The 56,951-nt window shown below is 71.2% G+C and carries 49 protein-coding genes (2 of these 49 running past the window's edge); 27 read left to right on the top strand and 22 right to left on the bottom strand.

The genetic code is table 11. The annotated features are described in order from the left end of the window. The 3 genes from ABZ906_RS03360 to ABZ906_RS03350 all read right to left on the bottom strand — a co-directional run. Positions 1-194: the beginning of an ABC transporter permease gene (locus ABZ906_RS03360; RefSeq protein ID WP_361198271.1), read on the bottom strand. It extends 826 nt beyond the left edge of the window; the window shows 194 of its 1,020 coding nt (coding positions 1-194); the start codon lies at positions 192-194; its stop codon lies beyond the left edge, outside the window. Continuing rightward, positions 191-1,708, bottom strand: coding sequence for a sugar ABC transporter ATP-binding protein (locus ABZ906_RS03355; RefSeq protein ID WP_361376746.1), 1,518 nt, complete (start codon positions 1,706-1,708; stop codon positions 191-193). The genes ABZ906_RS03360 and ABZ906_RS03355 overlap by 4 nt, the downstream gene beginning before the upstream one ends. A gap of 179 nt (positions 1,709-1,887) precedes the next feature. Next, positions 1,888-3,069 (bottom strand): ROK family transcriptional regulator, encoded by a 1,182-nt coding sequence (locus ABZ906_RS03350; RefSeq protein WP_361376743.1) that lies wholly within the window; start codon positions 3,067-3,069, stop codon positions 1,888-1,890. A 248-nt stretch (positions 3,070-3,317) separates the two neighbouring features. Here ABZ906_RS03350 and ABZ906_RS03345 point away from each other — a divergent pair, with 248 nt between their 5' ends. Then, entirely contained in the window at positions 3,318-3,731 is a 414-nt protein-coding gene (locus ABZ906_RS03345; protein WP_361376740.1) for a PaaI family thioesterase, read from the top strand. A 21-nt stretch (positions 3,732-3,752) separates the two neighbouring features. Here ABZ906_RS03345 and ABZ906_RS03340 read toward each other — a convergent pair whose 3' ends face one another. The 3 genes from ABZ906_RS03340 to ABZ906_RS03330 all read right to left on the bottom strand — a co-directional run bounded on the left by ABZ906_RS03340 (position 3,753) and on the right by ABZ906_RS03330 (position 7,079). Further along, positions 3,753-4,433, bottom strand: coding sequence for a GntR family transcriptional regulator (locus ABZ906_RS03340; protein WP_361376737.1), 681 nt, complete (start codon positions 4,431-4,433; stop codon positions 3,753-3,755). A gap of 120 nt (positions 4,434-4,553) precedes the next feature. Continuing rightward, positions 4,554-5,501: a beta-ketoacyl-ACP synthase III gene (locus tag ABZ906_RS03335; protein WP_361198257.1), complete on the bottom strand. Its 948-nt coding sequence runs from the start codon at positions 5,499-5,501 to the stop codon at positions 4,554-4,556. Positions 5,502-5,735: 234 nt separating this feature from the next. Then, the gene (locus ABZ906_RS03330) at positions 5,736-7,079 is read right to left on the bottom strand and encodes an OFA family MFS transporter (RefSeq protein WP_361198254.1); all 1,344 of its coding nucleotides are present in this window, start codon (positions 7,077-7,079) and stop codon (positions 5,736-5,738) included. A gap of 195 nt (positions 7,080-7,274) precedes the next feature. On the opposite strand from ABZ906_RS03330, the gene ABZ906_RS03325 reads away from it, so the two are divergent. Genes ABZ906_RS03325 through fdhD form a run of 5 tightly spaced genes read left to right on the top strand, consistent with a single transcriptional unit; the run spans position 7,275 to position 14,022 of the window. Beyond that, the gene (locus ABZ906_RS03325) at positions 7,275-8,252 is read left to right on the top strand and encodes a 2-dehydropantoate 2-reductase (RefSeq protein ID WP_361376734.1); all 978 of its coding nucleotides are present in this window, start codon (positions 7,275-7,277) and stop codon (positions 8,250-8,252) included. Positions 8,253-8,274: 22 nt separating this feature from the next. Further along, the gene (locus ABZ906_RS03320; protein WP_361376731.1) at positions 8,275-10,200 is read left to right on the top strand and encodes a molybdopterin-dependent oxidoreductase; all 1,926 of its coding nucleotides are present in this window, start codon (positions 8,275-8,277) and stop codon (positions 10,198-10,200) included. A 29-nt stretch (positions 10,201-10,229) separates the two neighbouring features. Beyond that, a complete protein-coding gene (locus ABZ906_RS03315) occupies positions 10,230-12,296 on the top strand; it encodes an NADH-ubiquinone oxidoreductase-F iron-sulfur binding region domain-containing protein (RefSeq protein ID WP_361376728.1) in 2,067 nt (688 codons plus the stop codon). Continuing rightward, entirely contained in the window at positions 12,293-13,153 is an 861-nt protein-coding gene (locus ABZ906_RS03310; protein ID WP_361198241.1) for a 2Fe-2S iron-sulfur cluster-binding protein, read from the top strand. The genes ABZ906_RS03315 and ABZ906_RS03310 overlap by 4 nt, the downstream gene beginning before the upstream one ends. A 5-nt stretch (positions 13,154-13,158) precedes the next feature. Further along, a complete protein-coding gene (gene fdhD / locus ABZ906_RS03305; protein WP_361376725.1) occupies positions 13,159-14,022 on the top strand; it encodes a formate dehydrogenase accessory sulfurtransferase FdhD in 864 nt (287 codons plus the stop codon). Positions 14,023-14,100: 78 nt separating this feature from the next. Here the strand turns inward: fdhD and ABZ906_RS03300 are convergent, their stop codons facing one another. Then, complete coding sequence (locus ABZ906_RS03300) at positions 14,101-14,568, bottom strand: MarR family winged helix-turn-helix transcriptional regulator (protein WP_361376723.1); 468 nt, start codon at positions 14,566-14,568, stop codon at positions 14,101-14,103. 91 nt (positions 14,569-14,659) lie between these two features. Here ABZ906_RS03300 and ABZ906_RS03295 point away from each other — a divergent pair, with 91 nt between their 5' ends. From ABZ906_RS03295 to ABZ906_RS03285, 3 genes are all read left to right on the top strand, one after another. Then, positions 14,660-15,592, top strand: a complete 933-nt coding sequence (locus ABZ906_RS03295) for a zinc-binding dehydrogenase (protein ID WP_361376720.1) — start codon at positions 14,660-14,662, stop codon at positions 15,590-15,592. A gap of 134 nt (positions 15,593-15,726) precedes the next feature. Continuing rightward, positions 15,727-17,628, top strand: coding sequence for a sialidase family protein (locus ABZ906_RS03290; protein ID WP_361376717.1), 1,902 nt, complete (start codon positions 15,727-15,729; stop codon positions 17,626-17,628). Positions 17,629-17,638: 10 nt separating this feature from the next. Next, the gene (locus ABZ906_RS03285; protein WP_361376714.1) at positions 17,639-18,895 is read left to right on the top strand and encodes a hypothetical protein; all 1,257 of its coding nucleotides are present in this window, start codon (positions 17,639-17,641) and stop codon (positions 18,893-18,895) included. Here ABZ906_RS03285 and ABZ906_RS03280 read toward each other — a convergent pair. Next, a complete protein-coding gene (locus ABZ906_RS03280; protein WP_361376711.1) occupies positions 18,831-19,877 on the bottom strand; it encodes a bile acid:sodium symporter family protein in 1,047 nt (348 codons plus the stop codon). The two genes, ABZ906_RS03285 and ABZ906_RS03280, sit on opposite strands and share 65 nt — an antisense overlap. Positions 19,878-20,002: 125 nt before the next feature. Here ABZ906_RS03280 and ABZ906_RS03275 point away from each other — a divergent pair, with 125 nt between their 5' ends. Beyond that, a complete protein-coding gene (locus ABZ906_RS03275) occupies positions 20,003-20,875 on the top strand; it encodes a LysR substrate-binding domain-containing protein (RefSeq protein ID WP_361376708.1) in 873 nt (290 codons plus the stop codon). A 9-nt stretch (positions 20,876-20,884) separates the two neighbouring features. Here ABZ906_RS03275 and ABZ906_RS03270 read toward each other — a convergent pair whose 3' ends face one another. Continuing rightward, complete coding sequence (locus ABZ906_RS03270) at positions 20,885-21,901, bottom strand: AsnC family transcriptional regulator (protein ID WP_361376705.1); 1,017 nt, start codon at positions 21,899-21,901, stop codon at positions 20,885-20,887. 100 nt (positions 21,902-22,001) lie between these two features. Here ABZ906_RS03270 and ABZ906_RS03265 point away from each other — a divergent pair, with 100 nt between their 5' ends. The 5 genes from ABZ906_RS03265 (at position 22,002) to ABZ906_RS03245 (ending at position 30,481) form a co-directional block, all read left to right on the top strand. Then, positions 22,002-23,516, top strand: a complete 1,515-nt coding sequence (locus ABZ906_RS03265) for an MFS transporter (protein WP_361376702.1) — start codon at positions 22,002-22,004, stop codon at positions 23,514-23,516. 205 nt (positions 23,517-23,721) lie between these two features. Further along, entirely contained in the window at positions 23,722-25,545 is a 1,824-nt protein-coding gene (locus ABZ906_RS03260) for an AMP-binding protein (protein ID WP_361376699.1), read from the top strand. A gap of 110 nt (positions 25,546-25,655) precedes the next feature. Continuing rightward, the gene (locus tag ABZ906_RS03255; RefSeq protein WP_361376696.1) at positions 25,656-26,918 is read left to right on the top strand and encodes an ABC transporter substrate-binding protein; all 1,263 of its coding nucleotides are present in this window, start codon (positions 25,656-25,658) and stop codon (positions 26,916-26,918) included. A gap of 27 nt (positions 26,919-26,945) precedes the next feature. Next, the gene (locus tag ABZ906_RS03250) at positions 26,946-29,708 is read left to right on the top strand and encodes an ATP-binding cassette domain-containing protein (RefSeq protein ID WP_361376693.1); all 2,763 of its coding nucleotides are present in this window, start codon (positions 26,946-26,948) and stop codon (positions 29,706-29,708) included. After that, positions 29,705-30,481, top strand: a complete 777-nt coding sequence (locus ABZ906_RS03245) for an ABC transporter ATP-binding protein (RefSeq protein ID WP_361376690.1) — start codon at positions 29,705-29,707, stop codon at positions 30,479-30,481. Before ABZ906_RS03250 ends, ABZ906_RS03245 begins: the two co-directional genes overlap by 4 nt. 12 nt (positions 30,482-30,493) lie before the next feature. Here ABZ906_RS03245 and ABZ906_RS03240 read toward each other — a convergent pair whose 3' ends face one another. After that, positions 30,494-31,531, bottom strand: coding sequence for a chitinase (locus ABZ906_RS03240; protein ID WP_361198200.1), 1,038 nt, complete (start codon positions 31,529-31,531; stop codon positions 30,494-30,496). Positions 31,532-31,862: 331 nt separating this feature from the next. On the opposite strand from ABZ906_RS03240, the gene ABZ906_RS03235 reads away from it, so the two are divergent. After that, on the top strand, positions 31,863-32,654 hold the full coding sequence (locus ABZ906_RS03235) for an aldo/keto reductase (RefSeq protein WP_361378037.1): 792 nt from the start codon (positions 31,863-31,865) through the stop codon (positions 32,652-32,654). A gap of 77 nt (positions 32,655-32,731) precedes the next feature. Here ABZ906_RS03235 and ABZ906_RS03230 read toward each other — a convergent pair whose 3' ends face one another. Together ABZ906_RS03230 and ABZ906_RS03225 are read right to left on the bottom strand one after the other, a co-directional pair. After that, the gene (locus ABZ906_RS03230) at positions 32,732-33,643 is read right to left on the bottom strand and encodes a class I SAM-dependent methyltransferase (protein WP_361376687.1); all 912 of its coding nucleotides are present in this window, start codon (positions 33,641-33,643) and stop codon (positions 32,732-32,734) included. A 131-nt stretch (positions 33,644-33,774) separates the two neighbouring features. Next, positions 33,775-34,746: a YafY family protein gene (locus tag ABZ906_RS03225; RefSeq protein ID WP_361376685.1), complete on the bottom strand. Its 972-nt coding sequence runs from the start codon at positions 34,744-34,746 to the stop codon at positions 33,775-33,777. Positions 34,747-34,830: 84 nt separating this feature from the next. Here ABZ906_RS03225 and ABZ906_RS03220 point away from each other — a divergent pair, with 84 nt between their 5' ends. Together ABZ906_RS03220 and ABZ906_RS03215 are read left to right on the top strand one after the other, a co-directional pair. After that, positions 34,831-35,313: a hypothetical protein gene (locus tag ABZ906_RS03220; RefSeq protein ID WP_361376682.1), complete on the top strand. Its 483-nt coding sequence runs from the start codon at positions 34,831-34,833 to the stop codon at positions 35,311-35,313. Then, complete coding sequence (locus ABZ906_RS03215; RefSeq protein ID WP_361376679.1) at positions 35,310-35,789, top strand: hypothetical protein; 480 nt, start codon at positions 35,310-35,312, stop codon at positions 35,787-35,789. Before ABZ906_RS03220 ends, ABZ906_RS03215 begins: the two co-directional genes overlap by 4 nt. Here the strand turns inward: ABZ906_RS03215 and ABZ906_RS03210 are convergent. Next, the gene (locus tag ABZ906_RS03210; RefSeq protein ID WP_361376676.1) at positions 35,758-36,501 is read right to left on the bottom strand and encodes a class I SAM-dependent methyltransferase; all 744 of its coding nucleotides are present in this window, start codon (positions 36,499-36,501) and stop codon (positions 35,758-35,760) included. The genes ABZ906_RS03215 and ABZ906_RS03210 overlap by 32 nt on opposite strands. 6 nt (positions 36,502-36,507) lie before the next feature. Then, on the bottom strand, positions 36,508-36,813 hold the full coding sequence (locus ABZ906_RS03205) for a 4a-hydroxytetrahydrobiopterin dehydratase (protein WP_361376673.1): 306 nt from the start codon (positions 36,811-36,813) through the stop codon (positions 36,508-36,510). A 164-nt stretch (positions 36,814-36,977) separates the two neighbouring features. Between ABZ906_RS03205 and ABZ906_RS03200 the strand changes: the two genes are divergently transcribed. After that, positions 36,978-37,799, top strand: coding sequence for a helix-turn-helix transcriptional regulator (locus ABZ906_RS03200; protein WP_361376670.1), 822 nt, complete (start codon positions 36,978-36,980; stop codon positions 37,797-37,799). 3 nt (positions 37,800-37,802) lie between these two features. Continuing rightward, the gene (locus tag ABZ906_RS03195; protein ID WP_361376667.1) at positions 37,803-38,207 is read left to right on the top strand and encodes a helix-turn-helix domain-containing protein; all 405 of its coding nucleotides are present in this window, start codon (positions 37,803-37,805) and stop codon (positions 38,205-38,207) included. On the opposite strand, the gene ABZ906_RS03190 is transcribed toward ABZ906_RS03195, so the two are convergent. Beyond that, complete coding sequence (locus tag ABZ906_RS03190) at positions 38,204-38,629, bottom strand: hypothetical protein (protein WP_361198174.1); 426 nt, start codon at positions 38,627-38,629, stop codon at positions 38,204-38,206. The genes ABZ906_RS03195 and ABZ906_RS03190 overlap by 4 nt on opposite strands. Before the next feature lie 265 nt (positions 38,630-38,894). On the opposite strand from ABZ906_RS03190, the gene ABZ906_RS03185 reads away from it, so the two are divergent. The 4 genes from ABZ906_RS03185 to narI are packed head-to-tail and all read left to right on the top strand — an operon-like array spanning position 38,895 to position 45,491. After that, the gene (locus tag ABZ906_RS03185) at positions 38,895-42,578 is read left to right on the top strand and encodes a nitrate reductase subunit alpha (protein ID WP_361376664.1); all 3,684 of its coding nucleotides are present in this window, start codon (positions 38,895-38,897) and stop codon (positions 42,576-42,578) included. Beyond that, a complete protein-coding gene (gene narH, locus ABZ906_RS03180) occupies positions 42,578-44,203 on the top strand; it encodes a nitrate reductase subunit beta (RefSeq protein WP_361376661.1) in 1,626 nt (541 codons plus the stop codon). Before ABZ906_RS03185 ends, narH begins: the two co-directional genes overlap by 1 nt. Continuing rightward, positions 44,200-44,769: a nitrate reductase molybdenum cofactor assembly chaperone gene (gene narJ / locus ABZ906_RS03175; protein ID WP_361198165.1), complete on the top strand. Its 570-nt coding sequence runs from the start codon at positions 44,200-44,202 to the stop codon at positions 44,767-44,769. The genes narH and narJ overlap by 4 nt, the downstream gene beginning before the upstream one ends. Further along, a complete protein-coding gene (gene narI / locus ABZ906_RS03170) occupies positions 44,769-45,491 on the top strand; it encodes a respiratory nitrate reductase subunit gamma (RefSeq protein WP_361198162.1) in 723 nt (240 codons plus the stop codon). The genes narJ and narI overlap by 1 nt, the downstream gene beginning before the upstream one ends. Before the next feature lie 28 nt (positions 45,492-45,519). Here narI and dnaK read toward each other — a convergent pair whose 3' ends face one another. Further along, the gene (gene dnaK / locus ABZ906_RS03165) at positions 45,520-47,385 is read right to left on the bottom strand and encodes a molecular chaperone DnaK (protein ID WP_361376658.1); all 1,866 of its coding nucleotides are present in this window, start codon (positions 47,383-47,385) and stop codon (positions 45,520-45,522) included. A gap of 136 nt (positions 47,386-47,521) precedes the next feature. Further along, the gene (locus ABZ906_RS03160) at positions 47,522-47,947 is read right to left on the bottom strand and encodes an OsmC family peroxiredoxin (RefSeq protein WP_361198156.1); all 426 of its coding nucleotides are present in this window, start codon (positions 47,945-47,947) and stop codon (positions 47,522-47,524) included. 245 nt (positions 47,948-48,192) lie between these two features. Here ABZ906_RS03160 and ABZ906_RS03155 point away from each other — a divergent pair, with 245 nt between their 5' ends. Next, positions 48,193-49,839 carry a DUF6345 domain-containing protein gene (locus ABZ906_RS03155; protein ID WP_361376655.1) on the top strand — a complete coding sequence of 549 codons (1,647 nt, stop codon included), beginning with the start codon at positions 48,193-48,195 and terminating at the stop codon, positions 49,837-49,839. Positions 49,840-49,910: 71 nt separating this feature from the next. On the opposite strand, the gene ABZ906_RS03150 is transcribed toward ABZ906_RS03155, so the two are convergent. The 3 genes from ABZ906_RS03150 to ABZ906_RS03140 all read right to left on the bottom strand — a co-directional run bounded on the left by ABZ906_RS03150 (position 49,911) and on the right by ABZ906_RS03140 (position 54,049). Beyond that, positions 49,911-51,323, bottom strand: coding sequence for an amino acid permease (locus ABZ906_RS03150; protein ID WP_361376652.1), 1,413 nt, complete (start codon positions 51,321-51,323; stop codon positions 49,911-49,913). An 84-nt stretch (positions 51,324-51,407) separates the two neighbouring features. Further along, entirely contained in the window at positions 51,408-53,552 is a 2,145-nt protein-coding gene (locus tag ABZ906_RS03145) for a phage holin family protein (protein WP_361198147.1), read from the bottom strand. A gap of 74 nt (positions 53,553-53,626) precedes the next feature. After that, positions 53,627-54,049, bottom strand: coding sequence for a hypothetical protein (locus tag ABZ906_RS03140; RefSeq protein WP_361376649.1), 423 nt, complete (start codon positions 54,047-54,049; stop codon positions 53,627-53,629). Positions 54,050-54,148: 99 nt separating this feature from the next. Between ABZ906_RS03140 and ABZ906_RS03135 the strand changes: the two genes are divergently transcribed. Both ABZ906_RS03135 and ABZ906_RS03130 read left to right on the top strand, forming a co-directional pair. Further along, positions 54,149-54,937 carry an MBL fold metallo-hydrolase gene (locus ABZ906_RS03135; protein WP_361198142.1) on the top strand — a complete coding sequence of 263 codons (789 nt, stop codon included), beginning with the start codon at positions 54,149-54,151 and terminating at the stop codon, positions 54,935-54,937. Then, positions 54,934-55,560: a VTT domain-containing protein gene (locus ABZ906_RS03130; RefSeq protein WP_361198139.1), complete on the top strand. Its 627-nt coding sequence runs from the start codon at positions 54,934-54,936 to the stop codon at positions 55,558-55,560. Before ABZ906_RS03135 ends, ABZ906_RS03130 begins: the two co-directional genes overlap by 4 nt. Here ABZ906_RS03130 and ABZ906_RS03125 read toward each other — a convergent pair. Both ABZ906_RS03125 and ABZ906_RS03120 read right to left on the bottom strand, forming a co-directional pair. Beyond that, positions 55,557-56,780, bottom strand: a complete 1,224-nt coding sequence (locus ABZ906_RS03125) for an aminotransferase class I/II-fold pyridoxal phosphate-dependent enzyme (RefSeq protein WP_361376646.1) — start codon at positions 56,778-56,780, stop codon at positions 55,557-55,559. The genes ABZ906_RS03130 and ABZ906_RS03125 overlap by 4 nt on opposite strands. Before the next feature lie 78 nt (positions 56,781-56,858). Further along, positions 56,859-56,951, bottom strand: partial view of an ANTAR domain-containing protein gene (locus tag ABZ906_RS03120; RefSeq protein WP_361198134.1) — the 3' portion only. 621 nt of this gene lie beyond the right edge of the window; 93 of the gene's 714 nt are visible here — the last part of the coding sequence; the start codon falls outside the window, past its right edge — the gene reads right to left on this strand; it ends in the stop codon at positions 56,859-56,861.

Genomic DNA, 56,951 nt, shown 5'->3' with positions numbered 1-56,951 from the left:
AGCTGGACGTTGTCGGCGTCCAGGAACGAGTCGGGCTGGGTGATGCCGCCGATCAGGACCAGGACGGCGAGCACGCCGAGCAGGGACAGCGTCCGCACGTCGGCACGTGCGGCGAGCGTCCGCAACGGGCTTGCGCCGTCCGCCGGTTGTGCCTTCGATGCGGCGGGCCGTGGCGGCGATGCGGGCTGCGTCATGACGCCGGGCTCCCTTCGAGTACGAGGTCGAGTACGCGGTGTTCGTCGAGGTCGCGGGCGGGCGCCGTATGGACGACGCGGCCCTCGCGGAGGACCAGGACACGGTCGGCGAGGCCCAGGACCTCGGGCACTTCGCTGGAGACGAGCAGGACGGCGAGGCCGTCGTCGGCGAGGCGGCGGATCACGGCGTACAGCTCGGCGCGGGCGCCGATGTCCACGCCGCGGGTCGGCTCGTCGAGCAGCAGGACGCGGCAGCCGCGGAGCAGCCAGCGGGCCAGGACGGCCTTTTGCTGGTTGCCGCCGGAGAGCGTGCGCACGGGCGCGGTGGGGTTGTCGGGGCGCAGGGAGAGCTCACGGGTGGCGGTCTGCGCCGCCTTGCGCTCGCCGCTCCGGTCGATCCAACCGCCGCGCGAGAAGCGGGACATGGAGGAGACGGAGACGTTGTTGGTGACGGACTCCAGCATGAGCAGGGCCTGCGCCTTGCGCTCCTCGGGGGCCAGGCCGAGCCCGGCGCGCACGGCGGCGCGGACGCTGCCCGACTTCAACGCCTTGCCGTCGACGACGACATGTCCGGCGGTGGACTTGCGGGCGCCGTAGATGGTCTCCAGGATCTCGGAGCGCCCGGAGCCGACGAGTCCGGCCAGGCCGACGATCTCGCCGGGGCGCAGTTCGAGGTCGAGGGGTTCGAACTCCCCTTCGCGGGAGAGGCCCTTGACCGTCAACACCGGCTGCGACGTGGGCGGTTCGACCGGTCGGTCCGGGAAGACGTACTCGACGTTGCGGCCCGTCATCAGGGCGACGACCTCGCGGGTCGGGGTCTCCTTCGCGGGCAGTCCGCCCGCCACGGCCCGGCCGTCCTTCAGGACGGTGACGCGGTCGCCGATGCGGCGGATCTCTTCGAGGCGGTGGGAGATGTAGACGACGGCGACGCCGTCCGCCGTGAGGTCGCCGACGATGCGGAAGAGGTTGTCGACCTCGTCCGGGTCGAGGGCGGCCGACGGCTCGTCCATGACGATGAGGCGCACTTCGTGGGAGAGGGCGCGGGCCATGGACACGATCTGCTGGTGGGCGGCCGAGAGGTCGCCGACGAGCGTGCCCGGGTCGATCTCCGCGTGCCCGAGTCGCTTGAGCAGAGCGGCTGTCGACGCTTTCGCCTCGCGGCCCTTGACGACGAACCCGGCCGCGGTCGGCTCATGTCCGAGGTGGACGTTCTCGGCGACGGACAGGCCCTCCACCAGGTCGAGTTCCTGGTAGATGGTGGCGATGCCCAGGCGCATGGCGGCGATGGGCGATTTGAGGACGGTGCGTTCGCCGCGCCAGGTGATCTCGCCGTCGTCGGGCTGGTGGGCCCCGGCGAGGACCTTGATGAGCGTGGACTTGCCGGCGCCGTTCTGGCCGAGGAGGCAGTGCACTTCGCCGGCCTGGACCTGGAGGTCGACGCCGTCGAGGGCGCGGACGCCGGGGAACGACTTGGTGATGCCGGACATGGTGAGCAGCGGTGGTTCTGGTGCCATGACTGTTCCCTTGGGCGGGTCGGCGGGTGCGGCCGGTTGCAGGGCAGGGCGGGGTAGGGCGATGGCCCCCGGGAGGGGCGGGGCATGTTTCTGAGCAGGGCGGGGCAGCGCGCTGTACCGGGAGAGGTGCGGTGCGGGACGTGCGACGTACGGACGGTGCTACGGGTCGTGCGTACCGGTCAGGCCGGCGAGAACAGGTGGTCGCTGATGAGCCGGGCGCCGCCGATGACTCCGGCGGTCGGCCCCAACTCGCCCAGGACGATGGGGAGGTTGCCGGTCGCCAGGGGCAGCGACTGGCGGTAGACCTGCGTGCGGATGGCGGCGAGCAGCGTGTGGCCGAGGCCGGTCACACCGCCGCCGATCACCACGAGGCCGGGGTTGAAGAAGCTGACGAGACCCGCGATGACCTGCCCGGTGCGGTTGCCGCCCGCGCGGATGAGGTCGATCGCGGTGGCGTCACCGGCGGCGGCCGCCGCGGCGACGTCGACCGCGCTGAGCTTTCCGGCGGCTTCCAGACGGCCGGCGAGCTCCTGGAGGAGCCCCTGGCCGACGGCGTCCTCCGCGTCGCGGGCGAGCGCCGCGCCGCTGAAGTACGCCTCCAGGCAGCCCTTGTTCCCGCAGGCGCAGGGCCGCCCGTCCGGTTCGACCTGGATATGGCCGATGTCGCCCGCGCTGCCGGTCACCCCTCGGTAGACCTCACCGCCGACGACGATTCCGCAGCCGATGCCGGTGCCGATCTTGACGCAGAGGAAGTCGCCCACGGAGCGTGCGACGCCCGCGTGCTGTTCCCCCATCGCCATCAGGTTCACGTCGTTGTCGACCATGACGGGGCAGCCCAGGTCCTGGCTGATGGCCTCCCGTACGGGAAAGCCGTCCCACCCCGGCATGATCGGCGGGGCGACCGGGACGCCCTCGGGGAAGCGGACGGGGCCGGGGACGCCGATTCCGGCGCCGTCGAACCCTTCCGCGAGCCCGGAGGCCTTCAACTTGGCCGCCATGGCGAGGACTTGCTCGAAGACCGCGACGGGGCCCTCGCGCACGTCCATGGGCTGGTTGATGTGACCGAGGACCTCCAGCTCGGCGTTGGTCACCGCTACGTCGACCGAGGTCGCGCCGATGTCCACGCCGAGGAAGCGAAGGCCCGGGGCCAGGCGGATGTTGTGGGAGCGGCGGCCGCCGCGCGAGGCGGCGAGTCCGTCGGCGACCACGAGTCCGGTCTCCAGGAGCCGGTCCACCTCGACGGCCAGCTTCGACCGCGAGAGGTCGACCTGATCGCCCAGCTGGGCACGGGAGTTGGGCCCTCCGTCACGCAGCAGCCGCAGCAGTCGCGCCTGGTGCGCATTGGCGGGTCGAGCCGTCATACGTCTCACGCGCCCCTCCCCGCCTCGTGGGCAACTCATGTCGTCCGACTCGCCCCGCCGCGGCGGATTTCCGTCGTCGCGTCGGGCTTTCGAGGGGAACGTAGCAGCGCCTGCCGGGAGTGGGAAGAAGTTGCGCAGGAATTACCCATGACTTTCTCCAGTCACAGGACAAAGACGCGGACAGAGCGGTCCTCCGCATGACCTCAGGGGTAATGGACCCGCCGTGACATCACGGGCACGGTGGTCGCATGACGTCCGACACGCACACAGCCGATCTCCTGGCCGCCCTGCCCTTCGCCGTGCACCTGGGCATCACCCTCGACGAAGCAACGCGCGACCGCGCCGAGGGAACCCTGCCCTGGTCGGCGGAGCTGTGCACGGCGGGCGGGGTCCTGCACGGCGGGGCCCTGATGACGCTCGCCGACACCGTGGGCGCGGTCTGCGCCTACCTCAACCTGCCCGCGGGAGCGAGCACGTCCACGGTGGAGTCCAAGACGAACTTCTTCCGCGCCGTGCGCTCGGGCAGCGCCCGCGCCGTGGCCCGCCCGCTGCACGTGGGCGGCTCGTTCGTCGTCGTACAGACGGAGGTCCGCGACGCGGACGGGCGCGCGGTCGGGCAGACGACGCAGACGCAGGCGGTCCTCGCACCCCGGAAGGGCTGACGCGCCGGGGGGGGCGAGGCGTCAGGCGTCGCGCTCGCGCCGGTGGTAGGTCTCGCGGGTGTGCTCGGTGTGCGCGCGCATGATCTCGGTGGCCTTGCTCTCGTCGCGCTCGGCGATCGCCGCGATCAGCGCACGGTGCTCGATCCAGGACTGCTTTCCGCGCTGCCGTGCCACCGGCGTGTAGTACCAGCGCACGCGGCGGTCCACCTGCCCGGCGAGTTCCGCGAGCACGACATTGCCGGCGAGCTCCATCACCTTGGCGTGGAACGCGGCGTTGGTGGTCACCACCAGGTCGACCTCGCCGTCCGCGACGGCCTGCTCCCCCTTGGCGCACAGCTCTTCCAGGGCGGTGATCCCGGCGGTGCCCGTATTGGCCGCGGCGAGCCGGGCGGCCTCCGCCTCCAGGAGCGTGCGGACCGTGAGCAGCTGGTCCGCCTCCTCCTCGGTCGGCTCGTGCACGAACGCGCCCTGCGCGGGGCGCAGATCGACCCAGCCCTCGGTGTTGAGCCGCTGCAAGGCCTCGCGCACGGGCTGCCGCGACACCCCGAGATGCCCGGCCAGTTCGCTCTCCACGAGGTGCTGGCCCGGCTGGAGCGCGCGGGTCGTGATGAGCTCGAGCAGCGCTTCGTAGACCCGCTCGCGGAGCGGACCCGGCCGTTCGAGCTTGGGCACCGCCCCCTGCGGCAGTCCTGTGGACAACATCGCGGTCCCCTCCTCGACGATTGCCTTTTGTCTACAGTCTACTGAGCACAATGGCCAGCACCAGGGGGAGTTGACCCGGTCACACGGCCGGGAAGCGCTGATCCGTGCGCTGCGGGACCGCTACGGGCAGCGGATGACCTGGCCCGCGTACGAGAGGTTCCCGCCGAAGCCGAAGAGCAGCACCGGGTCCCCGTGGTTGATCTCGCCGCGCTCCACCAGCTTGGACAGGGCCAGCGGGATGCTGCCCGCAGAGGTGTTGCCGGAGTTCACGACGTCCCGCGCGACGACCGCGTTGACCGCGCCGATCCGCTCGGCGAGGGGCTCGATGATGCGCAGGTTGGCCTGGTGCAGGACGACCGCGGCCAGGTCCGCCGGAGTGAGACCGGCCCGCTCGCAGGCCTTGCGGGCGAGCGGCGGCAGCTGCGTCGTCGCCCAGCGGTAGACGCTCTGCCCCTCCTGCGCGAACCGCGGGGGCGTGCCCTCGATACGGACGGCGTTGCCCATCTCGGGCACCGAACCCCAGAGCACGGGGCCGATGGCGGGCACGCCGCCCGGCTCGCACGCCTCGACGACGGCCGCGCCCGCGCCGTCCCCGACCAGGACGCAGGTGGTGCGGTCCGTCCAGTCGGCGACCTCGGACATCTTGTCCGCGCCGATCACCAGGACGCGGGTGGCGCCCCCTGCCCGGACGGCGTGGTCGGCCGTGGCGAGCGCGTGCGTGAAGCCCGCGCACACGACGTTGATGTCCATGGTGGCCGGGGACGGGATGCCGAGCCGGGCCGCCACCCGCGCCGCCATGTTCGGCGAGCGGTCGATCGCGGTGGAGGTGGCGACCAGGACCAGGTCGATGGCGTCGGGCGTCAGGCCCGCGGAGGCGAGGGCCTTCGCCCCGGCGTGCGCGGCGAGCTCGTCGACCGGCTCCTGCGGGCCCGCGATGTGCCGGGTGCGGATGCCCACGCGGGAGCGGATCCACTCGTCGCTGGTGTCGACCATGCCCGCCAGGTCCTCGTTGGTGAGGATCTTGGCGGGCTGGTAGTGACCGACGGCGGCGATGCGTGAGCCGTGCATGAACGGGTCCCCCTTGGTGCCGGAGATGCGGGACCGTCCAGTCTGGTCAGCGACTCACCAGTAACAGGACACGTAAAGCGACAGGAAACGGGCGCGGGGTTTGGACACTTCTCATCATCGCGTCACCCGGTAAAAAGCTGGGTGGCCTTGTGTACGAGTTCATACAGCCCATATGCGAGCGGAACGCCCACCCAGAGCCAGGCGCCGACGATCAGCGCCCGGCGGCGGGGCGGACTACTTGGCGGCGTGCTGGTCGGTGCCGTCATGGGCTTCCTCCTTCGGGTCCTTCGGGGCGGGGATGTGGTGGCGGGCGTGGACGGGACGGACGAACTCGTTCGCCACGAAGCCGACGACGAGGAGGCCGATCATGATCGTGAGGGAGAGGCCGTAGAGCCCGGCCCCGCTCTTGCCCGCTTCCTCCTGGCGGTCGGCGACCCAGTTGACGATCAGCGGACCGAGGACGCCCGCCGTGGACCAGGCGGTGAGGAGACGGCCGTGGATCGCGCCGACCTGGTAGGTCCCGAAGAGGTCCTTCAGATACGCGGGGATCGTCGCGAAGCCGCCTCCGTAGAAGGAGAGGATCACCAGCGCGCAGACCACGAAGAGCGGTTTCGAGCTGTCCCCGAAGCCGGCGATCAGCAGATACATCAGGGCGCCGACGCCCAGGTAGACGCGGTAGACGTTCTTGCGGCCGATCAGGTCGGACGCCGACGACCAGCCGATGCGCCCGGCCATGTTGGCGGCGGAGAGCAGGGCGACGAAGCCCGCCGCCGCGGCGGCCGAGACCGGCGTCGAGGTGTCGGAGAAGAAGTCGGTGATCATCGGCGCCGCCTTCTCCAGGATGCCGATGCCCGCGGTGACGTTCATGCAGAGCACGATCCACAGGCACCAGAACTGCGGGGTGCGCACCGCGGCCTTCGCGGAGACCTGCGGCCCGTCGAGCACGCCGGGGGCGCCGGGCTTGCGCGCCCCTTCCGTACGCGGCACCCGGACCAGGAACACGCCGAGCGCCATGAAGACGGCGTACGTCAGGCCGTGCACGAGGAAGGCGAGCGCGATGCCGTCCTTGTCCGTGCCGAAGGAGTCCAGCATCTGCGCCGACCACGGGGACGCGATGAGCGCGCCGCCGCCGAAGCCCATGATCGCGATGCCGGTCGCCATGCCGGGGCGGTCGGGGAACCACTTGATCAGGGTCGAGACGGGCGAGATGTAGCCGATGCCGAGGCCGATGCCGCCGACGAAGCCGTACCCGAAGACGATCAGCCAGAACTGGCCGGTCGCCGCGCCGAGCGCCGAGATCAGGAAGCCGGACGAGAAGCAGACGAGGGCGACCGTCATCGCCCAGCGCGGTCCGTTGCGCTCCACGAGCGTGCCGCCGAAGGCCGCCGAGAGACCGAGCATGACGATGCCGAGCTGGAAGGGGAGCGCGCTCTGCGTGCCGCTGAGGTCGAGCGCGGATTCCAGCGGGGGTTTGAAGACGCTCCAGGCATAGGCCTGGCCGATGGAGAGATGTACGGACAGGGCGGCGGGCGGTACGAGCCAGCGACTCCATCCCGGGGGTGCGACGGGAGGCTTCATGATCCCAAACAGTAGGAACCGACCGGAGAGTTGGGAAGGGGGTCAAGCCGAATCCGTCGACGGTATGCAATGTGCCGCGCGACCCCTTGCTGCCCCAACTTCCATACTGTAGACAATATTCCATCGACAGTCATGACATGCGATGTCGACCTCTGAGCCTTCTTCGGAACCCTCGACCGAACGGAGCGCGCCACCGTGAAAGTCGCAGTCCTCGGCGCCGGTGCGATCGGCGCCTACGTCGGAGCCGCGCTGCACCGCGCCGGTGCCGACGTCCATCTCGTCGCCCGTGGACCGCATTTGGCGGCCATGAGGCAGCACGGAGTACGTGTCCGCAGCCCGCGCGGCGACTTCACCGCACGGGCCCACGCCACCGACGACCCGGCCGACATCGGCCCCGTCGACTTTGTCTTCCTGGGCCTGAAGGCCAACTCGTACGCGGCGTGCGGGCCGCTGATCGAGCCTCTTCTGCACGACACGACGGCGGTCGTCGCCGCCCAGAACGGCATCCCCTGGTGGTACTTCCACCGGCACGGCGGCCCGCACGACGGCCACCGCGTCACGAGCGTGGACCCCGACGGCGCGGTCAGTGCGGTGATCGCGCCCGAGCGGGCCATCGGATGCGTGGTGTACGCGGCGACCGAACTGGAGGGGCCGGGAATCGTCCGGCACCTGGAAGGAACCCGCTTCTCCGTCGGGGAACCCGACCGCTCGCGCTCCGGGCGCTGTCTCGCCTTCAGCGAGGCCATGCAGGCGGGCGGCCTGAAGTGCCCCGTCGAACCCGAACTGCGCGGCGACATCTGGATCAAGCTGCTCGGCAACATCTCCTTCAACCCGATCAGCGCGCTCGCCCGCGCCACGATGCGCGAGATGTGCCTGCACGGCGGCACCCGGCGCGTCATCGAGATCATGATGAACGAGACGCTCGCCGTCGCGGCGGCCCTCGGCTGCCGCCCCGACATCTCCGTCGAACGGCGCCTGGCGGGCGCCGAGCGCGTGGGCGACCACCGCACCTCCACACTCCAGGACCTGGAGCGCGGCAAACCGCTGGAACTCGACGTGCTGCTCGCGGCCGTCGTGGAACTCGCGGAGATCACCGGGGTCCCGGTGCCGACGCTCCGCACCGTCCACGCCATCTCGGATCTGCTGGCCGACCGCATGAGGAGCGCGGCATGAACGAGACCACGAGGAGCCCGGCATGAGCAGGAAACGGGACCGGTCGACCAAGACGTACACCCGCCTCACCCACCCCCTCGTACGCGACTCGCGCGACGAGCCGTTCCGCAGGGCGACCTGGGACGAGGCGCTGTCCCGGACGGCGGCCGGGCTGCGCGAGGCGCACGGCGCGTTCGGGATGTTCTCCTGCGCCCGGGCGACCAACGAGATGAACTACGTGGCGCAGAAGTTCGCCCGCGTGGTGATGGGCACGAACAACGTCGACTCCTGCAACCGCACCTGCCACGCACCGAGCGTCGCGGGCCTGTCGGCGGCCTTCGGGTCGGGCGGCGGCACGTCTTCCTACGAAGAGGTCGAGCACACCGATCTGATCGTGATGTGGGGCTCCAACGCACGCTTCGCGCACCCGATCTTCTTCCAGCACGTCCTGAAGGGGATCAGGAACGGCGCCCGGATGTACGCCGTCGACCCGCGCCGCACCAAGACCGCCGAGTGGGCGGAGAGCTGGCTCGGCCTGAACGTCGGCACGGACATCCCGATGGCGCACGCGATCGGCCGCGAGATCATCCACGCGGGCCTGGCCAACCGGGCGTTCGTCGAGCGGGCCACGTCCGGCTTCGAGGAGTACGCGGCCCTGGTCGAACCGTGGACGCTCTCGCTCGCCGAGAAGGTGACGGGCGTACCGGCCGCCGCCATAAGGGAGTTGGCGCACGCCTACGCACGGGCCGAACGGGCCCAGCTGTGCTGGACGCTCGGCATCACCGAGCACCACAACGGCACGGACAACGTCCGCGCGCTGATCAATCTCTCGCTCCTGACCGGCCACGTGGGTCGGTACGGCTCGGGCCTGCAACCCCTGCGCGGGCAGAACAACGTGCAGGGCGGCGGCGACATGGGGGCGATCCCCAACCGCCTTCCCGGCTTCCAGGACATCCTCGACCCGGACACCCGGCTGAAGTTCGAGACGGCCTGGGACACGGTCATCCAGCCGCGCTACGGACTGAACCTCACCGAGATGTTCGAGGCGATGGAGGAGGGCTCGCTCAAGGCCGTCTACTGCATCGGCGAGAACCCGGCGCAGTCGGAGGCGGACAGCGAGCAGGCGGTGCGGCGGATGCGCGCCCTGGACTTCTTCGTCGTCCAGGACATCTTCCTCACCAAGACCGCCGAGCTCGCCGATGTCGTGCTGCCCGCGACCGCTGCCTGGGCGGAGACCGACGGCACGACGACCAACAGCGAGCGGCGCGTACAGCGGGTGCGCAAGGCCGTGCGGCCGCCCGGTGAGGCGCGCGAGGACATCGACATCCTCTGCGACCTCGCCGAACGGCTCGGTCACGACTGGAAGTACGCGGACGCGCAGGCGGTCTGGGACGAGCTGCGGTCGGTTTCGCCGGACCACTGGGGCATGACGTACGACCGTCTCGAATCGTTGCAGGGCATCCAGTGGCCGTGCCCGTCGGAGGAACGGGTCGAACCGACCTATCTGCACGGGAGGTTGTGGGACGCGGATCCCGCGCGGCGGGGCGAGCTCGCCCCCTTCGGACTCGTGGCGCACGATCCGCCGGTCGACCTCACGGACGAGGCGTTTCCGATCCGCCTGACGACGGGACGGCGCCTCGACTCCTACAACACCGGGGTACAGAGCGGGAGTTTCGCCTCGCCGCTGCGGCGGGGCGAGTACGTCGAGCTGTGCCCGGAGGACGCGGAGCGGTACGGGGTCGTGGTCGGCGAGGAGGTCCGGGTGTCGTCGCGGCGCGGCGCGGTGACGGCGCCGGTGTGGGTCGACACCGGCCTTCGGCCCGGTCTGGCCTTCATGACCATGCATTTTCCCGACGAGGTCGACACCAACCAGCTCACGATCGAAGCCAATTGCCCCATCGCGGGCACGGCGGAGTTCAAGGCGTCGGCGATACGTATCGACAAGCTGACCGAGCCAGTTCGGCAGTGATCAGTTCGCCAGTGAGGTGAGGGTGACGTATGGATCTGCACTTCGGTGACAGCAAGCCGACGGACGAGGAGCGGGCGGCCGTCGACGCGGTGCTCGGGCCGCCGGAGTCCGCGTGGGAGGTCCCTTCGGGGATGATCGCCGACCGCAGCGACGCGGATCTGCGGTGGGCGCGGGGCGGGCGGGCGGCGCGGGAGCGGCGGGATGAGCTGTTGCCGGGGTTGCACGCGCTCAACGATCGCGTGGGGTGGGTGAGCGAGGGGGGCCTCGACTACCTCTGCCGGCGGCTGATGGTGCCGCCGGCGGAGGGGTACGGGGTGGCCACGTTCTACTCCATGTTCTCGGTGCGGCCGCGTCCCGCGACGGTGGTGCGGGTGTGTACGGATCTTGCGTGTGGGGGCGGGGCGGAGTTGTGCGGGGAGGTGGAGGCTCGTCTTGGCCCCGCTGCCGGGGTGGCCGTCGAGCAGAGCCCCTGCCTGGGGTTGTGCGAGCGGGCGCCGGCCGCGTTGGTGGTGCGGGCCGGTGCCGGTGCGCCTGCGGCGCCTTGTTCCCCAACCCCGCCCCTTCCCGAAAACTCGCTGGCGCGAGGGCCTGAGGTCACGGCCAATCGCCTTGACGGCTCGTCCTCAAACGCCGGACGGGCTAAACCCCCTTCAGCCCGTCCGGCGTTTGAGGACGAACTCGGCGGAGCCGGTGATCGACAGCAACCAGGGCCCCCGCGCCAGAGCGGGTTTTCGGGAAGGGGCGGGGTTGGGGACAAGGAATACGTCACCGCAACCATCGCCCCCGCCACACCCGAAACTCTCGTCCAAGCCGCCCTCGCCCCGGAAGACGCCCCGCAAGAGCCCCCCGCAGCCCTCGCCGTCCCCCAAGCAGGCCAACAAGGCCTCCTGCTGCTCAGCAGGATCGGCAGAGTCGACCCCACCTCCCTGGACGACTACCGAGCCCACGGCGGCTACACCGCCCTCCGCACCGCCTTCGCCATCGGCCCCGCCGCCGTCATCCGCGAAGTGACCGACTCCGGCCTCCTCGGCCGAGGAGGCGCCGCCTTCCCCACGGGAAGGAAGTGGCAGGCCACCGCGGCCCAACCGGACCACCCTCACTACCTCGTCTGCAACGCGGACGAATCCGAACCCGGCACCTTCAAGGACCGGGTGATCATGGAGGGCGATCCGTACGCGCTCATCGAGGCGATGACCGTCGCGGGGTACGCGACCGGCGCCCACCTCGGCTACCTCTATCTCCGCGGCGAGTACCCCCGCGCGCTCCGGATGCTGGAGCACGCCATCGCGCAGGCCAGGGCCCGCGGCTTCCTCGGGGACGACGTACTCGGGCAGGGGTACGCCTTCGACATCGAGATCCGGCGCGGTGCGGGAGCGTACATCTGCGGGGAGGAGACCGCCCTTTTCAACTCCATCGAGGGGTATCGGGGGGAGCCGAGGTCCAAGCCGCCCTTCCCGGTGGAGAAGGGGCTCTTCGGGAAGCCCACCGCCGAGAACAACGTCGAGACCCTCGTCAACGTGCTCCCGATCCTCACCATGGGCGCACCGGCCTACGCCGCCATCGGCACGGAGAAGTCCACCGGGCCCAAGCTCTTCTGCGTCTCCGGAAGCGTCGAACGCCCCGGCATCTACGAACTCCCCTTCGGCGCCACCCTCGGCGACCTCCTCGCCCTCGCCGGAAAGCCGGACAACCTCCACGCGGTCCTCCTGGGCGGCGCGGCCGGAGGCTTCGTACGGCCCGACGAGCTGGACATCCCGCTCACCTTCGAGGGGACGAGGGACGCGGGCACCACCCTTGGCTCCGGTGTCGTCCTCGTCCTGGACGACACCGTGCCGCTCCCCCGGGTTCTCCTGCGCATCGCCGAGTTCTTCCGGGACGAGTCCTGCGGACAGTGCGTGCCCTGCCGGGTCGGCACCGTCCGCCAGGAGGAGGCCCTGCACCGCATCGTCGAGCAGACCGGGGCCGCTGCCGCCGGTGACATCGCGCTCCTGCGGGAGGTGGGGCGGACCATGCGGGACGCCTCGATCTGCGGGCTCGGCCAGACCGCGTGGAACGCCGTGGAATCCGCCATCGACCGTCTGGGGGCGTACAAGTGACCGCCGTACCGCTGGGAATCCCGCGCCGCCTCGTCGAGTTCACGCTCGACGGACAGGACACCCGAGTGCCCGAGGGGTCGACCATCCTGGACGCCTGCCGGGCCGCGGGCAAGGACGTGCCGACCCTGTGCGAGGGCGACACCCTCACCCCGAAGAACGCCTGCCGGGTGTGTGTCGTCGAGGTCGAGGGCGCCCGGACACTGGCCCCGGCCTGCTCGCGCCGCGCCGAGCCGGGCATGACCGTCCTGACCGACACCGAGCGCACCCGGCACAGCCGCAAGGTCGTCCTTGAACTGCTCGCTTCGTCCGTCGACATGTCGACCACGCCGAAGGTCGCGGGGTGGCTGAAGGAGTACGACGCCAAACCCGACCGCTTCGGGCCCGACGCCGCCCGGGTCAACGAGGAGCCCAGGGTCGACAACGACCTCTACGTGCGCGACTACGACAAGTGCATCCTCTGCTACAAGTGCGTCGACGCCTGCGGCGACCAGTGGCAGAACACGTTCGCCATCTCCGTGACGGGCCGCGGCTTCGACGCCCGGATCGCCGTCGAGCACGACGGTCCGCTGACCGACTCCGCGTGCGTGTACTGCGGCAACTGCATCGAGGTCTGCCCCACCGGCGCGCTCAGTTTCAAGTCCGAGTTCGACATGCGGGCCGCCGGGACCTGGGACGAGGAGCGGCAGACCGAGACGACGACGGTGTGCGCGTACTGCGGAGTCGGCTGCAATCTGACCCTGCACGTGCAGGACAATGACATCGTGAAGGTCACCTCACCGCATGACAATCCGGTGACCCACGGCAACCTCTGCATCAAGGGCCGTTTCGGCTACCAGCACGTACAGAACCGGGACTGATCGACATGGGACGAGTCACGGAGCGCCGCCGCGTCATCCGCATCCGCGAGGGAGGCGTCAGCGAGCGCCCCGACACGCTCGTCGCGGAGGAACCGCTGGAGATCCGGCTCAACGGAAAGCCCCTGGCCATCACGATGCGCACGCCGGGTGACGACTTCGCGCTGGCGGCGGGCTTCCTGGTGAGCGAGGGGGTCCTTGCCTCGGCGGACGAGCTTCAGTCCATCGTCTACTGCGCGGGGGCGACGGCGGACGGCTCGAACACGTACAACGTGGTCGACGTGAAGACCGCTCCGGGGCTCGTCCTGCCCGACATCAATCTCGAACGCAACGTCTACACCACCTCGTCCTGCGGCCTGTGCGGCAAGGCGAGCCTGGACGCGGTCCGTACGACGGCCCGCTGGGTCATCGACGACACGGACGGCGGCTCCGCTCCCCCGGTCCGGCTCGGGACCGAGCTGCTCGCCTGCCTCCCCGACCGGCTGCGCGCGGCGCAGCGGGTCTTCGACCGGACCGGGGGCCTGCACGCGGCGGCGCTCTTCTCCGAGGACGGTGAACTCCTCGACATACGGGAGGACGTGGGCCGGCACAACGCGGTCGACAAGCTCGTCGGGCGGGCCCTCCAGGACGGCCGCCTTCCGCTGTCGCGTGCCGTGCTGCTCGTCTCCGGGCGCGCCTCCTTCGAGCTGGCGCAGAAGGCCGTGATGGCAGGCATTCCGATGCTCGCCGCCGTCTCCGCACCCTCCTCCCTCGCCGTCGATCTGGCCGCCGAGACGGGCCTGACCCTGGTCGGTTTCCTGCGCGGCTCCTCCATGAACGTGTACGCGGGCGAGCACCGGATCGCCATGGGGGCCGCGGCCTCCAGGGGCTGACCGGCCGCTCCCGCTGCACGGCGGCGGGACCCCGGCCGGCGGGGAGCGCCCCCTGCGCCGGCGGGGTCCCGCCTCGCTCTATGCCCCGGTGTCGGGAGAGGTGCCCTCGGAGGTGCCCGAGATCCGGGTGAGCAGGGCCAGGAACTGCTCCCGCTCGGCGGCGGTGAGGGGTGCCAGGAGTGCGTCGTTGGCGCGCCGCGCCACCTCGGCACAGCGCTCCAGGGTCCGCTCGCCCTTCTCCGTGATCGTGATCGCGTTCTTGCGGCGGTCGGCGGGATCGGGCGCGCGCAGGACGAGTCCGGCGTCCTGCAGATCGTTGATGACGCCGACCAGGTCCTTGGGGTCGAGCGAGATGCTGCGGCCCAGTGCGGCCTGTGCGACGGAGCCCTGGTCGGCGACGGCGGAGAGCGCCACGTGGTGCCACATCTTCATGTCCTCGCCGGCCAGCGCATCGGCGACGAGTCCGCGGCCGCGGGCCGCCGCGCGCCCGAGGAGCCAGCTGGGGAGCGTGCGGATGGCGCTGGGGGCGGGCGGTGTCTTGGGCATGGGGTGACCCTACCCAAGAATCGTTGGACTTCCCAATGAAAGTGTGCGTACCGTTGGGCGTCCCAACGATTCTCCCGTGTCTGGAGTGTGCATGCGTCGCGTTCGGTACGAACACAGCGGTGGCCCCGAGGTCCTCTTCACCGAGGACGTGCCCGTACCCGCGCCGGGGCCCGGCGAGCTCCTCGTGCGCGTCGGCGCGGCGGGCGTCACGCTTCCCGTCGTGCGCAAGGTCCGCGAGCCCCGCGATCCGATCCCGCTCGGCGGGGAGATCGCCGGAGAGGTGGTCTCCACCGGCGACGGCGTGAGCGGCTACGCGGCGGGCGACCGCGTCACGGGGCTCTGCTTCGGGCACGGATACGCCGAGTTCGCGCTTCTGCACGTCACGATGGCGTCGCCCGTCCCGCACGGGGCGAGCGCCGTCGACGCCGTCGCCCTCGTCCGCAGCGGACTCGTCGCGTACGGCGCGCTCGACGCCGCCCGCCCCGAACCCGGCGAAGCCGCGCTGATCACCGCGGCGGCCGGCGGGGTCGGCCATCTCGCCCTGCAACTGGCCCGGTTGAGGGGTGCCGCACGGGTCGTGGGAGCCGTGTCGGGAGCCGGGGCGGCCGGCAAGACCGACCTCGTGCGCTCGCTCGGCGCCGACGAGGTCGTCACGTACGGCGAAGAGACGTGGGGAGAGCCCGTCGACTACGTCCTCGACGCCGTCGGCGGCGAACTGCTCACGCCCGCCGTGCGGGCCCTGGCACCGCACGGGCGGCTCGTCGCGTACAGCTCGGGCGGCGGCACCCTCCAGGCCTACGACCTGCTGGTGGGCGCCAAGTCGGTCACCGGCTTCCAGATGGGGCTCGTCGCACGCGGGCGGCCCGAGGCGTACGAAGCCTGGCGGCGCGAGGTGTGGACGCTCTTCGGCACCGGAGCGCTGCGTCCCTTCGTGCACGCGGAGTTCGCCCTCGAGGACGCGGCGAAGGCGCATGCGGCGATCGAGACACGGAGCAACCTCGGAAAAGTCGTACTGATTCCCTGACGCTGACCAGGCCGCACCCATTCGTGCCACGCACGCTTCTTGTGGGGTGTCGAGCCACCCCAGTAGCGTCTGTGAGGCGAACGTTGGACGTGGGATGTCAGGATGTCCAGTCACCTTGAAGGGTGGACCGCGCCATGCCATCAGCTCTCCGTGTACGCCTCAGATCCTTGCGCACCGCCGTGGCCGCGCTGGCCGTCGCCGCCTGTGCCGGGGCGCTGCTCCCCGGGCCTTCGGCGCAGGCCGCGCCGGACGCCCGCGCGACGGGATTCGAGCAGCAGGTGCTCTTCAAGGCCTCGCAGGATCCCGGTTACGCCTGCTACCGCATCCCCGCCGTGGTGAAGACGGTGAAGGGCACGCTTCTCGCCTTCGCCGAGGGGCGGGTGAACGACTGCAGCGACGCGGGCGACATAGACATCGTGGTCAAACGGTCGCACGACGGCGGCCGCACCTGGAGTCCGCTCCAGGTCGTGAACGAAGGCGCGGGCGACACGCACGGCAACCCCGCCCCGGTCGTGGACCGCAGGACCGGCCGCGTCGTCCTGGCCGAGACATGGAACACCGGGCGCACGGACGGGCAGAACTGCGCCGTGCCCTGCGACCGCACCCCGCACCTCCAGTACAGCGACGACGACGGCCGCAGCTGGTCGGCGCCGCGCGACCTGAGCGACCAGATCCTGCCCGAGGACTGGAACTCGTGGTACGCCACCGGGCCCGTGCACGGCCTCCAGCTGACCCGCGGCCGGCACGCGGGGCGGCTCGTCTTCACCGCCAACACCGAGACGTGGAACGGCAGTCGGGTCACCGCCAACCACGCGGCGCTGATCGTCAGCGACGACGGCGGCGACAACTGGAAGATCGGCGCCACGGACTCGTACCCGATACCGGCCGACGGCACCTTCCGGCAGAAGCCGTCGGAGATGACCGTCACGGAGCGCCCGGACGGGGCCCTCTACGTCAGCGGGCGCGAGCAGGACGGCACCGATCTCGGGCACCGCACCCACACGGTCAGCCGCGACGGGGGCAACAGCTTCACCGCGCCCTTCAAGGCCATTCCCGATCTCTACGCACCCCAAGTCCAGTGCTCCACGCTCCAGTTCGGCAAGCGCATGCTGCTCGCCTGCCCCGGTGACCCCGACCGGCGCCGCACGATGCAGATCCGCTCCTCGTACGACGGCGGCCGCACCTGGGAGAGCGTGGACCGCGGTACGACGGTGACCGCGGACTGGTCCGGCTACTCCGACCTGGTGCGGGCCGACGACGGGCACGTGGGTCTGATGTACGAGGGCGGCGCGGTCGACGCCCGGGACGAGATCCGCTTCGCGCGCTTCACCGAGGACTGGCTGCAGCCGCGCCGCGGGCCCGACCCGACGACCACCGACCGCGCGCCGCGCGCGAAGGGCGCGGCCGTGCTCGGCGGGGCGTCCACGACCGAGGGGCGGTTCGGCGGGGCCGTCTCCTTCGACGGCACGAACGACGCCGTACGCCTGCCCTTCCGCAGAGAACTGCCGCTCGGCAACAAGGACTTCACGGCATCGCTGTGGTTCCGCTACTCCGCCACCAGCGGTGAACAGCCCCTGCTGTGGATGGGCGGCATCGGCACCAACCAGCCGCAGGTGTGGCTGCGGGGCGAGCCCGCGAGCAACCGCGTCACCGGACTGATCACCACGCGCGAGGGCGCCACTGCCCCGAAGTCCGCGTCGGTGCGCACCACGAGCGCCTACAACGACGGCCGGTGGCACCACATCGCGCTGCGCCGCGGCGGAGGGCAGCTGACGCTGTCCGTCGACGGCACACGGATCACCACCGCCGACGTGCCGGGCACGGTGACCCGCAACTCCGGATACGGATTCCACGTCGGCCAACGGATCGACAGCCGCGCCCACTTCACCGGAGCCATCGATGAAGTACGCGTCTACGACCGGGCATTGAGCGACGACGAGCTGACCCGGCTCGGAAGTGACGGCGGCGCCAAGGCTCCTGTGACGCGGGACACCGTGGCATGGCTCCCCATGGACCACATCCGCCCGAGCAACTAACGTCCCGCACGTGTCCGTCGACCAAGGTCAACGCGGAGGCCGGAACGCGCGCAGGACCTGGATCGTCCTGCTGCTCGCCCTGGCCTGTGCGGCCGTGCTCCTCATCGCCCTCCCGGAAGACCGGGAGGGCGATGACGCATGCCAGGCGCGGACCGTCTCGTCCTGGGCCGCCGACGACAAGGTGACCGGGGCGTTCGCCCGCTACGGCGACGACACGACGCGGGCGGACGACTGGACCGGCGGCGACGGCACCCACTCGGTGCGGCTGCCGGACGGGCGGCTCCTGTGGCTGTTCTCCGACACGTTCCTCGGCCAGGTCCACGCACCGCCCAACCCGGCGGGCCAGCCGCACACCTGGCGTGACACGACCGCGCCGATGGTCCGCAACTCCGCCGTGGTGATGTCGCGTTCGGGCACCTTGCAGCGCACCCTGCCCGCCCCGCTCTTCCCCGACCCGGCACCGCAGCAGTGGCGCTGGCCGGTCGCGGCGAAGGTGGAGCCCCGCTCCCCCGGCTCGTCCGACGAGGTCGTACGCGTCCTTCTGTGGACCCGCGCCACCGGGACGGGCCCGTGGATCTACGGCGTCCCGACCGGCACCGAGGTCGCCACGCTCTCGCTGCCCGATCTGCGCGTCGAGGGCATCGTGAAGGTCTCCGACCAGAGTTCCGTTCCGGAGCCCGACAAGCGCGTCCTGTACGGCACGACGACGGTCGACGACGGCGACTGGACGTACGTCTTCGGCGGCAACGACGGCAAGGCCGCCGCCCGCCCCGCCTCGCACGCCTATGTGGCACGCGTCCCCAAGGGCAGACTCGCGGAGCCCGGCGCGTGGCGGTACTGGGACGGCGACGACTGGACGGAGTCCGGCAAGCCGCGCCACGTCCTGGGCGACGGCGAACGCAAGGGCGTGGGCAGCGCGTTCACGGTGGTGCGCGTGAAGGGCACCTACGTCCTGTTCACCATGGCCGCGGGCACCGAGGGCCTGACCAACGTGACCTCGTACTGGGCGTGTGCGCCCACCGGCCCCTGGCACGGCCCCGCGAAGGGCTTCTCGACGCCCCTGCCGAAGGACGGCGCGGCCGAGCAGGACATGGCCGCGTACAACCCCCAGGCCCATCCGGCGCTCAGCGGGAACGGACGGCTGCTGCTCAGCTACGACGTCAACTGGCTGGACGCGGCGCCCCAGAGCGCGCAGGCCAACGTCAGCCGGAACGTGTCCCTGTACCGACCGCGGTTCGTGTCTCTGCGGCTCGCGACGGCTCGGTGACGCCGGGGAAGTCCTCGGGATCGCGCGAGCGCCGCTTGGCGATCACCGCGCAGACCATCAGCTGCATCTGGTGGAAGAGCATCAGGGGCAGCACGGCGAGCGAGGCCTGGGCCCCGAACAGGACGCTGGCCATGGGCAGTCCGGCCGCCAGGGACTTCTTCGACCCGGCGAACTGGATGGCCACGCGGTCGGCGCGGTCGAAGCCCATCTTCTTGGCCCCGTACCAGGTGAGGGCGAGCATCACGGCGAGCAGCACCGCCTCGACGCCGAGCAGCGCGCCGAGCCGCAGCGGCGTCACCTGGTGCCAGATGCCCTGCACCATGCCCTCGCTGAACGCGGTGTAGACGACGAGCAGGATCGAGCCGCGGTCGACGTAGCCGAGCACCTTCTTGTGGCGTGCGACGAAGCCGCCGATCCAGCGGCGCAGGAACTGGCCCGCGAGGAACGGCACGAGGAGTTGCAGCACGATCTTCAGGACCGAGTCGGCGGAGAACCCGCCCCCGCTGTTGCCGAGCAGGGCCGCCGCGAGCAGCGGCGTGATGACGATTCCGGCGAGCGAGGAGAAGGAGCCCGCGCAGATCGCCGCGGGGACGTTGCCGCGGGCCATGGAGGTGAAGGCGATCGACGACTGGATCGTGGAGGGCACGAGCGTCAGGAAGAGGAACCCGCTGTAGAGGGCGGGCGTCAGGACGTACGGGACGAGTCCCTTGGCCGCGAGCCCGAGCAGCGGGAAGACGAGGAACGTACAGGCCAGGACGGTGACGTGGAGCCGCCAGTGCTTGAGCCCGTCGAGGGCCTCGCGGGTGGAGAGCCGCACCCCGTAGAGGAAGAAGAGGAACGCGACGGCGGCGGTGGACGCCCCGCCCGCGATGTCGGCGCCGACGCCGCGCGCGGGCAGCAGCGCGGCGACACCTACCGTGCCGAGCAACGCCAGGATGTAGGGGTCGATCGGCATCCAGGAGGGCCAGCTCGGGCGTTTCACTTCGCTCCATCGGTTCGGTTCGCATCGTGCCCTCTCGATGATCCTCCTGATCACCGCAATCGGGAATCCCGGATACCGCTCTGACTGTCATCACGTTCCGCGATAGCCGCGCTAGCCTGGTGACCATGTACGACCCCGCCCAGCTCCGTACGTTCCTCGCCGTGGCCCAGACGCTGAGCTTCACGCAGGCCGCCCGGCGTCTGGGGCTTCGCCAGTCCACGGTGAGCCAGCACGTGCGCCGCCTGGAGGACGCCACCGGACGCCAGCTCTTCGCGCGCGACACGCACTCGGTGGAGCTGACCGAGGACGGCGAGGCGATGCTCGGGTTCGCGCGGCGGATCCTGGAGGTGCACGAGCAGGCGTCGGCTTTCTTCACCGGGACGCGGCTCGGCGGGCGGCTGCGGTTCGGGGCCTCGGAGGACTTCGTCCTGACCCGGCTCACCGACATCCTGGAGTCGTTCCGGCACGACCACCCGGAGGTCGATCTGGAGCTGACGGTCGAGCTGTCCGGCACGCTGCACGAGAAGCTGGACGCGGGCAAGCTCGATCTCGTCCTGGCCAAGCGGCGCCCGGAGGACCCGCGCGGCGAGCTGGTCTGGCACGACGAACTGGTGTGGATCGGCGCCGAGCGGCTGCGGCTCGACCCCGAGCGGCCGGTGCCGCTCGTCGTGTTCCCGCCGCCGGGCATCTCCCGCGCGCTGGCCCTGGAGGCCCTGGAGCGGCGCGGGCGTGCCTGGCGGATCGCCTGCACGAGCGGCAGCCTGAACGGCCTGGTCGCGGCGGCCCGTGCGGGGCTCGGTGTGATGGCGCACTCGCACGGCCTGATCCCGCCGGGCCTGGTCCGCGTCCCGGAGCGGGCGGGCCTCCCCGAGCTGGGCGCGGTCGACTTCGTGCTTCTGCACGGCGAGCGGCGGGCCTCGGCGCAGGGAGCGGCGGACGCGCTCGCGGCGTCGATCCTGGCGGGCGGGGACCGGCTGCACCGGCGGCGGCAGCGGTGACGGACGGCCTCAGCGCAGGTGGGGCCGGTAGGTGAGCTGCTTGACGCGGCGCATGAACGGCGCGCTCTCGACGTGCTGGACACCGTCGAGCCGGCCGAGCTTCCCGCTGAGGTAGGCGTAGAGCGCGGGGATGTCGCGGGTCACGGCCGTCGCCATGATGTTCGAGGGCCCCGCGACGGCGCTCGCGTGGGCGATCTCGGCGTGGGAGGCCAGCGCCCTGCCCACCGAGTCCAGGGCCCGGGGGGCGGTGGTGATCCAGAGCATCGCCCCGACGTGCAGGTCGATGAGGGTGTTGGCGTACTCGATGTCGATGTAGATCGCGCCGGATGCCAGCAGAGCGCCGAGGCGGCGCTTGACCGCGGACTCCGAGCGTCCGGTGGCCCGCTGGAGCTCCGGGTAGGTCGCGCGGCCGTCCTCTTCGAGCGCGGCGACGAGCGGCTCGTCCTCCGGCTCGATCCGCGGGCGTCCGTCGGCGCCGACGGCGGAGGGGCCGCTCGTCGTGGCGGGGCTCAGGGCGGCGCTCTCCGCGCCGGTGAGCGGCCCGTGTTTCATCAGCCAGCCGTCGGGGCCGCCGAAGAAGCGGTGCAGGACCTGCTGGGCGTGGATGTCGATGATGTGCGGGGTGCGCGGGAGCTTGCCGAGCAGCAGGTCGTCCTGGTCGGTGCGGGTGCGGGGCCGGGTGCAGCAGACGACCTCGGTGCCGCCGGAGGTGAGGCCGATCCACGCGGTGTCGGGGCGGCGGGCCAGGGCGGCGGCGATGGCCTCGGCGCCGTCGGGGGCGCAGCGAAGGCGCAGCATCCACTGGTCGTGGCCGAGCTTCTCGTGGTCCCGGACGGCGACGACCCGCAGGCTGCCGTCGGAGACGAGCCTGCGATAGCGCCGTGCCACGGTCTGGTCGGAGACACCGAGGACGGCGGCGATCTTGGAGAAGGGCGCGCGTCCGTCGATCTCCAGCGCCTGGAGGAGTCGGACGTCCAGCGAGTCCTGTGCGGCCAGGATGTGGGATTCCGCGACTGCGATGCCCATCGGTGTCGGATTCCTTCGTTCTCACATGGCTGGTGACGTCGATCGTCCGGCCGGCCTCCATCGTACGAGGGTCACACCGAATCGCACGAGGAGACTGGACATGCGTACATGGGGGCCGCTCACAGCGGTATGCCTGGGGACGTTCATGCTGCTGCTGGACGTGACCATCGTGGTGGTGGCACTGCCCGACATGGCGAGGGCGCTCGACGCCTCGCTGAGTGATCTGCAGTGGGTGATCGACGGCTACGCGCTCGCCCTCGCCGCACTGCTGCTCGGCGTCGGGGCCGCGGCGGACGTGCTCGGCCGGCGACGGCTCAACGTGGCGGGGACGGCGCTCTTCGCGCTCGCCTCGCTCGGCTGCGGGCTCGCCACGAACGCGGACGTCCTGGTGGCCGCCCGCGCCTTGCAGGGGCTCGGCGCCGCGGCGATGTTCGCGACGACCCTGCCACTGCTCGGCGCCGCCTACCAGGGGCGGGACCGGTCGGTCGCGCTCGGCGTCTGGGGCGCGGTCAGCGGGGCCGCGGCGGCAATGGGGCCGATCGTGGGCGGGCTGCTCACCGAGGGTCCCGGCTGGCGGTGGATCTTCTTCGTGAACCTGCCGGTGAGCGTCGCGGCGATGTGGCTGACGCTGCGCGTGGTGCCGGAGTCGAAGGGGCAGGCGGGCCGGCGGGTCGACTGGGCGGGCACGGTGACGTTCGCGCTCTTCGCGGGCGCGCTGACGTACGGGGTGGTGCGGGCCGGTTCCGAGGGCTGGACGTCGGCGCCCACCGCGGTGACCCTCGCGGTCGCGGTGCTCGCGCTCGCCGCCTTCGTGGCCGTGGAGCGCCGCGTCGCGCATCCGCTGCTGGACCTGAGGCTCCTGCGCGTGCCGTCCTTCACGGGCGTCCTGGTCGGCGCGATCGGGTACAACGCGGCCGCGTTCGGCCTGATGCCCTATCTGTCGATCTGGCTCCAGACCGTGCTCGGGATGAGCCCGGTGACCGGCAGCCTCGTCATGCTGCCGCTGGCCGCGACCTCGTTCGTGGTGGCCGCGATCGGCGGACGGCTCCTGCACGGGGTGCCCGCGCGGCTGACGATCGGCGTGGGTCTGCTCCTGATCGGCGCGGGCGGGGTCGCGCTCGCGGTGCTCGACGCCGGGTCGTCCTGGGGCGCGCTCGTGCCCGGGCTCACGCTCGCGGGCGTCGGCACCGGCCTGGTCTCGCCGGCGCTCGGGGGCGCGGCCCTCGCGGCGGTGCCGCCCGCGAACTCCGGGATGGCGGGCGGTGCGGTCAACACCTTCCGCCAGCTCGGGTACGCGCTCGGCGTCGCCGTCTTCGGCACGGTCCTCACCTCGCGCATGCAGGACACGCTCGGCCATGACGCGGCTCACACCGTCGCGGGCGGCGGCGCGGCGGCGATGCGTGGCACGCTTTCCGATCATGCGGTGCGGACGGCGTTCGCCTCCGGCCTGAACGCGGCGGCGGTCGTCGCGGGCGTGGTGGGTCTGGCGGCGGGAGCGGCGGTCCTGGTCATGGTGCGGTCGGCGCGCACGGCTCCGGGAGCTTCCGGCAGCGCACCGGAAGCGAAGGTTCCGGCACCTGCCGAGCCGGTCGCCGCGAGCCAGTCACAGCCGTAATCGCTGCGTACAGATTCGGTGGAGATTACGCCACCGAAACTTACTGAACCGTAAGTATTCTGTCCCGCCCTCTCCCCTTGTGGCCGGATTTACCCGTGTGACCAGCGTGAATGGTACGTACCGAGGGGTCGGTCACCCCTCTCCCGCCGGGCTCCGCGGTGGGGTACCGTCACCGGCGCTGTGCGGAGCGCCACAAGGAGCATCATTGCGCGAGTTCACGAACCCTCCGATGGCGTCGGCGCCGCTGGTGGGCGGCCTTGCCGACGTCGTGTTCGACCATGCCCTCGCGGATCCGCTCCACATCGCCTTCGGCCGCAAGACCGACGGCGAGTGGCGTGACGTCACATCGGCGGAATTCCGCGACCAGGTGATGTCGCTCGCCAAGGGACTGCTCGCCCAGGGCGTGCGCTTCGGCGACCGGGTCGCCATCATGTGCCGCACCCGCTACGAGTGGACGCTCTTCGACTACGCGCTCTGGACGGTCGGCGCCCAGGTGGTGCCGGTCTACCCCACGTCCTCGGCCGAGCAGGTCTTCTGGATGCTGCACGACGCGCAGGTGTCGGCCGCCATGGTCGAGCACGAGGACCACGCGATGACGATCGGCTCGGTGATCGACCGGCTGCCGCAGCTGCGCAGGCTGTGGCAGCTGGACGCCGACGCCGTGGACGAGCTGAACCGCGCGGGCGCGGACGTCGACGACGAGGTGGTCAACCGCCACCGGCGCGCCGTCACGCCCGACTCGATCGCCACGATCATCTACACCTCGGGCACCACGGGCCGCCCCAAGGGCTGTCTGATCTCCCACGCGAACTTCATGTTCGAGGCCCAGACGGTCATCCAGCGCTGGGAGCCGGTCTTCCACTCCCGGCGCGGCGACGAGGCGACAACGTTGCTCTTCCTGCCCCTGGCACACGTCTTCGGACGGATGGTGCAGGTGGCCGGGGTCAGCGGCGGGGTCAAGCTGGGCCACCAGCCGAGCCTGAACGCGGCGGCGCTCATCCCGGACCTCGCGGCGTTCCGGCCCTCCTTCATCCTGGCCGTGCCCTACATCTTCGAGAAGGTGTTCAACGCCGCGCGGCGCAAGGCCGAGAAGGACGGCAAGTCGGGCCCCTTCGACAAGGCCGTGGAGTGCGCCGTGCGGTACGCGGACGCGATGGAGGCCAGGGCCTTCGGTACCGGACCGGGGCCTTCGGCCGCCCTGCGCATGCAGCACTCGCTCTTCGACAAGCTCGTCTACTCCAAGGTCCGCGACGCCATGGGCGGCCGGGTGCGGCACGCGATGTCGGGCGGCTCGGGGATGGACCGGCGCCTGGGCCTGTTCTTCTCGGGCGCGGGGGTCGAGATCTACGAGGGCTACGGCCTGACCGAGTCCACCGCGGCCGCGACCGCCAATCCGCCCGAGCGCACCCGCTACGGCACGGTGGGCCAGGCCATCCCCGGCACCACCGTGCACATCGCGGACGACGGCGAGATCTGGCTGAACGGCGGCAACGTCTTCCAGGGCTACCTCAACAACCCCAAGGCCACCGACTCGACCCTGCACGACGGCTGGCTCGCCACCGGTGACCTGGGCGCGCTCGACGAGGACGGTTACCTCACGATCACCGGGCGCAAGAAGGAGATCCTGGTGACCTCCGGCGGCAAGAGCGTCTCGCCGGGGCAGCTGGAGGAGCGGGTACGCGATCATCCGCTGGTCGCGCAGTGCATCGTCGTGGGCAACGACCGGCCCTACATCGCGGCGCTCGTCACCCTGGACGGCGAGGCCGTCGAGCACTGGCTGACCATGCGGCGCAAGCCGTCGATGCCCCCGAACGACCTGGTGCGCGACCCGGATCTGGAGACCGAGGTGCGGCGGGCCGTGGTGGCCGCCAACACCCTGGTCTCGCAGGCCGAGTCGATCCGTACGTTCCGGATACTGGCGCACCAGTTCTCGGAGGAGCACGGGTTGCTGACCCCTTCGCTGAAGCTCAAGCGCAAGGCCATCGAGACGGCCTACTCGGCGGAGGTCGAGGCTCTGTACCGGGCGTGAGGTGAGCGCGGCGAGTTTCTGACGGTTCATCAATTACCGCCGCGTCAGTTATTGACGGTTCATCAGGTCGCGCACAGAATCACCCTCACTTCGTCGGAGGGGGCTGACCCGTGTCGCGTTCGATCCGCACCATCACCGCCACCGTGGCCGCACTGCTGCTGGCCACCGCCTGCAACTCCGCGTCCAACAGCAGCGGTTCGAGCGGCGGCGACAAGGCGGGCGGCTCCGTACGCGGGGTGAGCGCCGACTCCGTCAAGGTCGGCGGCATCGTCTCCATGACGACCGCGAGCGGTTACAGCAAGAAGGACACCGATCTCGGGGCCAAGGCCCGTTTCGAGCGCGCGAACGCCGAAGGCGGCGTGCACGGGCGGAAGATCGACTACCTGGGCGCGGAGGACGACGGCCAGGACCCCGGCAAGAATCTCGCGGCGGCGCGCAAACTCGTCCAGCAGGACAAGGTGTTCGCCATCGCGCCGATGAGCTCGGTCACCTTCTCGGGATCGGACTTCCTGCAGAAGCAGAAGGTCCCCACGTTCGGCTGGGGCACCATCCCGCCGTTCTGCGGCCCCAGTTACATGTACGGCTTCGGCGGCTGCATGGTGCCGATGCCGGGCGGCACCATCACACAGAGCTGGCCCGAGGGCCTGAAGAAGGTGACGGAAGGGTCGAAGGGCAAGTCCGTGGCGATCCTCGCCAACGACAACGACGCGGGCACCTTCGCCATCCGCACCTACAAGCAGAGCTTCGCCGCCGCCGGTTACAAGGTGACGTACGCCAAGTCGACCGTCCCCGCGACCTCCGTGCCCAGCGACTGGTCGGCGTACACCAAGGAGATCCTGCGCTCGGATGGCGGCAAGGCGCCGGACGTCGTCATCTCCGTGATGCAGACCCCGTACAACATCGGCCTGTTCACGGCCGTCAAGCGCTCCGGGTTCAAGGGTGTGATCACCGACCCGACCGACTACGACCCCGGTCTGCTCGCCAAGAGCGCGACGAAGAAGGCGCTCGACGGCGTGCACATCCTCCTCGCCTTCCAGCCGTTCGAGCAGAACACCGCGGCGATGAAGCAGTTCAAGGCCGACATCAGGAAGACGGCGGGCGAGGATGTGCCGCTCAACATGCACATGATGACCGGCTATATGTCGGCGGACCTCTTCCTCGCCGTCGCCGAGAAGGCGGGCAAGAACCTGACCGTCGACTCCTTCCAGGAGGCGGCGAACGGCTTCGCCGACAAGGACACGATGGTCGGCGACCGCAGCCTGCCCAAAGGCCAGAAGGAGTCGTTCGGCTGCGGCGCGCTCGTCCAGCTCAAGGACGGGAAGTACGAGGTGTCCGCGCCCTTCACGTGCTACGAACCCATCCCCTTCAAGTAGACGTCTGAGTAGAAGGGCGGGGCAGCCATGTCCGACCTGCTGGGATTCGTGCTGAGCGGTCTCGTCTCCGGCGCCCTGTACGCGCTGCTCGCGACGGGCCTCGTCCTGTCCTACTCCGCGTCCGGCCTCTTCAACTTCGCGCACGGAGCGACCGCCTACCTCTGCGCGCTCGCCTTCTACGAACTGCACTCCGGCTTCGGCTGGCCCGCCGTGCCGACGGCACTCCTTCTCGTGTGTGTGGTGGCGCCCGCGCTCGGCTGGGGTCTTGACCGGCTGATGTTCCGCAAGCTGGCGAGGGTGGGCGAGACCGCGCAGATCGTGGCGACGATCGGGCTGCTCGTCGCGCTGCCCGCGCTCGGTCTGTGGGCGGTCGAGCTCCTTGAGGACGCGGGAGCGCCCGTCAAACCGGCCGAGAACCAGTTCGGGCTGCCGGGCGTCGGGCCGAGCCCCGCCGAGAACTGGCAGCTCATGGACGGGGTCGGTATCGACTCCGACCAGCTGATCACCTGGGTCGCGACGGCCGTGGTCGCGATCGGCCTGTGGGTCCTGATGCGGCACACACCGCTGGGCCTTCGGCTGCGGGCCGCGGTGGACAACCGCTCGCTCGTGGAGCTGCGGGGCATGAGCGCGGACCGGCTCTCCTCGGTGGCGTGGATGCTGTCGTCAGGTCTTGCGGGGTTGGCGGGTGTCCTTGCGACTCCCTTGCTGGGGTTGTCGTCCCACGACTTCACCCTCTTCCTCTTCGTGTCGGCCACCGCCGCCGTACTCGGGCGCTTCATGTCGATTCCGCTGGCGTTCGCGGGCGGGCTCGGACTGGGTGTGCTGCAGAATCTGGTCGCCGGGTACGCGGATTTCGCGGAGAAGATCACCGGCTTCCGTACGGCCGTCCCGTTCCTGATCCTTTTCGCCGGGCTGCTCGTGATGACGCGGCGGCAGCGGACGGCGGGCACGGCGGCGGTGGACGCGCCGCCGATCGACTATCTCGCCGGGAAGTCGTGGCTGCGCAGGTGGGGGCCGTGGGCGGTGGGCGGCGTGCTGCTCGCGCTCTCCTTCTATACGGTGACCACGCCCTTCTGGAGCGGCATCCTCGCGCAGGGTCTCGCGATCTCGCTGGTCTTCATCTCCTTCACCGTGGTGACGGGGCTCGGCGCGATGGTGTCCCTGGCGCAGGCGACGTTCGTGACGGGCGCGGCGCTCGTGGCGGGGCTCCTGATGAGCCACGGGTGGCCGTTCATCGCCGCGGCCCTCGTGGGAACGTGCGGGGCGGCGGTGCTCGGCGCCCTGGTCGCGCTGCCGGCGCTGCGGTTGGGTGGGCGGTCCTTGGCTCTCGCCACGCTCGCCCTGGCGTTCCTCGCCGACCAAGTCCTCTTCCAAATGGGGTGGTTGAGGAACGGTGACACCGGGTGGGAGATTCCGCGTGCCGTCTTCGGTCCCGTCGACCTGGGCGACGACCGGGCGATGGGCGTGGCGATGGTCGTCCTGGTGGCGGTGGCCGTCGCCGCGCTGAGTGCGCTGCGGGGGTCGGCCACGGGACGGGCGATGCTGGCGGTGCGGTCCGCTCCGGCCGCCGCCATGGCCTCCGGCGTCTCGGTGGTGCGCACCAAGCTGCTCCTCTTCACCCTGTCGGCGGGGATGGCGGGGTTCGGCGGCGTGATGTACGCGTCGTTCAACACCCGTATCACCGCGACGGACTTCACCGCGATGACGGGGCTCGTGTGGCTCGCGGTGGTGGTGGCCGCGGGGGTGCGCAGGCCGCAGTTCGCGGTGGTGGCCGGGCTCGTCTTCGCGATCGTGCCGCATCTGATCGCGGACTACGTGACGGAGTCCGTGCAATTGCCAGTGATCTTGTTCGGGTTGGCGGGGCTTGCGCTGGCCAATGATCCTGACGGGTACTGCGCGGCGGTTTCGGTACGGATGCATCGGCGGCGCGTGGCGGGGGTTGCGGCCCGTGGGGGTCCCCCCGCACGAAGCCCGGGGGAAATCGAGGACGGACTCGCCGGAGCCGGTGACCGACGGCCACCGGTGGCGGCGGAGCCGATTCCGGGCAGGGGCGGGATCGAGGAAAGGACACCCGCTCTGGCCCTGCGCGACGTCCACGCGGGCTACGACGGCACCCCCGTCCTGCACGGAGTGACCCTCACCGTCCGCCCCGGCGAGATCCTCGCCCTCCTCGGCCCCAACGGAGCGGGCAAGTCCACGACGTGCCGAGCCGCCGCGGGGCTGATCACGCCCGCCGACGGGGAGATCCGCGTCGCCGGGCAGGACGCCACGCGCACCGGCCCCGTCCACCGCTCACGGGCGGGAGTCGTCCTTGCCCCCGAAGGCCGCGGCATCTTCCCCTCCCTCACCATCGAGGAGAACCTCGCCCTGCACCTCCCGGAGGGGGACGCCCGCGATGCCGTGTACGCCCGCTTCCCCGGCCTCGCCGCACGGCGAAAGGTCACTGCGGGCTCCCTCTCCGGGGGAGAACAGCAGATGCTCTCCCTCGCACCCCTCCTCCAGCGTCCGCCGAAGGTGCTCATCGCCGACGAACCGTCCCTCGGCCTCGCACCCCGCGTGGTCGACGAGGTCTTCCGCCTCCTCGCCGAACTCCGCGACGCGGGAACGGGGTTGCTCCTGGTGGAGGAGAAGGCCGCCGAGATCCTCGGCATCGCCGACACCGTCGCCTACCTCGCACAGGGCCGGGTCTCCTGGTGCGGCCCGCGCTCCGAGGTCAGGGCGGATCAACTGACCGAGGCCTATCTGGGCATAGCCGCGCGGGGCCGCACGGAAGGAGTGGGCCGGCCATGAGCGACCGCATCCTCGAAGCCCGCGGCATCGGAGTCAGCTTCGGCGGCATCCATGCCCTCACCGACGTGGACCTGAGCCTGCGCCCCGGCGAGGTCTGCGGACTCATCGGGCCCAACGGCGCGGGAAAGACCACGCTGTTCGACGTCGTCTCCGGCATCCGCCGCCCCGACCGTGGCCGCGTCCTGCTGGAAGGCACCGACATCACCCGCCGCTCCCCCGTCTGGCGCGCCCGGCACGGCATGCGCCGCACCTTCCAGCGCCAGCAGCTCTTCGGGCAGCTGACGGTGGCCGACAACCTGCTCGTCGCGCAGGAGTGGCGGGGCGGCGGTGGCGGATTCGCCGCCGATCTCCTCGCGGCGCCCACCCGGCGCACGCAGGAGAGGGGCAGGCGGGCCCGCGCCTCGACCGTGCTGAAGGAGTGCGGACTCGAGAGCCTGGCCGGCGACTACGCGGGCGCGCTCCCCGTCGGCCGGGCCCGCATGGTGGAACTGGCGCGCGCGGTGGCGGACCCGCCGGGAGTGCTGCTCCTCGACGAGCCCGCTTCCGGCATGACGGCCGGCGAGCGAGCCCAGCTGTCGGCCGTCGTCCGGCACCTCGCGGAGGAGGAGAACTGCGCCGTGCTCCTCGTCGAGCACAACGTCGCCTTCGTGATGGAGCTCTGCGCCCGCGTGGTGGTGCTCGACCTGGGCAAGGTCCTCGCCGAGGGCACGGCGGCCGAGGTACGCGCGGACCCCGCGGTGCGGGACGCGTATCTCGGAACCGCCGCGACCTAGCACGCCGCGATCTCAACCCCCGTACTGGGCAACGATCTTGGTGAATTCGTACGGTGCCTGCGACACGCCGCTGCACGAGTCCCCTGCGCTGCCGCCGGACGAGCAGTCGCGGTCGCGGTTGACGGCCCAGAAGGAGTACCGCGCGATGTGGTGCTGCTGCGCGTAGGCGAGGATCTTCTTGAAGTCGTTCGTGGTGACGGTCTCGCCCGCCACATCGGTCTTGCCGTTCATCGAGGAGACACCGATGCGCTTGTACGCGTCGGCGTCGCTGTAGCCGTAGGCGCTCTTGACCGTGTTCTTCAGGCCTTCGAGGGCGCTGACCGACGCGTCGCCCATGGAACCGCTGTGGCTGCCGAAGTCGAAGGGCATGATCACCCAGGCGTTGTTGTCGAGTCCGGCCGCCGCGCCGCGCTTGATGAGGTCCTTGCCGGTGGCGTCGGGACCGCTCGGGGTCGTGCCCATGGTCACGTAGGTGACGATCCCGGGGTTCTTCTGCTTCACGATCTTGAGGGCGTCGACCACGCGCTGGCGCACGGTCGCGTTGCTGAACTCGGTGTCCTCGATGTCGATGTCGAACGCCTTGAGTTTGTAGGCGTCGATGACCTTCTGGTAGGCCCCGGCGAGCGCGGTGGCGCTGGAGCACTTCTCGCCGAGCTTGGCGCCGCTCCAGCCGCCGACGGAGACCACGATGTCGCCGCCCGCGCCGCGTATGGACTTGATGGCGGACTCGTCGGAGCCGCCCTTCAGCGGGCGGCTGCCGTCCCAGGCCGGGTTGCAGCCGCCGTCGGACAGGATGAAGGCGAGCGTGAACCACTTGACGCCGGTCGCGGCCATCACGTCGGTGGGCTTCTGCGGGCTGCCCCAGCCGAGGTACTCGTACGGGGCGGCGTGGATGGTGCCGGACGCCTTGGCCGACACCGCCGCCGATGCCTCGGGGGGTGCTGCGGACGACTGCGCCGCCAGGGCGAGGGAGCCTGCCGTGGCGAGGACTCCGGCGGCGGTCAGTGCGGTGAGTGTTCTGCGGGAGGTCGTGCGGGGGGTGTGTGACATGGGGGGTGTGCTCTCCTTTGCATTGTCAGGAAAGGTTCCTAACGATTCGAAGACGCGGGAGTCCCCTGTTGAGGGGGTACAGCAGGGTGCGGTGAGGAGTTCACCGGGCGTTCACATGAGTGTTCTGCGTTCAGCAGCGTGCAATAGAGTCGCGGTATGACGGAACGCGGTCAATGGTTCGGACCAAAAAACGCGGCCGCACTTCACTCGCACGTGGTCAAGGAATGCTGTACCGCATGTGATCGTTGACCATGGGAGTACCACCCGACGACTTAAGGATCGAGAGCTCGTGAGCAAGGTCCCCCCGATCATCCTGAACAATGGCGTCGAGATGCCGCAGCTCGGCTTCGGCGTCTGGCAGGTCCCGGACGACGAGGCCGAGACCGCGGTCGCGACGGCGCTGGAGGCCGGGTACCGCAGCATCGACACCGCGGCCGTGTACGGCAACGAAGAGGGCACCGGCAGGGCCATCGCCGCTTCCGGCATCGCCCGCGACGAGCTCTTCGTCACCACGAAGCTCTGGAACGCCGACCAGGGCTACGACTCGACGCTCCGCGCCTTCGACACCTCCCTGGAGAAGCTCGGTCTCGACCAGGTGGACCTGTATCTGATCCACTGGCCGCTGCCCTCCAAGAACCTCGCCACGGACACGTACAAGGCCTTCGAGAAGATCCACGCCGACGGCCGCGCGCGGGCCATCGGTGTCTCGAACTTCCTGCCCGAGCACCTGGAGAAGCTGCTCGGCGAGACGTCGGTCATCCCGGCCGTCAACCAGATCGAGCTCCATCCGCACCTCCAGCAGCGCGCCTCCCGCGAGTTCCACGCGGAGCAGGGCATCACCACGGAAGCCTGGTCCCCGCTCGGCCAGGGCAAGGGTCTGCTCGAGGTCCCGGCGATCGTCGCGATCGCCCAGAAGCACGCCCGCACGCCCGCCCAGGTCGTCCTGCGCTGGCACATCCAGCTGGGCAACGTGGTGATCCCCAAGTCCGTGACCCCGTCGCGGATCAAGGAGAACATCGACGTCTTCGGCTTCGAGCTCGACCCCGAGGACATCTCGGCGATCAGCGCCCTGAACGAGGACCGCCGCCTCGGCCCGGACCCGGCCACGTTCGACGTGGTCTAGAAACTCCTTGAAGGGCGCCGAAGGGCGCCGTCGCCGGTGTGCACCGGCGGCGGCGCCCTTCAACTCTGTGCGGGTGCCTAGCCCTTGACCCCCACATGCACCGTCTGCGCCGACAGCAGGAACACGTCGGGCCGGTGGTGCAGGCTCTGTTCGTCGTTCGCGTCCAGGAGGCGGTCGACGGTGGTCAGGTCGTCGGCGTCGAGCGTCTCCGCGTGCATCTCGCGGCGGCGCGAGAGCTCGGTGACGAGGTGGGTGCGGGTGGCCTCGGAGACGGGGGCCGGGAGGTCCAGGAGGAACGAGCGGGTGCCCGCGTGACGCAGGCCCGCTTCGGTGAGGAGCGCGGGCCAGTCCTCCGTGACCGCCTTCGCGCCCGGCAGTTCCGCGCGCATCCGCGCGAACCATGTCTCGTCCGCCAGGTCGAAGCGGGTCTGCAGGCCCGGTCGGCCGAAGCCGATGTCTCGGGGCAGGCTGCGGGGGTTCAGGCCGCCCTCCAGGAGGGCGATCGCGCCGCCCGGTGCGAGGCGGTCGGCGAGGGCGGCTAGCGCCGCCTGCTGGTCGCCGACGTGGTGCAGGGCCCGGCCGATCCAGAGGAGGTCAGCGGGCGGCAACGCGCCGATGCCCTCCGGGAGTTCGGCTTGCAGGGTGCCGACCCGGTCCGTCAGGCCCTCCCGGTCGGCCCGCGCCCGTGCGCGCTCCAGGAGCGGCTGAGCCGGGTCCACCGCGATCACCTCCGCCTTGGGGAAGATCTCGGCGAGGAGGAAGGAGACCGAGCCCGATCCGGCGCCCACGTCCGCGATCAGGGCCGGCTCCGGCTGCCAGGTGCGCAGCCATGCGGCGATCTCGCGGTTCTGGTCCGCCGCGAGCTGTGCGTTCCGCTCCAGCATCGGGCCCATCGTGGCCCAGTCGATGTCCTCGTGGTGGTGGCCGTGTGACCCGCCGTGCTTGTGGCCGTGCGCCTCGCCGTGCCCGTGATCGTGACCGTGAGCCATCGTTTGCCGCCGCCTTCGTGTGGGTTCGGAAGTAGGGCCGGAGCCGTTTCCCAGCCTGCGCCGCACCCCCTCTCCTGGCCAGTCGCCTTGCGGTTTCGGCAAACGCGGTGGGCTGTGCGGGGGTGTGCGCGTCAGGAATAGCGTTGGTGCAGCTGCTCCGCCGTCGACGCCAACCTCGCCCGTAGTTCCGGGGGTTCCAGTACCTCGATGTCCGCGCCCAGGCGCAGGAAGTCGTCGTGGGCGTGGTCGACGGACTCGATGGGCAGCACGGCCCTGATCCAGCCGTCGCCGTCGGCTTCGGTGCGGCCCGTCGCCTCGGCCGCGCGGGCAGCGGGGCCAGGCAGGCGGGGCACGGCGTGCGGGGCGAGACGCACGACCGCCTCGCCCTGCTGGAGCCGTGCGTGGAAGGCCTCCTGGTACGACTCCCAGTACGCCGCCAGGTCGAAGTCGGAAGGAACGGTGAACTCCTCCTGCGCCGCGTCGAGTCGCAGGATCTGGTCGACCCGGTAGGTGCGCGGCGGGCCGCCGGATTCCGTGGCCGCAGCGACGACGTACCAGCGGCCCGCCTTGAGGACGAGGCCGTACGGCCGCAGGCTGCGCTCCACTTCGGTGGGGGCCTGCCAGCGGCGGTAGCGGACGTGCAGGACCCGGCTGTTCCAGACCGCGTCGGCGACGGCGGACAGGTGCGGCACGTCGTCGGGGCGCGCGTACCAGCCGGGGGCGTCGAGGTGGAAGCGGGCGCTCACACGGTCGGCGTGCGGGCGCAGTTCCGCCGGGAGCGCCGCGCGCACCTTGAGCTGCGCGGCGGCGAGGACCGGGCCGAGGCCCAGGTCGGCGGCGGGGCCCGGCGCGCCCGCCAGGAAGAGCGCCCGGGCCTCCGGCGCGGACAGGCCGGTGAGCCGGGTGCGGTAGCCGTCCAGGAGGCGGTAGCCGCCCGCGTGGCCTGCGTCCCCGTAGAGCGGGATCCCGGCGGTGTGCAGGGCCTCCACGTCCCGGTAGACCGTTCGCACCGACACCTCGAGCTCGCCGGCCAGCCGGGCAGCCGTCATCCGTCCCCTGGTCTGGAGCAGCAGGAGGATCGAGACGAGCCGGTCCGCCTTCACCGCGCCCCCGCCCGGGCGTTCTTCGCGTATGTCCGCAACTTCACTGACACAGGATGTCAGTGAAGTGGGCCTAGCGTCCCTGACATGCCCTTTCAGGAGAAACTGCGGTACTCGCCGCCGCCCGTCGAGGTCGCGGGACGCCGCGTCAAGCGCTATCACGTCACCGCGGATGCGGCGGGCATCGATCCCGGCGTGGAGAAGGCGGCGTACGCGTTCCTGCCCGGGCTGCTGCCCGAGCCGGACGGTACGCCGCCCGCGACGTTCGTGGTGCTGCACCGGGGCGGGGACAGCGGTGCGTACCTCAACGCGTACAGCTGGGTGTGGGACAACGTCCTGCACTGCCGTGTCGCCGTCGCGGGCCAGCCGGCGCTCGGCTGCCCCGACCGGGATCCGACGCACTTCATGCTCCTGGACCGGCCGCTGATCGGCTGCGTCTGGGAACTGCCGCCCCTGCTCCACGAACGCGACGCCTGGGTCCGGCACATGCTCGCCCCCGAGCGCCCCGCCCTCGATGCCTACATCAACGACACCCTGCCCGACGGCACCACAGGAGACCACCGCCCATGAGCAGCCCGCACGACTTCGACTTCTTCTTCGGCGACTGGGACGTCGCGCACCGCCGCAGGAAGGACTTCCTCGACCCGGCGGGCGAGTGGGAGGAGTTCACGGCCGTCAGCCGCTGCTGGAGCCTCTTCGGCGGAGCCGCCAACATCGACGAGATGGACTGTTCCGGCGAGGGCTTCATGGGGCTCACGCTGCGGCTCTTCGACCGCGAGACCGAGGACTGGTCGCTGAACTGGTCGTCGAGCCGCAGCGGCAAGCTCTTCCCGCCCGTCTTCGGCCGGTTCGGCGCGGACGGCCGGGGCGAGTTCCACGGCGACGACACGTACGACGGCAGGCCCGTGCGTGTCCGCTTCGTCTGGTCGGGCATCTCCGCGCGCACCGCCGTCTGGGAGCAGGCATTCTCCGTCGACGGCGGGCAGACCTGGCTGGACAACTGGTCGATGCGGTTCACCCGGCGGGCGGTTTCCGGAACGACCTGAGGGTGAAGTGCGGGTCCGGGCGCGGTACTTCCTGGTCGGGGAGGCTCGCGAGAGCGCGGGTGATCCGTGCGGCCAGAGGGCCGTCGGACGGGATCTGGGTGAACCAGCCCCGGTGGACGTCGGCGATCGTCGAGCGGGGCGTGCGGCCCTGGCCGTGGCCCCGGAACCAGGCCTCGCCCGCCGGTGTCAGGCCGCGCGCGGCCGCGTACGCCGCGACCGCCCCGGCGCCGTCGACCGCGGGCAGCACCGGGCGCGGGGCGAGTGCCGCGTCGATGTCGCTGCCGACGTCGTGCGCCGCGGCCTTGTCGACGGTCGTGACGAACACGCCGCCGGGCCGCAGCACACGGGCGCACTCGGCGACGACCGCCGCCCCCTCATCGGTACCGGACAGCAGATGCAGCAGCCACACCGCGCACACCGCGTCGAACGACGCGTCGGCGAAGGGGAGTTGACGGCTGTCGCCCAGGACGACGGAGCCCGGCAGCCGCCCCGACGCCATGCGCGCCATGCTGGACGCCGAGTCCACGCCGGTCACCCGCAGGTCCGCCCCGGCGAGGCGCCGGGTGACCAGGCCCGTGCCGCAGGCGACGTCGAGCAGCGTGCGGGCGTCCGGCGGCAGCAGGCTCCGGACCGCGGCGGCAGCGGCGTCGGCGCGGGGCTCGCCGCCGCGCGACGCGTCATAGCGGTCGGCTTCCCTGCTGTAGTCCAGCATCGGCGCTCAGACCGCTCCGTGCCCGACCGCCGACTCCTCGACCCTGCGGGCCAGGTCGAAGTCGAGCGTGGTGATGGCGCCGTCGGCGCTGTGGGTGTTCACGGCCAGGGAGACAGTGTTGTAGCCGAGCGTCAGCTCGGAGTGGTGGCCGAGCTCCTCCTGGATCTGCGCGACGTGGACGACCATCGCGGTGGCCGCGAAGTGCGAGCCGAGCTGGTACGAGCGGGTGATCCGGCCGCCTTCGAGCGACCAGCCGGGCAGCTCCGCGAGCCGCTCCTCGACGTCCTTCTGCGACAGCGGTTCGACTGGCATGACCGCGCCCCTTTCCCGTGCGAACGCACTCGTGAACGAATGGACGGACGTATGTCCCTCAGCCTGCCACACCGCTCCCCGCCCGGCCCTGAACAGGCCACCGGCCGCGCGACCCGCGCCGCGGACCCCGGCGGATCGCGCACCCCTTCGATTACTGTCTGGGTATGACAACTGCCGTGCCCATCAGGGAAAGTACCGGTGTCGGCCCGCTGCTGCGCGGCTGGCGCGAACGGCGCAAGGTGAGCCAGCTGGACCTGGCGCTGCGCGCCGACTCCTCCGCGCGGCACATCAGTTTCATCGAGACCGGCAGGTCACGCCCGAGCGAGGAGCTCGTGCTGCGCCTCGCCGAGCACCTCGACGTACCCGTGCGGGACCGCAACTCCCTGCTTCTCGCGGCGGGTTACGCGCCCCGATTCCGCGAGACCCCGATGGACGACCCTTCGATGGGCGCCCTGCGGGAGGGCCTCGATCAGCTCCTGCGCGGGTACGAGCCCTATCCCGCCCTGGTCGTCGACGCGGCGTACGACGTGGTCGCCGCGAACAACGGCATCGCGATGATCCTCGACGGCGTCCCGGAGCACCTCCTCAAGCCGCCGCTGAACGCCATGCGGCTCACGCTGCACCCCGAGGGCCTGGCCCCCAAGATCCGCAATCTGCGCGAGTGGCGGGGGCATCTGCTGCACCAGATGGAGCGGCAGATCGCGTTGCAGCGGTCCGACGCGCTGCGTGCGGTGTACGAGGAGGTGGCGGCGTATCCCGTGGCGGATCCCGGTGTCGATGTCATCGATGGCGACGGGCCGCCGAACGGCCTGCCCTACCTCGCGCTGCCCCTGCGCATCGAGCACGACGGACACCTGCTCTCCTTCGTCTCGTCGATCTCCACCTTCAACACCCCCATGGACGTGACGGTCGCCGAGCTGGCCATCGAGACGCTGCTCCCGGCCGACCCGGCGACGGTCAAGTTCCTGCGGTCCGCGGGTTCCTAGGGCATGCGGAACAAGCAGAGCGGCGGCCTGCCCGACGACGCGGACCTGACCCGCGCCGACTCGCTGGCCCGCGAGATCTTCTCGGGCGTGGCCAACAAGTGGGCGCTCCTGATCATCAACGCCCTGGCCGACCGGACGCTGCGCTTCACCGAGCTGCGGACCGCGGTGGACGGCATCAGCCACAAGATGCTCGCGCAGACCCTGCGCGGCCTGGAGCGCGACGGCGTCGTGCACCGGACGGTGTACGCCACCGTGCCGCCGCGCGTCGAGTACCGCCTGACCGAGGCGGGCGAGGGGCTGCTCGCCACGGTCGACGGCATGTGCGCCTGGACGCACCGGTACCTCGCCGAGATCGAGGCCGCCCGCAGCCGCTTCGACGCGCGCGGGGCAGGGAACGAACAGCCCTAGTTGCGCAGGGCCCGCAGCGCCGCGTACTGCACGGCGGCGAAGGCGCCGACGACCACGGCCTGGAGCGGGATCCACACCGCGCCCGCCGTGGTCGGCGAGAGCCAGGCGATGACGGCGACGACGCCGAGCACCGCCCAGATCGCGTTCACCTCGATCACCGCCCGGACGGCGAGCGCGGGCGGGCTCTTGCGCGACGCGAGGTGGCCGACGCCGGCGCCGTACACCACGAGGGCGACACCGAGGCCGAGCAGGAGCCCCGCGTCGACGCCGAGGAAGCGCCCCAGCGGGCCCGAGGCAGCCGCGTACGCGAGTCCGTTCCCGGCGGTGACGACCGCGTCCAGGGCGAGGAAGCGGCGCAGCATGGTCTTCGGGTCGTTCGTGCGGGCCAGTGCGGTGAGCGGGAACGCAGAGTACGTCGACATGGGAAACCGGCCTCCGTCAGCAGAAGGGAGCAGCAGGGAACAGCAGGAAAAGATGGCCGGATCCGGGCCGGAGTGCGCCGGACCGGATCCGGTAGGAACAACCTTGCCGGGCCCGCCGGCGGGGGTCGATTACCTCAGGGGTAAGGGGGCGCCCTGCGAGCGGATGGTCCGTGGCGCCTCCCGCAACCCGTACGGCGGAAGCCGCCGTGTGCTGCCGCCGCCCCGCGCCTAGGTTCGTTGAAAGGCAGACTTAGGGAGCTCAAGGGTGACAGAGACGACCGAGCCCGGTGCCGCGCTGCTGCGTGCGGGCAAGTTCTTCCGCCGCGGCACCGCCGCCCCCGACCTGCACAGCATCGGACTCGTCGGCGGCCGCGACGCGGACGCCTTCTACCGGGACCGGTGGAGCCACGACAAGGTCGTGAACTCGACGCACGGCGTGAACTGCACGGGATCCTGCCGCTGGAAGGTGTACGTCAAGGACGGCATCATCACCTGGGAGACCCAGCAGACCGACTATCCCTCCGTGGGCCCCGACCGCCCCGAGTACGAGCCGCGCGGCTGCCCGCGCGGCGCCGCGTTCTCCTGGTACACGTACTCGCCGACCCGGGTGCGCTACCCGTATCTGCGCGGTGTGCTCCTGGAGATGTACCGCGAGGCGAAGTCCCGCCTCCGGGACCCGGTGCTCGCCTGGGCGGACATCCAGAGTGATCCGGAGCGGCGCAGGACGTACCAGCAGGCGCGCGGCAAGGGCGGCCTGGTGCGGGCGAGCTGGGACGAGGCCGTCGAGATCATCGCGGCCGCGCACGTCCACACGATCAAGACGCACGGCCCCGACCGGGTCGCGGGCTTCTCGCCCATCCCCGCGATGTCGATGGTGTCGCACGCGGCGGGCGCCCGCTTCATGTCGCTGATCGGCGCGCCCATGCTGTCGTTCTACGACTGGTACGCGGACCTGCCGGTCGCCTCGCCGCAGGTCTTCGGCGACCAGACCGACGTACCGGAGTCGGGCGACTGGTGGGACGCCGCGTATCTGATGATGTGGGGCTCGAACGTCCCGGTGACCAGGACTCCGGACGCGCACTGGATGGCCGAGGCGCGCTACCGCGGCCAGAAGGTCGTCGCCGTGTCGCCGGACTACGCCGACAACACGAAGTTCGCCGACGAGTGGCTGCACCCGCACCCCGGCACGGACGGGGCGCTCGCCATCGCGATGGGCCACGTCATCCTCAAGGAGTTCTTCGTCGACCGGCGGACGGACTTCTTCACCGACTACGTCACCAAGTTCACCGACCTGCCCTTCCTGGTGACGCTGACCGAGCGCGACGGCGCGTTCGTCCCGTCGAAGTTCCTGCGCGCCACCGACCTGGGCGAGAGCGGTGAGGGCGACGACTGGAAGACGGCCGTCCTGGACGAGCGGACCGGGCAGCCCGCCGTCCCGAACGGCTCGCTGGGCTTCCGCTGGACCGAGTCCGGCAAGGGCAAGTGGAATCTGGAGCTCGGCGGGATCGAGCCACGGCTCTCCCTGCACGACTCCGACGTCGCGACGGGCGTCGAGGTGCTGCTCCCGCGCTTCGACACCGAGGGCGGCACGCACGGCCAGGGCCGCGGTGAGATCGTCCGGCGCGGGGTGCCCGCCACGCGGCTCGGCGGCCAGGACGGCCCCCTGGTCACGACGGTCTTCGACCTGCTGCTCGCGCAGTACGGCGTCGGCCGCGAGGGCCTGCCGGGCGAGTGGCCTTCGTCGTACGAGGATGCCGACGCGCCCGGCACCCCGGCCTGGCAGGAGGCGCACACCTCGGTGCCTGCCGCGAAGGCGGTGAAGATCGCGCGGGAGTTCGCGCGGACCGCCGAGAAGTCGCGCGGGCGCTGCATGATCCTGATGGGGGCGGGGACCAACCACTGGTTCCACTCCGAGACGATCTACCGTGCCTTCCTCGCGCTGCTCCAGCTGACCGGCTGCCAGGGCCGCAACGGCGGCGGCTGGGCGCACTACGTGGGCCAGGAGAAGTGCCGCCCCGCGACCGGCTGGGCGACGCTGGCCAGCGCCAACGACTGGAGCAGGCCGCCGCGGCAGATGATCGGCGCCGCGTACTGGTTCCTGAACACCGACCAGTGGCGCTACGACAAGTTCGCCGCGGACGTGCTCGCCTCTCCGCTGGGCGAGGGCAGGTTCGCGGGGATGACGGGCGCCGACTGCCTGGCCCTCTCGGCGCGTACGGGCTGGATGCCCTCCTATCCGACCTTCGACCGCAACTCCCTGGATCTCGGCGAGACCACCGACGATCCGGTGGCCAACGTCGTCGACGAGCTCAAGGCGGGCACCCTCAACTTCGCCTGCGAGGACCCGGACGCACCGGAGAACTGGCCGCGCGTCCTGACGCTGTGGCGCGCCAACCTGCTCGGCTCGTCGGCCAAGGGCGCGGAGTACTTCACCAAGCACCTGCTCGGCACGCACTCCTCGCTGCGGGCCGAGGAGGCGTCCCCCGATGAGCGGCCCTCGACGGTGACGTGGCACGACGAGGCCCCCGAGGGCAAGCTCGACCTGCTCGTCTCGCTGGACTTCCGCCAGACGTCTTCGACGCTGCTCTCGGACGTGGTCCTGCCCGCCGCCACCTGGTACGAGAAGCACGACCTGTCCTCCACGGACATGCACCCCTACGTCCACTCCTTCACCCCGGCCGTCGACCCGCCCTGGCAGGCCCGCACCGACTTCGACACGTTCAAGGCGATCGCGGAACGGCTGAGCGAGCTGTCCGTCGACCATCTCGGCGTACGCAAGGACGTCGTGGCCACCGCGCTCCAGCACGACACCCCCGGCGAGACGGCGCAGCCCGGCGGTGTCGTCCTGGACTGGCGCAAGGGCGAGTGCGAGGCGATCCCGGGCAAGACGATGCCGGGCCTGACGGTGGTCGAGCGCGACTACACCGCGATCGGCGCGAAGTTCGCGGCGCTGGGCCCGCTCGCGGAGACGCTGGGCCTGCCCGCGAAGGGCATCGCGCTGCGGCCCGACCAGGAGGTCGACGAGCTGCGCGAACGCAACGGCGTCGTACGCGGCGGACCCGCCGACGGCCGCCCCGCCCTGGACACCGCGATCAAGGCGGCGAACACCATCCTCGCCCTGTCCGGCACGACCAACGGCCGGCTCGCCACCCAGGGCTTCCACACCCTGGAGGCGCGCACCGGCCAGGAGATGGCGCACCTGGCGGCCGAGCACGAGGGCAAGCGCATCACGTACGCCGACACCCAGGCCGCCCCCGTGCCCGTGATCACCTCGCCCGAGTGGTCGGGCAGTGAGTCCGGTGGCCGCCGCTACACGGCGTTCACGCTCAACACCGAGCACCTGAAGCCCTGGCACACGCTCACCGGACGCCAGCACTTCTTCCTCGACCACGACTGGATCCACGAGCTGGGCGAGGCGATGCCCGTCTACCGGCCGCCCCTGGACATGAACCGCCTCTTCGGGGAGCCACGCCTCGGCCCGGACGGCGAGAAGGAGGTGACGGTCCGCTATCTCACCCCGCACAACAAGTGGTCCATCCACTCCGAGTACCAGGACAACCTCTTCATGCTCTCGCTCTCCCGGGGCGGCCAGTGCATCTGGATGTCGCCGCAGGACGCGGAGGCGATCGGCGTGAAGGACAACGACTGGATCGAGGCGGTCAACCGCAACGGCGTGGTCGTCGCGCGGGCGATCGTCTCGCACCGGATGCCGGCCGGAACGGTCTACATGCACCACGCGCAGGAGCGCACGGTCAACGTCCCCAAGACGGAGACCACCGGCAAGCGCGGCGGCATCCACAACTCCCTGACCCGCCTCATCCTCAAGCCGTCCCATCTCATCGGCGGCTACGCCCAGTTGTCGTGGGCGTTCAACTACCTGGGCCCGACGGGCAACCAGCGCGACGAGGTGACGGTCATCCGCCGTCGCAGCCAGGAGGTGCAGTACTGATGCGCGTAATGGCACAGATCGCGATGGTCATGAACCTCGACAAGTGCATCGGCTGCCACACCTGCTCCGTCACCTGCAAGCAGGCGTGGACCAACCGCGACGGCATGGAGTACGTCTGGTTCAACAACGTCGAGACCCGCCCCGGCCAGGGCTACCCGCGCCGCTACGAGGACCAGGAGAAGTGGCGGGGCGGATGGGAGCTGAACAAGAAGGGCGCCCTGAAGCTCAAGAACGGCGGCCGTATCAAGGCGCTCCTGGAGATCTTCTCCAACCCCAAGCTGCCGGAGATCAAGGACTACTACGAACCCTGGACGTACGAGTACAAGAACCTCACCGACGCCCCGCTCGGCGACGACTACCCCGTCGCCGAACCGCGTTCGCTGATCAGCGGCAAGCCCATGAAGATCGAGTGGTCGTCGAACTGGGACGACAACCTCGGCGGCGTCACCGAGCACGGCGACCTCGACCCGATGGTCGCCAAGACCCGCGAGAAGGCCGCCGAGAAGGTCAAGTTCGCCTTCGAGCAGACCTTCATGTTCTATCTGCCGCGGATCTGCGAGCACTGCCTGAACCCGGCGTGCGTGGCGTCCTGCCCCTCCGGCGCGATGTACAAGCGCGAGGAGGACGGCATCGTCCTGGTCGACCAGGACCACTGCCGGGGCTGGCGCAAGTGCGTGACCGGCTGCCCGTACAAGAAGGTGTACTTCAACCACCGCACCGGCAAGGCCGAGAAGTGCACGATGTGCTACCCGCGCCTGGAGGTGGGCCTGCCCACCGTCTGCTCCGAGACGTGCGTGGGCCGCCTGCGCTACCTCGGAGTGATCCTCTACGACGCCGACAAGGTGACGGAAGCGGCGTCCGTGCAGGACGACACGGCGCTGTACGAGTCACAGTTGGGCGTGTTCCTCGACCCGGAGGACCCGGAGGTGCGGCGCGAGGCCGAGCGGGCCGGGATCGGCCACGACTGGATCGAGGCCGCACGCCGCTCCCCCGTGCACGCGCTGATCAGCACGTACAAGGTGGCGCTCCCGCTGCATCCGGAGTACCGGACGATGCCGATGGTCTGGTACATCCCGCCGCTCTCCCCGGTCGTGGACGCGCTGAGCGAGACCGGGCACGACGGCGAGGACCTGGACAACCTGTTCGGGGCCATCGACACGCTGCGCATCCCGCTCGAATACCTCGCGGAGATCTTCACGGCCGGAGACGTGGGCCCGGTGCGGGCCTCCCTGGAGAAGCTGGCGGCGATGCGGGCGCACATGCGGGCCATCAACCTCGGGGAACGGCCCGACAGTTCGGTCGCCGACGCCGTGGGCATGTCGGGCCAGGAGATCGAGGAGATGTACCGCCTCCTCGCCATCGCCAAGTACGAGGACCGCTACGTCATCCCCACCGCGGCGGTCGGAGACGCGCAGCGCCTGGAGGAGTCGGCGGTGCCCGACTCGTGCAGCCTCGACCACGCGGACGGTCCGGGGATGGGCGGCGACGGGCCCTTCGGCCAGGACTCGGGGCGCAAGCAGCTGCCGCTCGTGACCATCGAGAGCTTCCACGCCATGCGGGAACGGCAGACCTCCGACGAGCAGCCGTCCGCGACCGAGACCGCCGCCGAGAGGGACACCCTGTGAGCGACAACGCCGTGCTGTACCGGGCAGCCGCGCACTGCCTGTCCTATCCGGACGAGGAGTTTCGCGCACTCCTGCCCCAACTGCGCGCAGCGGCACCACAGTTCGAGGACTTTCTGGCACACGCGGCGGCGACGAAACCGTCCGAACTCGCCGCGCACTACGTCCAGGTCTTCGACTTCAAGAACCGCCACAGCCTCTACCTCAGCTGGTGGCGCGACGGCGACACACGGCGGCGCGGGATGACCCTGGTCCGCTTCAAGGAGGTCTACCGGGAGCACGGCATGGAGTTCACCGGCGAGGAACTGCCGGACTTCCTGCCCGCGGTCCTGGAGTTCTCCGCGCACGCGGGCCCCGTCCTCCTCCAGGAGCACCGGCCGGGCCTCGAACTGCTGCGGCTCGCCCTCACCGATTTCGGCACTCCCTACGCGTGCGTCCTCCAGGCGGTGTGCGCGACGCTGCCGGGCCCCTCGCCGAAGGACAGGGCCGAGGCGCAGGCGCTTGCCCGGTCGGGGCCGCCACGGGAGGACGTCGGACTCGAACCCTTCGCAATGATCGGGGAGCACTGATGAGAACGCTGCTGTGGGGCGTCATCCCGTACGTGGTCGTCGTGCTCCTGGCGGCGGGCCTCGCCTGGCGCTACCGCTACGACAAGTTCGGCTGGACGACGCGCTCCTCGCAGGTCTACGAGTCGAAGCTCCTGAACATCGCCTCGCCCATGTTCCACTACGGCATCCTGTTCGTCCTCGTCGGGCATCTGGTGGGCCTCTTCCTGCCGGAGTCGTGGACGGACAAGGTGGGCATGAAGGAGCACACCTACCACCTGTTCTCGCTGTACGGCGGCACGGCGGCGGGCGTCCTGCTGGTGCTCGGCATCCTGCTGCTGCTCTACCGCAGGCGCACGAACGCGCCCGTGTTCCGGGCGACGACCGCGAACGACAAGCTGATGTACCTGGTGCTGTTCGCGGCGATCGTGCTCGGCATGGTCGCCAAGCTGACGCACGCGTCGGGCGACGGCTACAACTACCGCGAATCCATCGCCCCTTGGGCGCGCAGCCTGTTCACCCTCCAGCCGGACACGGACATGATGGCGGGGGTGCCGGTCATGTACCAGATCCACGCGGTGGTGGGCATGGCGCTGTTCGCACTGATCCCGTTCACGCGGCTCGTGCACATGTTCAGCGCGCCGGTGCAGTATCTGTTCCGGCCGTACGTGGTCTACCGCAGCCGGGATCCGCAGCGGGTGGGGGCGCGTCCGGAGCGGCGGGGGTGGGAGAAGACGGGGTCTTGAGCGCTCACCCCCGCCGCCGGAGCGGGGGCTAGCCTTCGGTGCCCTTCCCCTTCCCCTCCCCGGGCTTCTCGTCGTCCACGATCTCCGCGTCGACGACGCCTTCCTCGGGAGGGGACTCCGCAGTCCCCCGGGCACTCTCGCCCGCAGCGGCATACATGGCCTGGCCCATGCGCTGGCTGACCGTGGCCAGTTTCTCCGCGCCCGCGCGCAACGCCGCCGTGTCGTCGGCCTTGTCCTTCAGGAGCGCCTTCAGCTCGGTGGCCGCCGCCTCCACCTCGGTCCTGGTGTCGGCGGGTATCCGCTCCTCGTTCTCCCGCATGAACCGCTCGGTCTGGTAGACGAGTTGCTCCGCCTGGTTGCGGGTCTCCGCCGCGTCGCGCCGCTTGCGGTCCTCCTCCGCGTGCTCCTCGGCCTCCCGCACCATGCGGTTGATGTCGTCCTTGGGCAGCGCGGAACCGCCCGTCACCGTCATGCGCTGCTCACGCCCCGTCGCCTCGTCCTTCGCCGAGACGTGCATGATGCCGTTGGCGTCGATGTCGAAGGTGACCTCGATCTTGGGGACGCCGCGCGGCGCCGGGGGCAGTCCCGTGAGGTCGAAGACGCCCAGCTTCTTGTTGTACGCGGCGATCTCCCGCTCCCCCTGGAAGACCTGGATGCCGACCGAGGGCTGATTGTCCTCGGCGGTCGAGAACGTCTCCGAACGCCGGGTGGGGATGGTCGTGTTGCGCTCGATGAGGGTGGTCATGATGCCGCCCTTGGTCTCGATGCCGAGGGACAGCGGCGTCACGTCCAGGAGCAGGACGTCCTTCACGTCACCCCGGATCACACCGGCCTGGAGCGCCGCGCCGAGCGCCACCACCTCGTCGGGGTTGACCCCCTTGTGCGGCTCGCTGCCGGTGAGTTCCTTGACCAGTTCCGTCACTGCGGGCATCCGCGTCGAACCGCCCACCAGGATCACGTGGTCGACGGCCGACAGTTTCACGCCCGCGTCCTTCACCGCCTGGTGGAAGGGCACCCGGCAGCGTTCGAGCAGGTCCGCCGTCAGCTCCTGGAACTGGGCGCGGGTCAGCTTCTCCGCCAGATGCAGAGGGCCTTCGGCCGACGCCGTCACGTACGGCAGATTGATGTCGGTCTCGCTCGACGACGACAGCTCGATCTTCGCCTTCTCCGCGCCCTCCCGCAGGCGTTGCAGCGCCATCTTGTCCTTGGCGAGGTCCACTCCGTGCGCGTTCTTGAACTGCCGCACCAGATACTCGACGATCCGCTGGTCCCAGTCGTCGCCGCCGAGTTGCGTGTCGCCGTTGGTGGCCTTGACCTCGATGACGCCGTCGCCCATCTCCAGGAGCGAGACGTCGAAGGTGCCGCCGCCGAGGTCGAAGACGAGGACCGTCTGGTCGTCGCCCTTGTCGAGGCCGTACGCGAGGGCCGCCGCCGTCGGTTCGTTGATGATGCGCAGCACCTTCAGGCCCGCGATCTCACCGGCCTCCTTGGTGGCCTGGCGCTGGGTGTCGTCGAAGTACGCGGGGACGGTGACGACCGCGTCCGTGACGTCCTCGCCGAGATAGGACTCGGCGTCACGCTTGAGCTTCTGCAGGACGCGGGCGGAGAGCTCCTGGGCGGTGTAGCGCGTGCCGTCCACCGAACCTTCGTCGGGGAAGCGCCAACTCCCGTCTCCCATATGCCGCTTGACGGAGCGTGCGGTGCGCTCCACATTGGTGACCGCCTGCCGCTTGGCGACCTCTCCGACGAGGACGTCGCCGTTCTTCGCGAAGGCGATGACCGAGGGCGTGGTGCGCGCTCCCTCGGCGTTCGCGACGACCGTGGGATCACCGCCCTCCAGGACGGCCACCACCGAGTTCGTCGTACCGAGGTCGATCCCGACTGCACGTGCCATGTCCAGTCTCCTTCCACCGCGAGCCCGTTTCCCGGCGTACTCCGCCCTCCATCACAAAACTTGAGCGGCATATTGTCAATGCCGCACATGACGGTGCCGCCGCCCCCTGAGGGACGGCGGCACGGTCCGGACCACGTCAGGCGAGCTTCGCCGACAGCGTGATCGTCGTGCCCGTCAGCGCCTGGCTCACGGGGCAGCCCGCCTTGGCGGCCTCGGCGGCCTCGGTGAAGGCGGCCTCGTCCAGACCCGGCACCTCGCCCTCGACGGTGAGGTGGATGCCGGTGATGCCGGTGCCGGGCTGGAAGGTCACGTCGGCGGAGGTGGTCAGCCGGGTGGGCGGGGTGCCCGCGCCCGTCAGACCGTGCGACAGCGCCATGGAGAAGCAGCTGGAGTGCGCGGCGGCGATCAGCTCTTCCGGGCTGGTCTTGCCGTTGGCCTCCTCGGCGCGGGAGGGCCAGGAGACGGCCTGCTCGCCGATGCCGGACGAGTCGAAGGCGACGGTGCCCGAGCCCTCCGTCAGAGAGCCTTCCCAGACCGTGTGCGCGGAGCGCGTGGTAGCCACGATGCAGATCCCTTCAGTGCGGTTCCGTGATGCGTTGCGGAACTTCCGTGCGCCCATCCGATCACACCCCGGCCCGGCACACGCCGCAGACCGGCCCACGGGTGGCGGTTACTGATGCGTCAGAGGCGCGGCGGCAGCTCCGGTGCACGCCGCTATGGCCTGAATGGCAACTGGGCAAGGGAGTCGTGCGGTGACACTTTGAGGCCCCCTCGCTCGGACGAGGAGATCACTCAGGGGGTTTGGCCATGCGCATGAACTACTCGGACCGCGGTCCGTCCCCGCTGGAAGGGGCGAAGCCGGGGGCCGTCGGTACCCGCGACTCGACGTTCGGCTGGTGGGGCGCCTTCAGCATCCAGAAGTTCGTCAACCAGAACCCTCTCTTCCACACGCACGCCGATGCCACCGGGTGGCTGGCGTACCTGCAGCAGTTCTACGACCGCAACTTCTGGTTCGCGGACGGCGGGGCGCAGGTCTGGGCGTACGAGGAGACGTACGACAACTGGCAGGACCGCTACGGCATGGACGCGGTGGTCGCCGTCTACCACTCGGGCCACGGCGGCATGGACAACAACGGCGTCTTCTTCGCGCCGCTCGGCGCGGTGTGGGACGGGCGCAGCGACGCGGTCTCGAACCGGATGGCGCTGGGCAACGAGAAGGTGAACTACGTCTTCTGGTCCACCTGCACCTCGCTGCGGGTCCTCGGCGGGCACTCCCCGATCCGTACGTGGGCGGGGCCCAACATCGGCTTCCGCATGATGTTCGGGTTCGAGACCGTCAGCATCGACAGCCCCGACTACGGAAAGAAGTTCTGGGAGAAGTGGCGGGCCGGGCAGACGTTCACCGACGCCTGGCTGAACGCGAGCTGGGACATCTACAAGGGCCAGGCGCCCTCGGTCTGCGCGGTCGGCGCCAACCAGGCGGAGGCCACGGCCAGGCTGAACGGCGAGCGGACCCTCTACCGCGAGCACGTGCCGGACAACTGGTACGCGTGGCGCTGGTACTACGCGCGCGACAGCCTCAGGGAGCCGCGGACGCAGGCGCCGGGCAGCCCGCAGATCGTGCAGCTCGCGCCGCGCGACCCGGCCGAGGAGCTCACCAAGCTGGGCCGCATCGCCGAGTTCCCGTCGGCGGCGCTGCAAGAGGTGCAGGTCGAGCGGCAGGGCGTGCTCAGCGCCGCCTCCGGCGACCGGACCATCTCCACGGCGCCGCACGCCGTGCGGTGGGTCAAGCTCGCCGAGGCCAACCACCGCAACCAGCGGCAGCTCCCCACGGACCGGGCGGTCGAGGCGGCGCGCGCGTTCGCCGAGCAGCACGCCGACGGCGCCGAGCTGGTCGTGGACAGCGTGCACGACCTGATGCAGAACTCCGGGGCGAAGGACGGCTCCGAGCTCGGCAGGCCGGTGTCCCTCGAAACGCATGTGACGTTCCGGCAGGTCTTCGACGGCATTCCGGTCATCACGCCGGACCGCGGTGTCATCCGTGTCGTCCTGGACAATGACGCGACCGTCGTCCAGGCGCAGATCTCCACCCGCGAGGCCACCGGCACGACGCGCGAGCCGAGCACCGACATCGCGCCGCCTCCCGCGGGCGGCAAGGCCGCGGCGGCAGCGGCGCCGCGGGCCCGCGACCCGCGCGAGGCCCTCGCAGCGGCCCAGCGGCAGCTGCTCGCCGAACTCGCCGCCGTCACGGCCGGCGAGAGCGGCGGCCAGGGCGCGAAGGGTGCGAAGGCGCAGCGGGAGCCGCAGGTCAGGGACGTGCCGGGGACGTTCGACGTCGGCTATGAGATCGAGGGCAACGAGGCCTATCCGGCGGCCCGCAAGCTGATCGAGATCGGCCCGCCCGACGGCATGTTCACCACCCGCCGCTGGGTGGTCGCACCGCTCGCCAGGTAGCCGGGGGACAGCACGGGCAGCAGGGGACGACGGGGCAACAGGGGAACCCCGGACCGACGGGGGTTGGGGGGTCAGTGGGTGGCGGTCCGCTCCTTGCGGGCCGCCATCCACGCGTAGACGAGCACGCCCGCGAAGAGGAACAGGACGCCCTGGTAGACGGCCGCGTAACCGGACCCGGCGACGAGCCACATGGAGAACCCGCACGCGATGCCCGCGAGGACGCCGTCCCGCACGAGGCGGGCGCGGTCGACGCGCTCGCCCTGCCCGGAGACCAGGAAGTAGAGCTGCGCGGCGGTGGCCAGGAGGTAGGGCACGGTCGCGGTGAACGTGGTGATCAGGACGAGGGACTCGAAGACGCCGCTCGATCCGGCCGTGTAGTTGTAGACGGTCAGGAGCGAGGCGAGGACGACGGTGACCAGGACGCCCACGGTCGGCACGCCCCGCTTCTTCTTGCCGAAGGCCGCGGGGAAGAGCCCGTCCTTGGCGGCGGCGTACGGCGTCTGGGCGCTCAGGAGGGTCCAGCCGTTGAGGGCGCCGAGGATCGACACGACCGCCGCGAGCGCCACCGCCGTACCGCCCCAGGAGCCGCCGAACATGACGTTGACGGCGTCCGAGAAGGGCGCGGTGGAGCCCACGAGCTTGTCGTGGGCGACGGTGCCGAACACGGCGACGGTGCCGAGCAGGTAGACGAGGGCGGCGCCCAGGGTGCCGAGGATGGTGGCGCGCCCGACGTTGCGCCGCGGGTCGCGCACCTCGCCGGCGCTGACCGCGGCCGATTCCACGCCCAGGTAGGAGAAGAGCAGGATCGCGGCGGATGCGGAGATCGCACCGGCCGGGCTGTCGCCGCTCGCCCGGAAGGGACCGAGGTTGGCGCTGTCGAAGAAGAACAGCCCGCCGACGGCGACCAGCATCAGCGGCAGGAACTTCAGGACGGTGGCGACGACCTGGACCGCGCCGACGTAGCGGGTGCCCGCGAAGTTGGCGAGCGCGGGAAGGAGTTGCAGTACCAGGGCGGCCAGGCAGGCGGTCCACCGGTGGTCGTTGACCGGTATCAGGACGTCCAGATAGCCGACCGCGGCGACGGCGAGCGCGGCGTTCGACACCCAGGCGGTGGCCCAGTAGGACCAGGCGGCGAGGAATCCGGCGAAGTCACCGAAGGCGGCGCGCGCGTAGACGTAGGGGCCGCCGGTGCGCGGATCGCGCTGGGCGAGCCGCCCGAAGACCAGGGCGAGGGCGATGGCGCCCGCGGTCAGGACGCCGAACGCGACGAGGCTGATGGTCCCGAAGGGGGCGACGGAGGCCGGGAGCAGGAAGATGCCGCCGCCGATGATGTTGCCCATGACGAGGCAGGTGGCGATGGGGAGGCCGAAGCGGCGAGCGTGCCTGCTGTGCTGGTCCGCGGACTGCTCCGCGGGCTGCCCTGTCCGCTGTTCTTCCTGGTCGGGGGCCGGAGCCGACTGGTTCACGGTTCCGGTGTCGTGCATGGGGGGTGGTGCCTCTCGTCGTGCCGGACGCCCGGGATCGCCGGGGCGTCAGACATGGTCGGGCACGGCGGGAACCCCGCAAAATCAGTGTGTTTTGTCCTGCACGGCGGGGTCGGGAACCGCAAAAGCTGTGTCGCCGGCGCCCTCGTGCCGGGGATCCTTCACACCCCCGCCACCCCCTCCCACCAGCGGAACCTCCGGCCCCTGGTACTCGCCGAGCCATCGCCGCAGCACCTCGTGGACGCGCTCGGCGCCGACGAGTTCCTGCCCGTCGTCGACCGGTGCGGAGAGCACGAGGGGCGACAGGAGGAAGGGATGGCCCTGGGCGCCGCCGAGCCCGCCGTGCGAGCCGATCTGCTCCTCGAAGGCGAGGACTTCGCCGTCCTGCGGGTCGTACCAGGAGTTGACCATGATGTCGGCGACGTGCGGGAAGCCGTCGGTGCGGCGCACGGCGTCGGCGGCGCCGGGCCCGAAATCGGTCAGCGGCCCGGGGTCGCCGCTCTCCTCGTCGAGGTAGACCTCGCCGCCGCGCGCGCCGAGGACGACGGGGCCGCGGTCCTCGCCGCGCACGAGGAGGAAGCCGACGCCAGGGTGGTTGGCGAGGGTGGGCAGGAGCGCGGGGTGGCGCAGGTCGATCTCCTCGCGGGTCATGCGGTGCGGGACGTCGGGGAAGGAGACGAGGCCGAGGTTGCCGGAGGCGAGCACGACGGGCTCCGCCTCTTCGGCGGGGCGGTCCTTGCCGGCGCCCTCCTCGACGGGGCGGCGCAGCGCGGCGCGCACCGCCGAGCGGGCCTCCGCGCCACTGTGGGTGCGCCGCGCCTTGCGCGGTACGGGCAGGCCGCAGCCCGCCCTGACGAGGTCGCCGAGGGTGAGGCCGTAGCGGGCGCGGAAGGTCTCTCCGGGGCTCTGGCCGTGGTCGGAGAGGATCACGATGCGGTAGGCGCGGGGGGCGTGTTCGGCGACCTTCGCGATCAGCGCGAGGGAGCGGTCGAGGCGCTGGAGGACCTTGTCGACGTCGCTGCCGCTGGGCCCCGAGTGGTGGGCCACCTCGTCGTACGCCACGAGGTCGGCGTAGACCGCGCTGCGCCCCACGAGCATGTCCCCGATCACCGCGGCGACCACGACGTCGCGCTCGACGACCGTCGCGAAGGCGCGGATGAAGGGGTAGAGCCCGCCGCGGCCGATGCGCGGGCGCCGCTTCTTCATCCGGGCGCGGGTCGATTCGCCGATCTCGCGGCCGACCTCGGCGACGAAGGACAGGGCGGTGCGGACGGCGTTGGCGGGATCGGAGAAGTAGGCGAAGTACCCGGCGCGGGAGCGGTTCTCCTTGCCTCGGCGTGCGGCCATGGAGAGCACGAGGGCGATCTGTTCGGCGCCGCCGCTGAAGAGGTTGCCGCGGCTGGCGCCGTCGAGGGTGAGCAGGCCGCCGTCGCCGGTGCGTTCGATGGCGCGGCGCTGGAGTTCCGCGGCGGACGCGGGCCGGTTGGAGACCATGACCTCGCCGGTGTCCTTCTCGTACCAGCGGAAGGCGGGAACGTCGTGGTTCGAGCCGTGCAGGATGCCGAGCTGGCTCGCTCCGGTCTGGCTGGACCAGTCGGTGCGCCAGGGGGTGAGGCGGTGGCTGGGCTCGCCCCCGTGACCGAGCCAGCCCGCGATGGTCGGCATCAGGCCGTTGTCCGCGGCGGCCCGCAGGACGTCGTGGCCGACGCCGTCGAGCTGGATGAAGACGGTGCCGGGCGGCACGGGGCCGCTCTGCCCTTCGGTACGGCGTCGTCTGCGGTCGGCGAGGCGGTAGAGACGGCGGCGGTAGGCGTCGTCGTCACGGACGGCGAGGGCACCTCCGGTGGCCGAGGCGACGGCGGACATGACCGCGGCGACGACGACGGCGGTCTCCGGGTTGGCGTCGCCGCGGCCGTCGGGGATGAGCCGGAGGGCGAGCAGCAGCAGCGAGCCGTTGAGGGCGAAGGCGAGCAGGCCCAGGACGAGGGCGGGCACGAGCAGCAGGGCCCGGACGAGCAGGGGCCACACCAGCGAGGAGAGCAGGCCGAAGGCGCCGGCGCCGAGGGCCGCCGTGATGGCGATACGGGTCGCGCTGTCGCCGTTGTCGGACTGGAGCTGGAAGTCGGGCAGGATTCCGGCGAGCGCGAGCATGGTGAGCGTGCTGACCAGCCATACGGCGACGGAGCGCCAGACCACGCTGCCGACCGCCCGCCATCGCTCTCGCCCCACGCCGCGTCGCCTCACTTTTCCTGACAGATCCGGACACCAGCGTGTCACAGGGTCAACGGCCGGGCGGCGCCAGGTCAGCGACCGTCGTACCCCGCGGTCGGCATGGACAGCCGGCGGTGGACACAGGCCTTCATCACCGCGTCGTACGACGGCTCCGCGAGGCCCGCCGTCTCGATCCGCACCCCGCGCCGCCCGCACTCCGCGGTGAACTCGTCCGGCGAGCGCAGCGCGCTGTCCAGGACCCGGCGGCTCGGCACGACGAAGAGGTCCACGAGCCCCTCGTCGACGTCGGCCCAGAGCACGGCGTGGTCGGCGGGCAGCCCGCGGACGACGAGCTCACGGGTGACGACGTAGCCTCTCTCGGCGGCCCAGCGCGCGCACATCGCGTGCTGGCTGCGGGAGTCCACCAGGAACGGGTCGGCGTCCAGCTCCTCCAGCGGTGTCAGGCTGGCGATCGCGGCGACCCGCACCACTGTCGCGCTCGCGGCATCTCCCATCGCGTCCCCCTCACCTCTGGCGTCCTCACCACTGGCGTCAGCCGAAGACCCTACTCCTGGCCGTAGGCTCGTAAACAGTCGCATGAAGGAGGAACCGGAGTGCCGGTGGAGATCACCTGGTGGGGTCATGCCACCTGCACGGTCGAGGATTCGGGTCTGCGGGTGCTCACCGACCCGCTGTTCGCCCGCCGCCTCGCCCATCTGCGCCGGCGCAGAGGCGCGCTCCCCCCTGCCGGGGCGGCCGTCGCCGACGCCGTGCTCCTCTCCCATCTGCACGCCGATCATCTGCATGTGCCCTCCCTGGCACGGATCGCGCCCGGCACCCGGGTGCTGCTTCCGCGCGGCTCCCGGCGGCAGGTGCCGGGGCTCGCGCGCAGGCTCGCCCATCTGGACCTGGTCGAGGTCGTGCCGGGGGACGAGGTCCGGGTCGGCGAGCTCTCCGTGCGGGTGGTGACGGCTCGGCACGACGGGCGGCGGCTGCCCGTGGGACCGCACGGCACGCCCGCCCTGGGTTTCGTGGTGCGGGGCGAGGCGCGGACGTACTTCGCCGGGGACACCGGGCTCTTCGACTCGATGGCCGACGAGGTCGGCGACGTCGACGTGGCGCTGCTTCCGGTCGGCGGCTGGGGGCCCTATCTCGGCCACGGCCACCTCGACGCGGCACGCGCGGCGGTCGCCCTGGCCAGGCTCGCGCCGAGAAGCGCGGTGCCGGTGCACTACGGCACGTACTGGCCGATCGGCATGGACGCCGTGCGGCCGCACGAGTTCCACACGCCGGGCGAGGAGTTCGTGCGCCAGGCGGCGCGGCTCGCGCCCGATGTGGCGGTGCACCGCCTGGGGCACGGCGAGAGCGTGCGGCCCGAGGTCCCCGGGGGAGACTCCCGGTGATCCCCTCGCTGTCCTTCGGCGTGACGCCGGAGTCGACGCAGCAGGCCGTCGGTTATCCGTCGCTGTTCCTGCTCATCGTGCTGGGTGCGCTGGTGCCCGTGGTGCCCACCGGCGCGCTCGTCAGCTCGGCCGCCGTGGTGGCCGTGCACCAGACGGCGCCCCTCTCGCTGCTCCTCGTGTTCGGGGTGTCGGCGTTCGCCGCGTTCCTCGGGGACATCGCGCTGTACTGGCTCGGCCGGCGCGGCATGCACTCGAAGAACGGCTCGCGCTGGCTCGCGGCGATCCGTGACCGCGCTCCCGAGGACCGTCTCGCGCAGGCGCAGGAGAAGCTCGCGGACCACGGCGTCCTGGTGCTCGTCCTGTCCCGGCTCGTGCCCGCGGGCCGGATTCCGGTGATGCTGGCCTGCCTGATGGCGGAGATGCCGCTGCGCCGGTTCGCCCGCGGGGACGTGCCCGCGTGCCTCGCCTGGGCCCTGACGTACCAGCTGATCGGCATTCTCGGCGGCTCCCTGTTCAAGGAGCCGTGGGAGGGCGTGGTGGTGGCGGTCGCCCTGACGGTACTGATCAGCACGGCGCCCGCGCTGTGGCGCAAGGTCCGCAAGGTCCGCAAGGCGGCGTCCTAGGCCGCGCGGAGGTCGGCGAAGGCCGCCCCGAGGGCGCTCAACGCCCGCTCGACGTGCGGCAGTTCGCGGGCGTCGGGCGCGTCGAGAGCGGCCATGCGCTCCTGCCGGGTCGAGCCGAGCAGCGGCCAGGTGGACAGGCGTACGCGCAGTTCGTCCGGGTCGTCGCCGAACCGGTGGCCGCCGGGTGCGGGCATGGCGAGGCGTTCGCCGAGGAAGTCCTCCAGGTCCTGCGAGTCGCCGACGCCTCGCGCGGCCAGTTCCTCGCGGAGGGGGCCGAGGTCCGCGTAGAGGTGGCGGCCCGCCTGCGGCGGCAGGGCGAGCGCGCCCGCCGCCACCACCTCGCGCCGGACCGCGGCGGCCACGTGCGCGTGCAGGCGGGTCGCGCGGGCGAGGCGGTCGATCACCTCGTCCGGCTCGCCGAGGGCGTACGACGCCACCGCCCCGACCGGCGCCGCGAGGCTCGCGCCGAGCGCGGTCAGGACGTCCAGGGTGCGGTCCCGCAGCGCGGCGCCGCGCTCGCCGGAGGGGAAGCGGGCGACCGCGGCGGGCCAGCCCGGCGGCAGGAAGGCCCCGCAGAGATCGGTCAGGACCGTCACCCGCTCGGGAGCCATCTCGGCGGGGCCGACGAGCATGGTGTCGTGCGGCCGGTGCAGGGTGTCGCGCCAGGTCTCGTCGCTGACGATGTGCAGCCCCTCGCCCGCCGCGGCCTCCACGGCTTCGTGCAGCACTTCCGGCGGCGGCACGGTGGCGGTCGGGTCGTCGGCGACGGAGAGCACGAGGAGACGCGGGGTGCCGCCCTCGGCGCGGATACGGCGCACGGTCTCCAGGAGGGCGTACGGATCGGGCACTCCCCCGCATTCGGCGGGCGTCGGCACGTGGTACACCGACCGGCCGAGGAGCCGCACCTGCGGCTCCCACCATGCGGGGCAGGGCCGCGGGAGCAGTACGTCGCCGCCGCCGATCGCGGCGGTCAGGGCGAGCAGCAGGGGCGCGGCTCCGGGCGCGGCGATGACTTGGTCCCGCTCCCCGCGCAGGCCCCGCCGGGTCCAGTAGCCGCTCGCGGCGTCCAGGAGGGCGGGGCCGCCGCCGGGCACTTCGGCGTGGGCGCGGCCCGCGGCACCGGCGAGCACGGCGCAGAGCCCCGGCAGGACGGGCAGACCCGGCTCCGGCAGGGGCGGTCCGTACCGGACAGGGCCACGGCCTTCGGGTTCCGTCCGCATGCGTCCATCGAAGCGCGGCGGGGCGCTTCGCGCGCGCGGGAGGCCCCGGCCGAGTGGTTCCGGCGGGGCGCGGGGCGGTCAGTCCTCGGCCGCCAGCCGCGACAGGTCCCGCTCGAGGCCCCTGCCCCGGGTCTGGACCACCGCCGCCGCGACATCGCCCAGCTTGCGGTT

The sequence above is a fragment of the Streptomyces sp. NPDC046925 genome, from assembly GCF_040644915.1.
In the GTDB taxonomy this organism is placed as follows: Bacteria; Actinomycetota; Actinomycetes; order Streptomycetales; family Streptomycetaceae; genus Streptomyces.
This window is presented reverse-complemented; position numbering and strand designations above follow the sequence as displayed.

Coding starts and splice junctions, on each gene's coding strand:
- ABZ906_RS03240 (WP_361198200.1), bottom strand. CDS start 31,531: ATGTCACACACCCCCCGCACGACCTCCCGCAGAACACTCACCGCACTG.
- ABZ906_RS03335 (WP_361198257.1), bottom strand. CDS start 5,501: ATGCACGGCTCACGCATCGCCGCCGTCGGTCACTACCAGCCCGCCAAG.
- ABZ906_RS03295 (WP_361376720.1), top strand. CDS start 14,660: ATGCGTCGCGTTCGGTACGAACACAGCGGTGGCCCCGAGGTCCTCTTC.
- ABZ906_RS03155 (WP_361376655.1), top strand. CDS start 48,193: ATGCGCATGAACTACTCGGACCGCGGTCCGTCCCCGCTGGAAGGGGCG.
- ABZ906_RS03215 (WP_361376679.1), top strand. CDS start 35,310: ATGAGCAGCCCGCACGACTTCGACTTCTTCTTCGGCGACTGGGACGTC.
- ABZ906_RS03245 (WP_361376690.1), top strand. CDS start 29,705: ATGAGCGACCGCATCCTCGAAGCCCGCGGCATCGGAGTCAGCTTCGGC.
- ABZ906_RS03320 (WP_361376731.1), top strand. CDS start 8,275: ATGAGCAGGAAACGGGACCGGTCGACCAAGACGTACACCCGCCTCACC.
- ABZ906_RS03250 (WP_361376693.1), top strand. CDS start 26,946: ATGTCCGACCTGCTGGGATTCGTGCTGAGCGGTCTCGTCTCCGGCGCC.
- ABZ906_RS03355 (WP_361376746.1), bottom strand. CDS start 1,708: ATGGCACCAGAACCACCGCTGCTCACCATGTCCGGCATCACCAAGTCG.
- ABZ906_RS03205 (WP_361376673.1), bottom strand. CDS start 36,813: ATGCCAGTCGAACCGCTGTCGCAGAAGGACGTCGAGGAGCGGCTCGCG.
- narI (WP_361198162.1), top strand. CDS start 44,769: ATGAGAACGCTGCTGTGGGGCGTCATCCCGTACGTGGTCGTCGTGCTC.
- fdhD (WP_361376725.1), top strand. CDS start 13,159: ATGGGACGAGTCACGGAGCGCCGCCGCGTCATCCGCATCCGCGAGGGA.
- ABZ906_RS03265 (WP_361376702.1), top strand. CDS start 22,002: ATGCGTACATGGGGGCCGCTCACAGCGGTATGCCTGGGGACGTTCATG.
- ABZ906_RS03200 (WP_361376670.1), top strand. CDS start 36,978: ATGACAACTGCCGTGCCCATCAGGGAAAGTACCGGTGTCGGCCCGCTG.
- ABZ906_RS03195 (WP_361376667.1), top strand. CDS start 37,803: ATGCGGAACAAGCAGAGCGGCGGCCTGCCCGACGACGCGGACCTGACC.
- ABZ906_RS03275 (WP_361376708.1), top strand. CDS start 20,003: ATGTACGACCCCGCCCAGCTCCGTACGTTCCTCGCCGTGGCCCAGACG.
- ABZ906_RS03350 (WP_361376743.1), bottom strand. CDS start 3,069: ATGACGGCTCGACCCGCCAATGCGCACCAGGCGCGACTGCTGCGGCTG.
- ABZ906_RS03340 (WP_361376737.1), bottom strand. CDS start 4,433: ATGTTGTCCACAGGACTGCCGCAGGGGGCGGTGCCCAAGCTCGAACGG.
- ABZ906_RS03235 (WP_361378037.1), top strand. CDS start 31,863: ATGCCGCAGCTCGGCTTCGGCGTCTGGCAGGTCCCGGACGACGAGGCC.
- dnaK (WP_361376658.1), bottom strand. CDS start 47,385: ATGGCACGTGCAGTCGGGATCGACCTCGGTACGACGAACTCGGTGGTG.
- ABZ906_RS03210 (WP_361376676.1), bottom strand. CDS start 36,501: ATGCTGGACTACAGCAGGGAAGCCGACCGCTATGACGCGTCGCGCGGC.
- ABZ906_RS03150 (WP_361376652.1), bottom strand. CDS start 51,323: ATGCACGACACCGGAACCGTGAACCAGTCGGCTCCGGCCCCCGACCAG.
- ABZ906_RS03125 (WP_361376646.1), bottom strand. CDS start 56,780: ATGCGGACGGAACCCGAAGGCCGTGGCCCTGTCCGGTACGGACCGCCC.
- ABZ906_RS03330 (WP_361198254.1), bottom strand. CDS start 7,079: ATGAAGCCTCCCGTCGCACCCCCGGGATGGAGTCGCTGGCTCGTACCG.
- ABZ906_RS03220 (WP_361376682.1), top strand. CDS start 34,831: ATGCCCTTTCAGGAGAAACTGCGGTACTCGCCGCCGCCCGTCGAGGTC.
- ABZ906_RS03270 (WP_361376705.1), bottom strand. CDS start 21,901: ATGGGCATCGCAGTCGCGGAATCCCACATCCTGGCCGCACAGGACTCG.
- ABZ906_RS03345 (WP_361376740.1), top strand. CDS start 3,318: ATGACGTCCGACACGCACACAGCCGATCTCCTGGCCGCCCTGCCCTTC.
- ABZ906_RS03290 (WP_361376717.1), top strand. CDS start 15,727: ATGCCATCAGCTCTCCGTGTACGCCTCAGATCCTTGCGCACCGCCGTG.
- narH (WP_361376661.1), top strand. CDS start 42,578: ATGCGCGTAATGGCACAGATCGCGATGGTCATGAACCTCGACAAGTGC.
- ABZ906_RS03230 (WP_361376687.1), bottom strand. CDS start 33,643: ATGGCTCACGGTCACGATCACGGGCACGGCGAGGCGCACGGCCACAAG.
- ABZ906_RS03315 (WP_361376728.1), top strand. CDS start 10,230: ATGGATCTGCACTTCGGTGACAGCAAGCCGACGGACGAGGAGCGGGCG.
- ABZ906_RS03300 (WP_361376723.1), bottom strand. CDS start 14,568: ATGCCCAAGACACCGCCCGCCCCCAGCGCCATCCGCACGCTCCCCAGC.
- ABZ906_RS03190 (WP_361198174.1), bottom strand. CDS start 38,629: ATGTCGACGTACTCTGCGTTCCCGCTCACCGCACTGGCCCGCACGAAC.
- ABZ906_RS03140 (WP_361376649.1), bottom strand. CDS start 54,049: ATGGGAGATGCCGCGAGCGCGACAGTGGTGCGGGTCGCCGCGATCGCC.